Annotated in this window: 54 protein-coding genes and 1 pseudogene (1 of these 55 cut by a window edge); 32 read left to right on the forward strand and 23 right to left on the reverse strand. The window is 68.2% G+C overall.

Annotated elements, in window-relative coordinates; all coding sequences use genetic code 11:
- The coding region (locus B5X82_RS00005) for an acyl-CoA dehydrogenase family protein (protein ID WP_176152420.1) at nt 1–377 on the reverse strand (377 nt) is incomplete at its 3' end.
- A 92-nt stretch (nt 378–469) separates the two neighbouring features.
- On the opposite strand from B5X82_RS00005, the gene B5X82_RS00010 reads away from it, so the two are divergent.
- Both B5X82_RS00010 and B5X82_RS00015 read left to right on the forward strand, forming a co-directional pair.
- The gene (locus tag B5X82_RS00010; protein ID WP_079646003.1) at nt 470–1369 is read left to right on the forward strand and encodes a LysR family transcriptional regulator; all 900 of its coding nucleotides are present in this window, start codon (nt 470–472) and stop codon (nt 1367–1369) included.
- Nucleotides 1370–1450: 81 nt separating this feature from the next.
- Complete coding sequence (locus tag B5X82_RS00015; protein ID WP_079646004.1) at nt 1451–2101, forward strand: TetR/AcrR family transcriptional regulator; 651 nt, start codon at nt 1451–1453, stop codon at nt 2099–2101.
- A 96-nt stretch (nt 2102–2197) separates the two neighbouring features.
- Here the strand turns inward: B5X82_RS00015 and B5X82_RS00020 are convergent, their stop codons facing one another.
- Nucleotides 2198–4114: an NAD(P)/FAD-dependent oxidoreductase gene (locus tag B5X82_RS00020; RefSeq protein ID WP_235862555.1), complete on the reverse strand. Its 1917-nt coding sequence runs from the start codon at nt 4112–4114 to the stop codon at nt 2198–2200.
- Nucleotides 4115–4465: 351 nt separating this feature from the next.
- Between B5X82_RS00020 and B5X82_RS00025 the strand changes: the two genes are divergently transcribed.
- Together B5X82_RS00025 and B5X82_RS00030 are read left to right on the forward strand one after the other, a co-directional pair.
- Nucleotides 4466–6667, forward strand: a complete 2202-nt coding sequence (locus B5X82_RS00025) for a TonB-dependent receptor (RefSeq protein ID WP_079646006.1) — start codon at nt 4466–4468, stop codon at nt 6665–6667.
- Between the two features lie 26 nt (nt 6668–6693).
- Nucleotides 6694–7206: a YybH family protein gene (locus tag B5X82_RS00030; RefSeq protein WP_079646007.1), complete on the forward strand. Its 513-nt coding sequence runs from the start codon at nt 6694–6696 to the stop codon at nt 7204–7206.
- Nucleotides 7207–7403: 197 nt separating this feature from the next.
- Here the strand turns inward: B5X82_RS00030 and B5X82_RS00035 are convergent, their stop codons facing one another.
- The 7 genes from B5X82_RS00035 to hutI all read right to left on the reverse strand — a co-directional run bounded on the left by B5X82_RS00035 (nt 7404) and on the right by hutI (nt 15132).
- Nucleotides 7404–7799, reverse strand: a complete 396-nt coding sequence (locus B5X82_RS00035; protein ID WP_079646008.1) for a response regulator — start codon at nt 7797–7799, stop codon at nt 7404–7406.
- A 171-nt stretch (nt 7800–7970) separates the two neighbouring features.
- Nucleotides 7971–9335, reverse strand: coding sequence for a methyl-accepting chemotaxis protein (locus tag B5X82_RS00040; protein WP_079646009.1), 1365 nt, complete (start codon nt 9333–9335; stop codon nt 7971–7973).
- 41 nt (nt 9336–9376) lie between these two features.
- A complete protein-coding gene (locus B5X82_RS00045; RefSeq protein WP_079646010.1) occupies nt 9377–9922 on the reverse strand; it encodes a HutD/Ves family protein in 546 nt (181 codons plus the stop codon).
- 2 nt (nt 9923–9924) lie between these two features.
- Complete coding sequence (gene hutU / locus B5X82_RS00050) at nt 9925–11592, reverse strand: urocanate hydratase (RefSeq protein WP_079646011.1); 1668 nt, start codon at nt 11590–11592, stop codon at nt 9925–9927.
- A gap of 11 nt (nt 11593–11603) precedes the next feature.
- On the reverse strand, nt 11604–12407 hold the full coding sequence (hutG, locus tag B5X82_RS00055; RefSeq protein ID WP_079646012.1) for an N-formylglutamate deformylase: 804 nt from the start codon (nt 12405–12407) through the stop codon (nt 11604–11606).
- Nucleotides 12407–13936 (reverse strand): histidine ammonia-lyase, encoded by a 1530-nt coding sequence (hutH, locus tag B5X82_RS00060; RefSeq protein WP_079646013.1) that lies wholly within the window; start codon nt 13934–13936, stop codon nt 12407–12409. The genes hutG and hutH overlap by 1 nt, the downstream gene beginning before the upstream one ends.
- Complete coding sequence (hutI, locus tag B5X82_RS00065) at nt 13933–15132, reverse strand: imidazolonepropionase (protein ID WP_079646014.1); 1200 nt, start codon at nt 15130–15132, stop codon at nt 13933–13935. The genes hutH and hutI overlap by 4 nt, the downstream gene beginning before the upstream one ends.
- A gap of 75 nt (nt 15133–15207) precedes the next feature.
- On the opposite strand from hutI, the gene B5X82_RS00070 reads away from it, so the two are divergent.
- The 7 genes from B5X82_RS00070 (at nt 15208) to B5X82_RS00095 (ending at nt 21101) form a co-directional block, all read left to right on the forward strand.
- The gene (locus tag B5X82_RS00070; RefSeq protein WP_079646015.1) at nt 15208–16566 is read left to right on the forward strand and encodes a formimidoylglutamate deiminase; all 1359 of its coding nucleotides are present in this window, start codon (nt 15208–15210) and stop codon (nt 16564–16566) included.
- On the forward strand, nt 16563–17264 hold the full coding sequence (hutC, locus tag B5X82_RS00075; protein WP_079646016.1) for a histidine utilization repressor: 702 nt from the start codon (nt 16563–16565) through the stop codon (nt 17262–17264). Before B5X82_RS00070 ends, hutC begins: the two co-directional genes overlap by 4 nt.
- Nucleotides 17265–17358: 94 nt before the next feature.
- Nucleotides 17359–18039, forward strand: coding sequence for a hypothetical protein (locus B5X82_RS26160; protein ID WP_125724778.1), 681 nt, complete (start codon nt 17359–17361; stop codon nt 18037–18039).
- A 7-nt stretch (nt 18040–18046) separates the two neighbouring features.
- Nucleotides 18047–18505 carry a hypothetical protein gene (locus B5X82_RS00080; protein ID WP_235862556.1) on the forward strand — a complete coding sequence of 153 codons (459 nt, stop codon included), beginning with the start codon at nt 18047–18049 and terminating at the stop codon, nt 18503–18505.
- A 42-nt stretch (nt 18506–18547) separates the two neighbouring features.
- Nucleotides 18548–19435, forward strand: a complete 888-nt coding sequence (gene ypfJ / locus B5X82_RS00085) for a KPN_02809 family neutral zinc metallopeptidase (protein WP_079646018.1) — start codon at nt 18548–18550, stop codon at nt 19433–19435.
- Nucleotides 19435–20196, forward strand: coding sequence for a histidine phosphatase family protein (locus B5X82_RS00090; RefSeq protein WP_079646019.1), 762 nt, complete (start codon nt 19435–19437; stop codon nt 20194–20196). The genes ypfJ and B5X82_RS00090 overlap by 1 nt, the downstream gene beginning before the upstream one ends.
- Nucleotides 20193–21101, forward strand: a complete 909-nt coding sequence (locus B5X82_RS00095) for an NAD(P)H-hydrate dehydratase (RefSeq protein WP_079646020.1) — start codon at nt 20193–20195, stop codon at nt 21099–21101. Before B5X82_RS00090 ends, B5X82_RS00095 begins: the two co-directional genes overlap by 4 nt.
- On the opposite strand, the gene lldD is transcribed toward B5X82_RS00095, so the two are convergent.
- From lldD to B5X82_RS00110, 3 genes are all read right to left on the reverse strand, one after another.
- Nucleotides 21087–22241: an FMN-dependent L-lactate dehydrogenase LldD gene (lldD, locus tag B5X82_RS00100; RefSeq protein WP_079646021.1), complete on the reverse strand. Its 1155-nt coding sequence runs from the start codon at nt 22239–22241 to the stop codon at nt 21087–21089. The two genes, B5X82_RS00095 and lldD, sit on opposite strands and share 15 nt — an antisense overlap.
- Before the next feature lie 43 nt (nt 22242–22284).
- The gene (locus B5X82_RS00105) at nt 22285–22854 is read right to left on the reverse strand and encodes a nitroreductase family protein (RefSeq protein ID WP_079646022.1); all 570 of its coding nucleotides are present in this window, start codon (nt 22852–22854) and stop codon (nt 22285–22287) included.
- A 102-nt stretch (nt 22855–22956) separates the two neighbouring features.
- Complete coding sequence (locus B5X82_RS00110) at nt 22957–24840, reverse strand: DUF885 domain-containing protein (protein ID WP_235862557.1); 1884 nt, start codon at nt 24838–24840, stop codon at nt 22957–22959.
- A 2-nt stretch (nt 24841–24842) separates the two neighbouring features.
- Between B5X82_RS00110 and B5X82_RS00115 the strand changes: the two genes are divergently transcribed.
- From B5X82_RS00115 to B5X82_RS00140, 7 genes are all read left to right on the forward strand, one after another.
- Entirely contained in the window at nt 24843–25643 is an 801-nt protein-coding gene (locus tag B5X82_RS00115; protein ID WP_235862559.1) for an enoyl-CoA hydratase/isomerase family protein, read from the forward strand.
- Nucleotides 25640–26350, forward strand: coding sequence for an N-formylglutamate amidohydrolase (locus B5X82_RS00120; RefSeq protein WP_079646025.1), 711 nt, complete (start codon nt 25640–25642; stop codon nt 26348–26350). The genes B5X82_RS00115 and B5X82_RS00120 overlap by 4 nt, the downstream gene beginning before the upstream one ends.
- A 121-nt stretch (nt 26351–26471) precedes the next feature.
- Nucleotides 26472–27014 carry a hypothetical protein gene (locus B5X82_RS00125; protein WP_079646026.1) on the forward strand — a complete coding sequence of 181 codons (543 nt, stop codon included), beginning with the start codon at nt 26472–26474 and terminating at the stop codon, nt 27012–27014.
- A gap of 206 nt (nt 27015–27220) precedes the next feature.
- Nucleotides 27221–27427 carry a cold-shock protein gene (locus B5X82_RS00130; RefSeq protein ID WP_079646027.1) on the forward strand — a complete coding sequence of 69 codons (207 nt, stop codon included), beginning with the start codon at nt 27221–27223 and terminating at the stop codon, nt 27425–27427.
- Nucleotides 27428–27431: 4 nt separating this feature from the next.
- Nucleotides 27432–27692: a translation initiation factor IF-1 gene (gene infA / locus B5X82_RS00135; RefSeq protein ID WP_079646028.1), complete on the forward strand. Its 261-nt coding sequence runs from the start codon at nt 27432–27434 to the stop codon at nt 27690–27692.
- Nucleotides 27693–27736: 44 nt separating this feature from the next.
- A complete protein-coding gene (locus tag B5X82_RS26620) occupies nt 27737–27874 on the forward strand; it encodes a hypothetical protein (protein WP_176152419.1) in 138 nt (45 codons plus the stop codon).
- A 27-nt stretch (nt 27875–27901) separates the two neighbouring features.
- Nucleotides 27902–28099, forward strand: coding sequence for a hypothetical protein (locus B5X82_RS00140; protein WP_079646029.1), 198 nt, complete (start codon nt 27902–27904; stop codon nt 28097–28099).
- A gap of 192 nt (nt 28100–28291) precedes the next feature.
- On the opposite strand, the gene B5X82_RS00145 is transcribed toward B5X82_RS00140, so the two are convergent.
- The 3 genes from B5X82_RS00145 to B5X82_RS00155 are packed head-to-tail and all read right to left on the reverse strand — an operon-like array spanning nt 28292 to nt 30255.
- Complete coding sequence (locus B5X82_RS00145; RefSeq protein ID WP_079646030.1) at nt 28292–28528, reverse strand: hypothetical protein; 237 nt, start codon at nt 28526–28528, stop codon at nt 28292–28294.
- Nucleotides 28529–28586: 58 nt separating this feature from the next.
- Nucleotides 28587–29291 (reverse strand): EI24 domain-containing protein, encoded by a 705-nt coding sequence (locus B5X82_RS00150; RefSeq protein ID WP_079646031.1) that lies wholly within the window; start codon nt 29289–29291, stop codon nt 28587–28589.
- Between the two features lie 49 nt (nt 29292–29340).
- On the reverse strand, nt 29341–30255 hold the full coding sequence (locus tag B5X82_RS00155) for a LysR substrate-binding domain-containing protein (protein ID WP_125724772.1): 915 nt from the start codon (nt 30253–30255) through the stop codon (nt 29341–29343).
- A 219-nt stretch (nt 30256–30474) separates the two neighbouring features.
- Here B5X82_RS00155 and B5X82_RS00160 point away from each other — a divergent pair, with 219 nt between their 5' ends.
- The 3 genes from B5X82_RS00160 to B5X82_RS00170 are packed head-to-tail and all read left to right on the forward strand — an operon-like array spanning nt 30475 to nt 36260.
- Nucleotides 30475–33669: an efflux RND transporter permease subunit gene (locus B5X82_RS00160; RefSeq protein WP_079646033.1), complete on the forward strand. Its 3195-nt coding sequence runs from the start codon at nt 30475–30477 to the stop codon at nt 33667–33669.
- Nucleotides 33662–34870, forward strand: coding sequence for an efflux RND transporter periplasmic adaptor subunit (locus B5X82_RS00165; protein ID WP_079646034.1), 1209 nt, complete (start codon nt 33662–33664; stop codon nt 34868–34870). The genes B5X82_RS00160 and B5X82_RS00165 overlap by 8 nt, the downstream gene beginning before the upstream one ends.
- Nucleotides 34860–36260, forward strand: a complete 1401-nt coding sequence (locus B5X82_RS00170) for an efflux transporter outer membrane subunit (protein ID WP_079646035.1) — start codon at nt 34860–34862, stop codon at nt 36258–36260. The genes B5X82_RS00165 and B5X82_RS00170 overlap by 11 nt, the downstream gene beginning before the upstream one ends.
- A gap of 38 nt (nt 36261–36298) precedes the next feature.
- Here B5X82_RS00170 and B5X82_RS00175 read toward each other — a convergent pair whose 3' ends face one another.
- From B5X82_RS00175 to ilvD, 4 genes are all read right to left on the reverse strand, one after another.
- Nucleotides 36299–36883, reverse strand: coding sequence for a hypothetical protein (locus B5X82_RS00175; RefSeq protein WP_079646036.1), 585 nt, complete (start codon nt 36881–36883; stop codon nt 36299–36301).
- A gap of 10 nt (nt 36884–36893) precedes the next feature.
- A complete protein-coding gene (locus tag B5X82_RS00180; RefSeq protein ID WP_079646037.1) occupies nt 36894–38084 on the reverse strand; it encodes a M48 family metallopeptidase in 1191 nt (396 codons plus the stop codon).
- Nucleotide 38085: 1 nt separating this feature from the next.
- On the reverse strand, nt 38086–38832 hold the full coding sequence (locus B5X82_RS00185) for a hypothetical protein (protein WP_079646038.1): 747 nt from the start codon (nt 38830–38832) through the stop codon (nt 38086–38088).
- 115 nt (nt 38833–38947) lie between these two features.
- Nucleotides 38948–40801: a dihydroxy-acid dehydratase gene (ilvD, locus tag B5X82_RS00190; protein ID WP_079646039.1), complete on the reverse strand. Its 1854-nt coding sequence runs from the start codon at nt 40799–40801 to the stop codon at nt 38948–38950.
- A gap of 108 nt (nt 40802–40909) precedes the next feature.
- On the opposite strand from ilvD, the gene B5X82_RS00195 reads away from it, so the two are divergent.
- The 4 genes from B5X82_RS00195 (at nt 40910) to B5X82_RS00210 (ending at nt 44856) form a co-directional block, all read left to right on the forward strand.
- Nucleotides 40910–41812 carry a LysR substrate-binding domain-containing protein gene (locus tag B5X82_RS00195; protein WP_079646040.1) on the forward strand — a complete coding sequence of 301 codons (903 nt, stop codon included), beginning with the start codon at nt 40910–40912 and terminating at the stop codon, nt 41810–41812.
- Nucleotides 41813–41900: 88 nt separating this feature from the next.
- Nucleotides 41901–42272, forward strand: coding sequence for a hypothetical protein (locus tag B5X82_RS00200; protein ID WP_079646041.1), 372 nt, complete (start codon nt 41901–41903; stop codon nt 42270–42272).
- Nucleotides 42269–43642 (forward strand): NAD(P)H-hydrate dehydratase, encoded by a 1374-nt coding sequence (locus B5X82_RS00205; protein ID WP_079646042.1) that lies wholly within the window; start codon nt 42269–42271, stop codon nt 43640–43642. The genes B5X82_RS00200 and B5X82_RS00205 overlap by 4 nt, the downstream gene beginning before the upstream one ends.
- Nucleotides 43639–44856, forward strand: a complete 1218-nt coding sequence (locus B5X82_RS00210; RefSeq protein WP_079646043.1) for a class I SAM-dependent RNA methyltransferase — start codon at nt 43639–43641, stop codon at nt 44854–44856. Before B5X82_RS00205 ends, B5X82_RS00210 begins: the two co-directional genes overlap by 4 nt.
- Nucleotides 44857–45116: 260 nt before the next feature.
- Here the strand turns inward: B5X82_RS00210 and B5X82_RS00215 are convergent, their stop codons facing one another.
- A complete protein-coding gene (locus B5X82_RS00215) occupies nt 45117–45551 on the reverse strand; it encodes an MAPEG family protein (RefSeq protein WP_079646044.1) in 435 nt (144 codons plus the stop codon).
- Nucleotides 45552–45707: 156 nt separating this feature from the next.
- Here B5X82_RS00215 and B5X82_RS00220 point away from each other — a divergent pair, with 156 nt between their 5' ends.
- A complete protein-coding gene (locus B5X82_RS00220; RefSeq protein WP_079646045.1) occupies nt 45708–46160 on the forward strand; it encodes a BLUF domain-containing protein in 453 nt (150 codons plus the stop codon).
- 84 nt (nt 46161–46244) lie between these two features.
- On the opposite strand, the gene B5X82_RS00225 is transcribed toward B5X82_RS00220, so the two are convergent.
- Nucleotides 46245–47297, reverse strand: a complete 1053-nt coding sequence (locus B5X82_RS00225; protein ID WP_079646046.1) for a 1,9-bis(guanidino)-5-aza-nonane synthase — start codon at nt 47295–47297, stop codon at nt 46245–46247.
- A 122-nt stretch (nt 47298–47419) separates the two neighbouring features.
- Nucleotides 47420–48613: a type III PLP-dependent enzyme gene (locus B5X82_RS00230; protein ID WP_079646047.1), complete on the reverse strand. Its 1194-nt coding sequence runs from the start codon at nt 48611–48613 to the stop codon at nt 47420–47422.
- A gap of 293 nt (nt 48614–48906) precedes the next feature.
- Here B5X82_RS00230 and B5X82_RS00235 point away from each other — a divergent pair, with 293 nt between their 5' ends.
- The 3 genes and pseudogenes from B5X82_RS00235 to B5X82_RS26995 all read left to right on the forward strand — a co-directional run.
- On the forward strand, nt 48907–49911 hold the full coding sequence (locus tag B5X82_RS00235) for a cation diffusion facilitator family transporter (RefSeq protein ID WP_079646048.1): 1005 nt from the start codon (nt 48907–48909) through the stop codon (nt 49909–49911).
- Nucleotides 49912–49919: 8 nt separating this feature from the next.
- Nucleotides 49920–51023: a non-hydrolyzing UDP-N-acetylglucosamine 2-epimerase gene (gene wecB / locus B5X82_RS00240; RefSeq protein WP_079646049.1), complete on the forward strand. Its 1104-nt coding sequence runs from the start codon at nt 49920–49922 to the stop codon at nt 51021–51023.
- Nucleotides 51024–51242: 219 nt separating this feature from the next.
- Nucleotides 51243–51359: pseudogene (locus B5X82_RS26995) on the forward strand (PspC domain-containing protein); the annotation flags it as partial.
- A 35-nt stretch (nt 51360–51394) separates the two neighbouring features.
- Here B5X82_RS26995 and B5X82_RS00245 read toward each other — a convergent pair.
- Nucleotides 51395–52684, reverse strand: coding sequence for an acyltransferase family protein (locus B5X82_RS00245; protein WP_235862560.1), 1290 nt, complete (start codon nt 52682–52684; stop codon nt 51395–51397).
- 175 nt (nt 52685–52859) lie between these two features.
- On the opposite strand from B5X82_RS00245, the gene B5X82_RS00250 reads away from it, so the two are divergent.
- The 3 genes from B5X82_RS00250 to B5X82_RS00260 form a co-directional block, all read left to right on the forward strand.
- A complete protein-coding gene (locus tag B5X82_RS00250; RefSeq protein ID WP_079646051.1) occupies nt 52860–54296 on the forward strand; it encodes a GMC oxidoreductase in 1437 nt (478 codons plus the stop codon).
- A gap of 49 nt (nt 54297–54345) precedes the next feature.
- A complete protein-coding gene (locus B5X82_RS00255; protein WP_079646052.1) occupies nt 54346–54792 on the forward strand; it encodes a hypothetical protein in 447 nt (148 codons plus the stop codon).
- A gap of 109 nt (nt 54793–54901) precedes the next feature.
- A protein-coding gene (locus B5X82_RS00260) for a fumarate hydratase (RefSeq protein WP_079646053.1) crosses the window boundary here: on the forward strand, nt 54902–56038 show its 5' portion. 387 nt of this gene lie beyond the right edge of the window; 1137 of the gene's 1524 nt are visible here — the first part of the coding sequence; it begins with the start codon at nt 54902–54904; its stop codon lies off the right edge, out of view.

Consider the following 56038-nt stretch of genomic DNA (forward strand, 5'->3'; position numbering starts at 1 on the left):
GGAAGATAACGGCGCTTCTGCTCCTCCGATCCATAGGCGTAGATCGGGTACATGACGAGGCTCGACTGCACCGACATCATCGAACGATAGCCCGAATCCACCCGCTCGACCTCGCGCGCGACCAGGCCGTAGGCGACATAGCTGGCATTGGCGCCGCCATATTCCTCGGGAAGCGTCGCGCCCAGCAGGCCGGCGGCGCCCATCGCCGGGAACAGTTCGGGCGCATCGACCTCTTCGCGATAGGCCGCGATCACCCGCGTCTGCAGCTCGGACTGGGCGAAGCCGTGCGCGGCGTCGCGGATCATCCGCTCTTCGTCGGTGAGCTGATCGTCCAATCCGAACGGATCGGCCCAGTCGAACGCAGCGAATTTGGACATGCGGATCTCCCTTCGGCGAACTGTCTGACCGACTTGCAAAATCCTGACGAGAGCCGAAAAGAGGATATTCAATCGCGATTTGGAATAAAGAGATGATCGATGGCGAGGGGCTGGCGGCGTTTATCGCGGTCGCGGACCTGCGAAGCTTCTCGCGCGCGGCCGACCGGCTGGGCATCGCCCAATCGGTGGTGAGCAAGCGGCTGCGGCGGCTGGAGGATCAGATCGGCGCCCAGCTCATCGATCGTTCGGTCCGTACCGATATCCGCCTGACCCGCATAGGCGCAGCCTTCCTGCCGGAGGCGTCCGAGGCTTTCGCCAAGCTGACGGCCACCGAACGGCTCGGTTGGAACCTCGGTCGCGGCAGCAGCGGGCCGTTGCAGATCGGCTTCGTATTCTCGGCGGCGATCAGTGGCGTCCTGGGCCGCATATTGTCTGCGCTGCGCAAGGAGCTGCCCGACCTTCGGCTCGTGCCCCGCTTGATGGAAACGCCCGAACAGCTCGCCGCACTGGATGCGGGGCGGCTGGACATCGGCCTGATCCGCCCGCGCCCCTCCTATCCCGCCCGATGCCGTGCGCTGCAGGCGCATTGTGAAGATCTGGTCGTCTGCCTGTCGGCCGAGCATCCCTTGTCTGCCCAGGCCGCCCTGTCGCCCCGCCAATTGGCCGACCAGCGCTTCATCGTTCCACAGTTTCACGAGCAGGTCGGGCTGATCGACAATATCCGCAGGCTTGCCGAGGCGGGGGGATTCGATTTGCAGCCGGTCGTCCGCACCGACGACTTCGTCACCGCGGCGTGCCTGGCGGCGGCTGGCGAAGGCGTGGTCCTGGCCCCGGCATCGCTCTCCAGGCTGCAGCTGGACGGGCTGCAATACAGGGCGCTCCGTGATTTCGACGAGCAGCTCCGGACCATGCTCGTCCATCATGTCGAGGCACCGGGCGAGGCGCTGCGCGTCATCCTGCGGACATTGGAAGGCACCGCTCCACATCCGTGACGCGCCGCCTTTCGGTTCATCCGCGCCCGGCAGGGCGGAAATCCGTGGACCTCGCCGCCGGTCCGCCGCTAGGGTCGGGACATGAGGGACGCGATCACCACGACCACCGACGGTGCGACCGGGCGCCGCTACACGCAGGCGCGCGGGCGGGCCCGGCGCGAGGCGCTGGTGCAGGCCGCGCGCGACTTGCTGCAGGAGCGTGAGATCGACGACATCACCCTGCCGATGGTGTCGGAAGCGGCGAATATCCCGTCCAGCTCGACCTATCACTTCTTCCCCGACCTGCGGGAGCTCTACAAGGAGCTGGCGCGGACCATCTCCGACGAGATGGCGAGCGTCGAACCCACGGTCGGCGCCGATGCGTCGTGGCAGGCGATCATCGGCACCTTCCTCACCGCTTCCGCCGACTATTTCAATGCCGACGCGGCGGCGCGCCAGCTCATCCTCGGGCCGCGGACGACGCCCGACATCCGCCAGGCCGGCTGCCATGACGACTATCGCTTCGGCGTGCAGCTCCACGCGGCGCTGAGCGCACGCTTCCACCTGCCCGAACTGGCCGAGCCGGTCGCCATCTTCTTCCGCGCGATCGTCATCGCCGACGCCTTCTTCGCGCTGTCGGTGCTCGAGGACGGGGTCATCACCCGCCACATGGTCGAAGAGGCGAGCCGCGCTGCCACCGCCTATCTGGGCAACTACCTGCCGCCGGTCCTGCAGCGCAAGCGCAGCCACTGAACGAGGACGGCCCAGTCCCCCCGCCAGGGAACCGGGCCGTCGATCGGCGATGAGGACCGGGAAGGGGGTTCACCGGTCCATATCCCCGAACCGGAACTAGAGCATCGGCAGCACCTGCTTCGCCGCGCGCTCGCCCTCCAGCGCGGCGGTCTCCCACATCTGCGCGCCCGACAGCTCCGAATGGCCGAAGGCGATGCGGTGCCAGGGCTCGCGCAGCACGTCCTTCGCCGCCTTCTGGCCGTTGCGGCCGAAGTGGAAGCCGGGCGGGGCGACCATATAGGCATGGCCCTGCCGGTTGGTGACGATCCCGGCGATGTCGCGTTCGGCGTCGAAGCCATAGGGGCCGAACATCTTGGTGAACTGGTCGCGCACCTGCGCCTCGATATCGGCATAGGACATCGAGAAGAGCATCATCCTCGCCTGGGTGCACTGGTCGGGCCATGCGACGCCGGGGATCAGGAAGGGGATGTACTGCGTCAGCACCACCGGCTTGTTCGGATCCAGCGGCTGCGGTTCGTGCCCGTCGATGACGAGGTTGCGGCGCAGGCTCGTCCACCAGCCGAGCCCCTCGAACCAGCGGATGCCGGCGACGCCGAGCTTGTCGAGGAACTTCCAGTTCCTGAGCGCGACGTTGATCACCAGCATCGGCGCATGGTGGAATTCCTGCATCGCCGCGCGATACTTGGCGTCGATATCGTGACAGATGCGGCGGTTGGCGTGCTGCTGCCCGGCGCAGATCACCGCCTTGCCGCGCACGCTGACCAGCTTGCCGTCCTTGTCATAGGTGACGCGCACCGTCCTGGCCCTGGCCGGCTTGCCCTCGTGGACGACAGAGAAGACCGTGCTCGACAGGCGCAGCCGCACCCTCTGACCGGGCAGATCGAGCTGATCCCAGCGGACCTGGCTTTCCATCAGCCCGTAGAGGCTGTCGTCGCCGCTCAGCGCCTCGGGCTTGGCGAGCTTCAGGAAACGCTTCGCGGCGATCGTGTTGCCGCCCGGGAAGGTCGCCAGAAAGATCGTATCGGTGGGGTCGGCGCCGCCATGCTGATAGCGGTAATAGCCGATCACTCCCGGCATCAGGTAATTATAGGCCGAATAGGCGGAGATCACGTCGCCGCCCTGGCCGCAACCCATGGCGGCCATCACCGGGTTCAGCACGTCGAGCACGCCGTCGATACAGTCGGCCGGCACCTCGGCGACGTTCAGCAGGAACTCCCTGTAGGTCATCGTGTCGAGCCACTGCGCCCAGTCGTCGCGGACCGGCGGCGTGCGGTAGAGCTCGAGGTCGACCAGCGCCTTCTTGACCTTCTCGGGAATGGGCGCGTCGCGGAAGCCGTTGCGCCACGGATTCTTCACCATGCCCTTGCCCTCATAATAGAAGGCGGTGTCGGCCATCTCCCAGGAGATGTGCATCGGGCCCCAGGCGTCACGCGGCACCAGGATCGGTTGCGACAGGTTCTCGGGCTCCTGATAGGTGAACTCCTCCGGATAGCCGAGTTCCTTGAGGAACGGGCTGCCGAAGCCGAATTGCTCGGCCGGCGCGAAGGGGACGACGATGCCGGTGGAGCCCTGGGGCGCGGTCAGGCGATAGCCGTCGACGTCGAACTCGTTCTGCTTGGCCTCGCCGCCGAAGATCGCGTGCTGGTCGAGGATCAGGATCTTCGCCGACGGATTGTCGCGCGCGGCGACGAAGGCGGAGGTGAGGCCCGAGATGCCGGCGCCGACGATGATCAGGTCGTAGAGATCGTCCACCAGCGGGGCGTCGGCGATCCGCTTGTCGAGATCGCCGTTGCGGATATGGCCGTGGGCGGCGTTGACGACGACATGGGTGTTGCCGTTCTTGCCGGCATAGTCGCCGACGCCGCCGGGGCCGGTCCAGTCGGGTCCCAGTCCGGTGAGCGGACTCGGCACGGTCTGCGCCTGTGCCCCGGCCGTCATCGCCGGCGCGCCCATCGTCAGCAGCGCCGCGCCCGACCCGATCATGGTGCCGCCGATGAAGTCCCGGCGCGTCACCTTTTCTTCCCCTAGTCCGTTCATCGTTGCTGGTCCCTCCCGTCCGGCCTTCCGCCGGTCACGCCCCGCATAGTGCCAAAGCTCGATCTCGCTGGCAATCGAGATTCTCGATTCGAATTGACTTTCTTGTGGAGGTGGAATTTTACGCCGCTACTGAGCCCTAGAGCCAGGCCGTTGATGCGATATTGCCTTATAAATATAGGTATTTTAATAATTTTTGATTGTAGAGAAGAGATGTTTCCCGCCCGATTGACAGGGACTGGATGAAGCGAGATACTCGATTCAATTCGAAAAGTAGCTCGAATGAAATCGAGTCGCAGCAGGGACGGTCACCACAAGGGGAGCAAGGAAATGACGCACCGATTTTCGAAATGGCTGGTATCTGTCGCGGCCGCCATGGGCGGGGCAGGGGGCGCACTGGCACAGGCTTCGGCGGACAGTGCTGCGCTCGATCCGAACGAGATCGTCGTCACCGCGCAGAAGCGGACGCAGAGCGCCCAGGCGATCGGTGTGGCGGTTTCCGCTCTCGGCAAGGACAGCCTCGCCGCGCTGGGCCGGCAGGACGTGTCGGCGCTCGCGACACAGGTGCCGGGGCTTCAGGTCAACCAGTACAGCCCGACCGTGACCGTCTTCAACATCCGCGGCGTATCACAGAACGACTTCGCCGACAGCCAGGAGGCGCCGATCGCCTTCTACAACGACGAGGTCTACATCAGCGCGCTCGGTGCCATTTCGGGCATGACCTACGACCTCGAACGGGTCGAGGTGCTGCGCGGCCCGCAAGGCACGCTGTTCGGCCGCAACGCCACGGGCGGCCTCGTCCAGATCGTCTCGGCGAAACCGACCGACCATCTCGATGGCTTCGTGACCGCGACCGTCGGCAGCTATGGCCAGGTCGCCACCGAAGGCGCGGTTGGCGGTCCCTTGAGCGACACCCTGAGGGCGCGCCTCTCCTTCACCACCAACCATGGCGGCGCCTATATAAACAACCGGATCGGCAGGGATCTGGGCGGCTCGAAATTCTATGCGGGCCGTGTCCAGCTCGCAGGCGACGTCGGCGACGGCGGCAAGTTCAACATCAAGGTGCAGGCGCTCCGCAACGATCATGACCGGCAGGGCGGCATCTATTCGCATGCCTCGGCGGTCCCCGATGCGCTCGGCCTGGGCACCTTCATCGGAACGAACGAGAATCCGTGGGGTACCTGCAACGGTTGCGACGCCCTCGGCTATGCCGAGCCCGACCGCGATCCTTTCACGGCATCGTTCAATGGACCCAATCGGTTCAACCGGACCTTCTGGGCGGTCACCGCACGCTATGAACAGGATCTGGGCGGCGCGACCCTGACCTCGATCACCGACTATCAGGATTTGAAGAAGCGTTACGGCGAAGATGCCGACATGTCGCCGGCCACCAACTTCTCCTATTCGACGGCCCAGGACCTGTATCAGATTTCCCAGGAGTTGCGCCTTTCGGGCGATACCGATCGGCTCAACTGGCTCGCGGGTCTCTACGGCATCAAGATTCACACCCGGAACGGCTATGTCACCGACACGACCGGCGCCTTCGGCCTGCTCGAGCAATATGACAGCGTCCTCGACACCGAATCCGTCGCCGCCTTCGGCCAGCTCGAATATCGGCTAAGCGACCAGTTCACCGTCATCGGCGGGCTGCGCTATTCGAAGGACTGGAAGCGTTTCGATTTCGTCCATTCCGAAAATGGCGTGCAGGATTTCGTCTTCAACAAGACGCTGTTCCCGGCGTTCGCCAAGCGCCGCTTCGGCGATTATTCGGGCAAGATCGAGATCGACTACCGGCCCAGCCGCAACGCCTTCTTCTATGCCAGCGTCAATCGCGGCACGAAGAGCGGCGGCTTCGCGACCCAGGCCTTCGGTCCGTTCGATCCGGCCGAGCTCAGCTTCGATGGCGAAGTGCTGACCAACTATGAAGGCGGCATGAAGCTGACGCTGCTCGATCGCACGACCACCTTCAACGTCGCCGGCTTCTACTACAAATATAGCGGCTATCAGTCGTTCGAGCTGGTCGGTGTCACCCAGCTCATCCGCAACAAGCCTGCCCGCATCAAGGGGCTGGAGGTCGAATTCACCACCCGGCCGATCGTCGGTCTATACCTCCAGGCCTTCCTGACCCTGCTCGACGGCGAGGTGCGCAACGTCAGCCTGCCCGGCGGTGCCGTGCTCGACCGGGACATGCCGCAGGCGCCGTCGGTCAGCGCGGGCGGCCTGATCCGCTACGAATTCGCGGCCGGGCCAGGGCGGCTGGCGTTCCAGACCAACTGGAAGCACGACAGCCGGCAATATTTCTCGACCTTCAACGCGCCGGTCGATCGCGAGCCGGCCCGCTGGGTAGGCGATGCGCGCGTCTCCTATGCGTTCGACGACCTGCCGATCGAGGCGGCCTTCTTCGTCAACAACCTGACCGACCGGAAGTACCGGCTCTACAATCTCGATCTGTCGGGGCCGTTCGGCTTCACCCAGCAGACCTTCGCCCGCCCGCGCCGGTTCGGCGGCAGCCTCACCTATCGGCTGAAATGACCCCCTCGAAAGGAAAGATGGAAGATATGTCCAAGTCCGTTGCTCTGCTGGCGTCCGCGCTTCTCGGCCTGTCGGTGCTGCCGGCGTCGCCGGCGCTCGCGGCCGATCCAGCTCCCGCGGTCGGCGATCTGCCGAGCGCCGGCGGCGCTGCCGTCGCCGAGTTCCGCCGGCAGGTCGACGCGCTCTACCGGATGAAGGAAGCGGCCTTCGCCAGGGATGACGCCGATACGATCGTCGATCGCTTCTACACGCGCGACGCGATCACCTTCGGGCCTGAGGGCAAGCCGGTCATCGGGCGGGAGGCCTTTCGCGACGAATATCGCAACGTCGTGAAGATCGCGAATGTGAAGGTGGAACCGGTCGCCACCCATGTCGGCACCGACGCCGCGTGGGAATGGGTCAACTTCCGCGCTTTTCCCAAGGACAAGACGCAGAAGCCCTTCACCTTCATCATGCTGTTCGTCTTCGCGAAGAAGGATGGCCATTGGATCTCGGGCGGCGACGCCTACACCGTCGGCGAGTTTCCCAAGGCGGGATGAGAGGAAGGAGCTTGGTATAACCCGCTCATCCTGAGGAGGGACTGAGCCTTGACGAAGGCCCGTCTCGAAGGATGTTTCGAGCCTCGAACGGCCCCTTCGAGACAGCATTTCGACTACGCTCGATGCTTCCTCAGGGTGAGCGGAGACTTTTGATCCGGACCCTCAGGATGAGTGGATATGGTGAGGGGAGGGCGGTTTCAGCCGCCGGTTGCGGCTGTATGGCCCCTTCCGTCCGGGCCGTTGGCAGGCGGCAGGTTGTGGCTGGCGACGGCTGTGGCGAGGTCGAGCCAGCGGATCGGTTTGACCAGCATATGGGTCATGTCGTCCCGGGCGTCGCAGCCACGCGGATCGCCTGTGATGAACACCACCGGGATGCTGCCGAGCGAGCGGCGGATCGACGCCACCGCGTCCACGCCCGATCCTTCGCGCAGCCTGCAGTCGGCCGTGATCAGGTCGGGCGTGCGATCGAGCGCGGCCGCGACCGCCGCTCGTTCGGTCTGGGCAAGATCGCAGCTATCCGCGCCAAGTTCGCTTAGGAAGCATTCAAGATGCGATGCGATCAGCGGCTCGTCTTCGATGATCAGGACGTGCATGATCCTCTCCACCGATTCAGGGTCGTCAAGCCATCGACTTGAACAAGGTTCCCCATTCATCGACCAATTGGCCGAACCTCCAGCTTAACCGATGTCGATTTCTCGGCCAACCAGGAAAATTCGGGGCACTCGTCGTCGGTTTTTCGGTGGTCGCCGCGCCCGGCGCGGCCGTCACTCCGCGAACAGCGCAGCGAAGTCGTGCGCGGTCTTCTCCAGCCGCGTCAGCGCGTCGTCGACCTCCCCGTAGCCGTCAGCGAGATGGTCGATGTCGCCCGCGACATTTTCGGTATCGGTACGGATCGCGGCGATCGTCGAGGACATGGAATCGGCGGCGAGCGCGGTCTGGTCGACCGCTGCGGTGATCGTCGTCACCGTGCGCGCCTGGACGTCCATCGCTTCGCGGATGCGCGCGGCGCAGGCCTCGACCTCGCCCACCGTGGCGCGGATCGATCCGTTGGCGTCGACGGCCTGGGCGGTCGCGGTCTGTATCGCGGTGATCTTCCGGGCGATGTCGTCGGTCGCGCGCGCGGTCTGGTTGGCGAGGTTCTTGACCTCCTGCGCGACCACCGCGAAGCCGCGACCGGCCTCGCCCGCGCGAGCGGCCTCGATCGTCGCGTTGAGCGCCAGTAGGTTGGTCTGCCCAGCGATGTCGCGGATCAGGCCGAGGATCGACTCGATCGCGCGCGCATGGTCGGACAGCGCCTCGGACACCGACAGCGCCTCGGCCGACTGGCCGGCGGCGCGGGTGGCGACCGACGCGGCGACGTCGACCTCGCGGCGCGCCTCCTCGATCGCGCGGATCAGGCCGGCCGCGGTCTGCGCGGCATCGCGCATCGCGGTGGCCGATTGCTCGGCGGCGGCGGCGACCTCGGACGTCTTGCCGAGCATGCCGCGCGCCGATTGCGAGGCGAGGCTGGTCTGGTCCCGCAAGGTCGCCGACCGGCGCGAGGTGCCCGCGAGGATGTCACCGATGTCGGTGCGGAACATCTGGCTGGCCGATTCCCGCAGGATGAGCGAGCGCTGGCGCCGGATGGCGTTGAAATAGGACAGGTTGAGCTCGAGCTGGATCGCGCCGAGCATGTCGATCGTGCGCTGCGCGGACAGGACGAACGCCATGTCATCGGGAAAGCGCTCGGCGATCCGGTCGACGATCATCCCGTTCTCGCGCGCGGTGTCGAGCAGGATGGTCGGCAGCGGAATCTTCAGGCTGTAGACGAGCCGGCTGTTGAAGCCGAGGATACGGATCCAGTCGGCGTCGATCGGCTGCGAATAGACGTGGCGACGGCGCTCGATCAGGTCGTCGACCCGCAGCGCGAGGAAGGCGTCGACATCGCCCTCGGCGCTATTCGCCAGTCGTTGGAGCTTGGGCGTCCAGTTCTCGCGAAGGACCTCGACGATCGTGTCGGAAGCGCGCTCCCACAAGGCGGCGAGCCGCTGGTGCAGGCCGGCCTCCCGGTAATGCGACACGCGCTCCGCGATCTCGGCCTCGGTCAGCACCGCTTCGATAGGCGCCAGCGGCGCCGAAGCCATATCCATCGATCCCTCTCCCTTCGGGCGCGGATCATAGCCGGATATGGTTAACGACGCGTTGAACCCGCCAGGGTGAAGCGCACCAGCAGCGCCGCGCCGCCCGTCGTCACCGGGACGGCGGTGTCGACGATGTCGAGCCGGTCAAGCTCGTCCTCCCCGATCCGTTGCGGTTCGAGAGCCAGGAGGAAGATTGCATCGCCGCCCGTCACCTCGGCGCCCGCTGAGAGGCGCCGCATCTCGACGTCGCACCGACCGCGCCGGGCCATGGCGTTGAGATCGACGACCGGGCCGGCAATCGGTTCGCCGGCGATCGGTGCTCCGCCGTCGAAAGGGAAGGGCGCGCTGCCGCCGTCGAGCGTGACGTCGAGCCCGGCACCGGACAGGCGCAGCCTGCCCTCCAGCACGGCGAGTACCCGGTCGACCCCGTCGAAGGCGGAGAAGGCGCCGGTCTGCTCGACCCGCGCCATGCTCAGCCGCCAGACAAAATCGTCCATGCCGGCGTCCGGCGGGAATACGGCGATCTCGCGCGTCGTCCCGCCGCCGTTCTTCCACGGGACCGCCGGGCGGTCCGCGATCCGGAGGACCCGGTTCACGATCAGCCGAGGATGCCGGGCAGGTCCAGCCCTTTGTCGCGCGCGCAGTCGAGCGCGATGTCGTAGCCGGCATCGGCATGGCGCATCACGCCGGTCGCGGGATCGTTCCACAGCACTCGTTCCAGCCGCTTCGCCGCGGCCTCGGTGCCGTCGGCGACGATCACCATGCCCGAATGCTGCGAGTAGCCCATGCCGACCCCGCCGCCATGGTGCAGCGACACCCAGGTCGCGCCCGATGCGGTGTTGAGCAGCGCATTGAGCAGCGGCCAGTCGGACACCGCGTCCGATCCGTCCTTCATCGCCTCGGTCTCGCGATTGGGGCTGGCGACCGATCCGCTGTCGAGATGGTCGCGGCCGATCACCACCGGCGCCTTGAGCTCGCCCTTCGCCACCATCTCGTTGAAGGCGAGGCCGAGCCGGTGCCGGTCGCCGAGCCCGACCCAGCAGATGCGCGCGGGCAGGCCCTGGAAGTGGATGCGGTCGCGCGCCATGTCGAGCCAGCGGTGGAGGTGGTGGTTGTCGGGCAGCAGCTCCTTGACCTTGGCGTCGGTCTTGAAGATGTCCTCGGGATCGCCCGACAGCGCCGCCCAGCGGAACGGGCCGATGCCGCGGCAGAACAGCGGGCGGATATAGGCGGGGACGAAGCCGGGGAAATCGAAGGCGTTGGCCACGCCCTCGTCCTTCGCCACCTGGCGGATGTTGTTGCCATAGTCGACGGTCGGCACGCCCGCCGCCTGGAAATCGAGCATCGCGCGGACATGGACCGCCATCGACGCCTTGGCCGCCTTCGCCACCGCCTCGGGCTCGCGCTCGCGCCGCTCGATCCATTCGGCGACCGTCCAGCCGGCGGGCAGATAGCCGTTGACCGGATCATGGGCGGAGGTCTGGTCGGTCAGCAGGTCGGGGCGGATGCCGCGCCGGTACAGCTCGGGCAGAATCTCGGCGGCATTGCCGAGCAGGCCGACCGACAGCGGCTTCTTCGCCGCGCAGCTTTCCTCGATGATCGCCATCGCCTCGTCGATCGTCTCGGCGGCGCGGTCGAGATAGCCGGTGCGCAGGCGCATGTCGATCCGGCTCGGCTGGCATTCGATCGCGAGGCAGGAGGCGCCCGCCATCACCGCCGCCAGCGGCTGCGCGCCGCCCATGCCGCCGAGGCCGGCGGTGAGCAGCCAGCGGCCCGACAGATCGTCGTCATAATGCTGACGGCCCATCTCGACGAAGGTCTCGTAGGTGCCCTGAACGATCCCCTGGGTGCCGATGTAGATCCAGCTTCCCGCGGTCATCTGGCCGTACATCGCCAGGCCCTTGCGATCGAGCTCGTTGAAATGCTCCCAGGTCGCCCATTTGGGGACGAGGTTCGAATTGGCGATCAGCACGCGCGGCGCGTCGGCATGGGTGCGGAACACGCCGACCGGCTTGCCCGACTGGACCAGCAGGGTCTGGTCGGCTTCGAGCCGCTTCAGCGTCTCGACGATCCGGTCGTAGCTTTCCCAGTCGCGCGCGGCGCGGCCGATGCCGCCATAGACGACCAGCTCCTCGGGCCGCTCGGCCACGTCAGGATGGAGGTTGTTCATCAGCATGCGCAGCGGCGCTTCGGTCAGCCAGCTTTTCGCCGACAGCTCGGTGCCGGTCGCCGGCCTGATCACGCGGCTGTTGTCGAGACGGGTCATCGCAGGTCCTTTCAGTTTCGGGCGAAGGCGAGGCAGGCCGTCAGGATCGCGCGCAGCTCGGCGATGACGGGGCTCGTCGGGTCGAAGGGGGCGGGCCAGTTGTCGGGCCCGGGAGCGTCGGGTTCGTCGAGATAGGCGCGCATCGCCAGCTCCATCTGGATGGCATGGATGCCATCGGCGGGGCGACCGTAATGGCGGGTCGTCCAACCGCCCCGGAAGCGGCCGTCGAGGACATGGCCCCAGCCCGTCGCGGCGGCGATTTCGGTGACGGCTGCGGCGAGCGCGGGATCGCAGGTCGCGCCGTTGTTGGTGCCGATGTTGAACAGCGGCAGTTCGCCGTCGAACAGGCGCGGCACCCGGCTCAGGATCGAATGGGCGTCGTAGAGCACGACCTTGCCGTGACGCGCGCGGAGCCGGTCGAGCTCGGCCGCCAGCGCGTCATGATAGGGATCGAACCAGGTCGACCGGCGCCAGCCGATCTCGCCGGCGTCGGGCGGCGCGTCGCGATAGAGCGGCTCGCCGGCGAAGGTGGTGGTCGGGCACAGCTCGGTCGTGGCCTGCCCCGGATAGAGCGAGGCGCCCGACGGATCGCGGTTGAGGTCGATCACGCTGCGCGAGATGCGGCTGCGGATCGTCGTCGCGCCGAGCGTATCCGCGAACCCGTAGACCTGGTCGATCCACCAGTCGGCATCCTTGCGCGCCAGCCAGGGCGAGACGAAGCTGCCTTCCAGCTCCTCGGGAATCTCGGTGCCGCTGTGCGGGAAGGCGACGACCAGCGGCGCCTCGCCCCGCGAGACTTCGAGCCAGTCGAGCATCACGCCAGGCCCGGCAATGCGATCGCCGCCGCCGTCACCAGCGCGCCCGACCGGACCAGCGCGTTCGCCGCCTCCATGTCGGGATGGAAATGCCGGTCATGGTCGAGCATCGGCACCTGTGCGCGCAGCAGGGCGCGCGCGGCTTCGAGTGGGCCGCTCGACCGGAGCGGCGCGTGGAAGTCGCACCCTTGTGCGGCGGCGAGCAGCTCGATGCCGACGATCGCATTGGCGTTGGCGGCCATGTCGAGCAGCCGCCGCGCGCCGTGCGCCGCCATCGAGACATGGTCCTCCTGGTTGGCCGAGGTCGGCAGCGAGTCGACGCTCGCCGGGGTGGCGCGCTGCTTGTTCTCGGAGACCAGCGCGGCGGCGGTCACCTGCGGGATCATGAAGCCCGAATTGAGACCCGGCTGCGGGGTCAGGAAGGCGGGCAGGCCCGACAGCGCGGGATCGACCAGCATCGCGATCCGCCGCTCGGTGATCGAACCGATCTCGCAGATCGCCAGCGCGATCATGTCGGCGGCGAAGGCGACCGGCTCGGCGTGGAAATTGCCGCCTGACAGCGCCTCGTCGGTATCCGGGAAGATCAGCGGATTGTCGGAGACGCCGTTCGCCTCGATCTCCAGCGTGGTCGCGGCCTGGCGCAGCAGGTCGAGCACCGCGCCCATCACCTGCGGCTGGCAGCGCAGGCAATAGGGGTCCTGCACCCGCGCGTCGTCGACCAGATGGCTCGCGCGGATCGCCGATCCCGTCATCAGGCGGCGCAGCGCGTCGGCGGTCTCGATCTGGCCGGGCTGGCGGCGCAGCGCGTGGATGCGCGGATCGAACGGGGTGTCCGATCCCTTGGCCGCCTCGGTCGCAAGCGCGCCGGTGACGAGCGCCGAGCGGAAGATCGTCTCGGTCTCGAACAGCCCGGCCAATGCGTTGGCGGTCGAGAATTGCGTGCCGTTGAGCAGCGCCAACCCTTCCTTCGGGCCCAGCGTCAGTGGCGCCAGCCCGGCGCGGGCGAGGGCGCCCTCGGCGCTCAGCACTTGTCCGGCCACTTCGATCTGGCCGACGCCGATCATCGCCGCCGCCATGTGCGCGAGCGGGGCGAGGTCGCCCGAGGCGCCGACCGAGCCCTGCGACGGCACCACCGGGGTCAGCCCGGCGAGCAGCATCGCTTCCAGCATCTCGACCGTCTCCGGCCGCACGCCCGATGCGCCCTGGGCGAGGCTGGCGAGCTTGAGCGCCATCATCAGCCGGACGACCGGCGTGGGGGAGGGGGCGCCGGTCCCCGCCGCATGGCTCAGCACGATGTTGCGCTGGAGCGTCGCCAGGTCCTCGTCGCCGATCTTGACGCTGGCGAGCTTCCCGAAGCCGGTGTTGAGGCCGTAGACCGGCTTGTGCTGGGCGATGATCCGTTCGACCGCCGCCGCGCTTGCGGCGATGACCGGAGCCGATGCGGGATCGAGGCTCGGCGCCGCCCCCTGATAGATGGCACGCCAGTCGGCGAGCGGCACGGCGCCCGGCTTGAGGAGGATGTCGCTCATAGACCTTTCCAGATACGGGTGTGGAGGGGATTGAAGCCGATGCGGTAGACGAGCTCGGCCGGGCGCTCGATGTCCCAGATGGCGAGGTCGCAGCTCTTGCCCGGTTCGAGCGTGCCGATCTCCGCCTGGAGGCCCAGCGCGTGGGCCGCGTTGCGGGTGACGCCGGCCAGGCATTCGTCGACGGTCAGGCGGAACAGCGTCGCGCCCATGTTCATCGTCAGCAGCAGCGAGGTGAGCGGCGAGGTGCCGGGGTTGCAGTCGGTGGCGATCGCGATCGGCACGCCCGCCGCGCGCAGCCCGTCGACCGGCGGCAGCTTCGTCTCGCGCACGAAATAATAGGCGCCGGGCAGCAGCGTCGCGACGGTGCCGGCGCGCGCCATCGCGGCGATGCCGTCCGCGTCGAGATATTCGAGATGGTCGGCCGACAGCGCGCCCGCCTCGGCCGCCAGCTGCGCGCCGTGCAGGTTGGAGAGCTGTTCGGCATGGAGCTTGACCGCCAGGCCCGCCGCCCGCGCCGCATCGAACACGCGCTGCGTCTGCGCGGGCGTGAAGCCGATCCCCTCGCAGAAGGCGTCGACCGCGTCGGCCAGCCCTTCGCGCGCGGCGGCGGGGATCATCTCGCGGCAGACCAGCTCGACATAGCCGTCGGCATCGCCGGCATATTCGGGCGGCAGCGCGTGGGCGCCGAGCAGGGTGGTGCGGATGCCGACCGGCCGGGCCTCGCCCAGCCGCCGCGCCGCGCGCAGCATCTTCAGCTCGTCGGCGACGGTCAGGCCGTATCCCGACTTGACCTCGACCGTGGTCGCGCCCTCGGCGATCAGCGCGTCGAGCCGGAGCAGGGCGAGCTCGACCAGCCGGGCCTCGTCGGCGTTGCGGGTCGCGCGCATCGTCGAGACGATGCCGCCGCCGGCGCGCGCGATCTCCTCATAGGAGGCGCCCGCCAGCCGCAGCTCGAACTCATGCGCGCGGTCGCCGCCATGGACGAGGTGGGTGTGGCAGTCGATCAGCCCCGGCGTGATCCAGCGGCCGTCGAGAGTCTCGGCCCGCTCGGGATCGAAGGCCGGCGCGTCGGCCGCCGACCCGGCATAGAGGATGCGCCCGCCGCTCGCCGCGACGACGCCGTCCTCGACGATGCCGAGGCCGTTCCCCGCCATCGTCGCCAGCCGCGCGTCCCGCCAGAGCCTGTCGCATCGCATCCCGTCGAATCTCCCTTGCCCACCATCATTGCACCGACTCTCAATAATGTATAGACATTATCGTGAGAGGTGACGATGAGCGGCCAACAGTCTTTCCATTTCGACCGGATTTTGCTGCCCGAGGGCTGGACGAGGGACGTCGCGATCACGGTGCGCGACGGGCTGATCGCCGCGGTAGTGCCGGGCGCCGCGCCGGTCGCGGGCGTCGAACGCCACGCGATCGCGCTGCCCGGCCTGCCCAACCTGCACAGCCACGCCTTCCAGCGCGGCATGGCGGGGCTGGCCGAGGTCAATCTGGGCGGCGACGACAGTTTCTGGAGCTGGCGCGAGACGATGTATCGCTTCGTCGCGCGGCTGACCCCCGATCATCTGCACGCCATCGCCGCGCAGGCCTATGTCGAGATGCTGGAGACCGGCTTCACCCGCGTCGGCGAGTTCCACTATCTCCACCACGACATCGGCGGCGGCGCCTTCGCCGATCCGGCGGCGATGAGCCTCGCGATCATCGAGGCGGCGGAGGAGACCGGGATCGCGCTGACCCATCTGCCGGTCTTCTACGCCCATGCCGGCTTCGGCGGCCTCGCGCCGGGCGAGGGGCAGCGCCGCTTCATCCACGATGTCGACGGCTATGCGCGCCTGATCGACCGGTTGCGCGCGCCGATCGCGACCTTGCCCGACGCGGTGCTGGGCGTCGCGCCGCACAGCCTGCGCGCGGTGACCCCCGACGAGCTGGCGGCGGTCGCGACGCTCGGCGACGGCCCAGTCCACATCCACATCGCCGAACAGGTCAAGGAGGTCGAGGACTGCCTCGCCTGGAGTGGGGCGCGGCCGGTCGAATGGCTGCTCGGCAACGCCCCGGTCGACGCGAACTGGTGCCTCGTCCACGCGACCCACATGACCGAGGACGAGGCCCGGCGGTCAGCCCGGAGCGGCGCGGTCGCCGGGCTCTGCCCGATCACGGAGGCCAATCTGGGCGATGGCATCTTCTCCGCCGATCCCTTCCTCGCGGCGGGCGGAGCCTGGGGCGTCGGATCGGATTCGAACGTGCTGATCGACGCGAGCGAGGAGCTGCGCCTGCTCGAATATGGCCAGCGGCTCGCCCATCGGCGACGCAACCGGCTCGCCCCGGCGGGCGCGTCGGTCGGCGACACGCTGCATCGCGCGGCGGTCGCGGGCGGGGCGCGGGCACTCGGCGCGCCGGCGGGGCTGGCGGTCGGCCACCCGGCCGATTTCGTGACGCTCGACGCCGATCATCCGGCGCTGGCCGAGCGCGACGCCGGGCTGCTGACCGACGGCTGGCTGTTCGCCGCCGGCCGGCAGGCGGTCGATGGGGTCTGGCGGCGCGGGCGCCGGCTCGTTACGGCAGGTCGCCATGCCGATCGCGCGCGGATCGCCGCGCGCTATCGCCGGGTATTGGGGGAAGTGCTGGCATGACGCGCGTCGCAATCCACGATCGTATCCGCCGCGAGATCGAGGACCGGATCATGTCGGGCGCCTGGGAGGCCGGGCACCGGCTGCCGCCCGAACATGCGCTGATGGCCGAATATGGCTGCTCGCGGATGACCGTCCACAAGGCGATCGACGGGCTGGTCGATCGCGGGCTGATCGAGCGGCGCAAGCGCGCGGGCAGCTTCGTCGCCGCGCCCAAGGTCCACCGCGCCGCGCTGGAGATTCCGGATGTCGCGAGCGAGGTCGCCGCGCAGGGCAAGGAGTATCGGCTTGGCCTGATCTCCCGGATCGAGCGCGAGGCCGACCAGCGCGACCGCGAGCTGCTGGAGATAGCGGGCGGCCCGGTCCTCGCGCTCCACTGCCTCCACCGCGCCGACGGCAAGCCCTTTGCGCTGGAGGAGCGGCTGATCAGCCTCGTCGCCGTCCCCGCCGCCCGCGATGCCGATTTCGCGCAGCAGAGCCCCGGTGCCTGGCTGCTCGCCCATGTCCCCTGGACCGACGCCCGCCACCGCATCAGCGCGATCGCCGCGACCCGCACGATCGCCGACCGGCTGGCCGTGCCGCAGGGCAGCCCCTGCCTCTCGGTCGAGCGCTGGACCTGGCGCAACGACGCGCGGATCACCTATGCCCGCCAGGTCTATCCCGGCGATCGCCATGCGCTGGTGGCGAGTTTCCTGGCCTGAGCGAACTGGCATAATCCTCCATTTGGGCCATTTGTTCTTTATTTTTTCCGCTCATTATGTCATGCGTTAGGGCTGAACGATGATGGAGCGGATAATGGAAGATACCCAAGCGAAGCGTGTTGCCTTCATGCTGCGTCAGTTGGGGCTTCTTCCATCTCAGAACAGAGACCCATGGCCAAGCAACGGTACGTTTGCAACGTTCGGCCAATCTGGACGACCTGCTCAGTCGACTGAACCTGATATCGTGCGATGGGCTCGTGAGCAGCGAGAACGTCAGAAATCGCCCTCGCGCTTTCCGGAGATGGCCTCTTCCGGAAGCAAGCCGAAGCCGTCTCAAATGCCGAGCATTCCTGTGGGCCTTTCGAAGAAAATGGAAGAATTTCTTCACCAGCAGGCGCCGGAGGTGGACTGGTCGAAAGTTAGAACGAAAGTGGGTGGGAACAGGTGGGGGTCCTATGCTTCGACCGATGGAAATATGGTCTCCTTTTCAGAACCGCTTGATAGGGTTCACCCTAGGGATTTCTTTCATGAGATGGCCCATATTCCCGATTGGCAGGATGGATCGCTCACGACCTTGAAATATATTCGTGACGCGCTCTTGTCGGCGGCGAGTTATGCCACGAAGGCGGGGGCGACTTATGGGACGTTTGGATCTCCGGTAGCGCCGGCGGACCCTTCGGACGCGATTTGGGGGGAGATTCCCTATGAGAAGGCTGCGAACACGCGAGCCGAAGATTGGTACAAGGCATGGTATGCTGGAAAGTCGCCCAAATAAAATCACGATGGTGTTGCTTGCGGCCAGTCTGTTGGTAGCCTGCAAGGGCAAATACGCCGACATGTCGTTCGAGGAAATCCAGGCGATGGCCCGCAGGCTGCCGCTGGCCGAGCGGTATGATTTTTACCTTGAGGTTCGCGGCAATTCGCGCCTGCCGCCGAATGATCAGGTGAAATATGACATCGTTGCCTTGGGCGATCCGGCGTGGCGATATACGATCGGGCGGGCGATGCGCAATTCAGGCGAACTGAGCAGGGCCTTGCCAGTGCTCAGCGCTTTCGGGCGGTCCTGCACAAAGGCCGAATATCGGCATTTGCGCGATGCCGTGAAGCGGCTGACCTATGACGGCACCGACGATCAGCGATATATGTTCTCCTCCGTGGACACGGCCTGCGGACTGACATCGCCGCAGCGTGGTCCCCAAAAATACGAGACACTCAACGCGGCGCTCGACTTGCAACCTTGAGGGGGCCGACGCATTCTTTCCTTCCCAGGGAGAGAGGCAGACATGCGGCTCGACGACGAAAGCGAAAGCACCAATTACGAGATCCGGTCGGGACGCGGCGGCGGCGGCTTCGGCTTGCCGGTCGGTATCCCGCTCGGCCGGGGCGGGCTCGGTTGCGGGTCGCTGATCCTGATCGGCATCATCTCGCTGGTGCTCGGCGTCAATCCGCTGACGTTGCTCGGCGACGGTGGCGGGCAGGGGCCGGTCGTGCAGCAGCAGTCGCAACCGGGCGAAGCGCCGGGATCGTCGGGCGAGAAGACGCCGGTAATGAGCCGGTCGCTCAAGGTGCTCGGTTCGACCGAGCGGGTCTGGGGCCGGCTGTTCCAGGAGCAAGGCGGCACCTACCAGCCGACCACTTTGGTCTTCTATTCGGGCGGCACCCAGGCGGGCTGCGGCTTCGCCAACGCATCGGCGGGCCCCTTCTACTGTCCGGCCGACAAGCGCATCTTCCTCGACACCAGTTTCTTCGACGAGCTGAGCGGCCGCTTCGGCGCGCCGGGCGACTTCGCCCAGGCCTATGTCATCGCGCATGAGGTCGGCCACCATGTCCAGGACCTCGAAGGCACGCTCGACAAGGTCCATGCCGCGCAGAACCGGCTGAGCGAGCGCGAGGCCAATGCGTTGCAGGTCAAGGTCGAGCTGCAGGCCGATTGCTATGCCGGCGTCTGGGCGGCGCAGGATCGCAACCTGCTCGAACCCGGCGACGCCGAGGCGGGGCTGCGCGCGGCGGCCGCGGTCGGCGACGACACGCTCCAGAAGGCGAGCCAGGGCTATGTCGTGCCCGAGGGCTTCACCCATGGCAGCGCCGCCGATCGCCAGAAATGGCTGCGCATCGGGCTCGACAGCGGCGATCCGGCGCGCTGCGACACCTTCGGGTCGCGAGGCCCCTGATGCAGCATTGGCCGGACCGCCTGTGGATCATCCGCCACGGTCAGAGTGCCGGCAATGTCGCGCGCGACGCGGCGCACGAGGCGGAGCTCGACCGCATCGCGATCAGCGGGCGCGACGTCGATGTGCCGCTCAGCCGGCTCGGCGAGGAGCAGGCCGACGCACTCGGCCACTGGTTCGCCTCGGGCGCGGAGGGCGACCGGCCCGACGTGCTGCTCTCCTCCCCCTATCGCCGCGCCCTGCAGACCGCGCGGCATTTCCGCGACGCGGGCGGGGCGGCCCCCGACGAGCGCATCTGCATGGACGAGCGATTGCGCGAGAAGGAGTTCGGCGTTCTCGACGGGCTTACAACCCGCGGCATCGCCAGCCACTTCCCGGACCAGGCCGGCTTCCGCCGCACGCTCGGCAAATTCTACCACCGGCCGCCGGGCGGGGAGAGCTGGTGCGACGTGATCCTGCGGCTGCGATCGCTGCTCGACACGGTGTCGCTGCATTATTCCGGGCGGCGGGTGATGATCTTCGCGCACCAGGTCGTCGTGCTGTGCCTGCGCTACATCATCGAGAATCTCGACGAGGCGGCGATCCTCGCGATCGACCGGGAGGGCGACGTCGCCAATTGTTCGGTGACCGAATATCGCTTCGATCCCGATGCCGGGCGGAACGGCAACCTCGTGCTTGAACGCTATAACGCCACCGCACCGATGGTGGCCGAGCATGCCGCGGTGACGCACGCGCCCGATCCGATCGTGGCGGCCCGCGGGTGAGCGCGCACGTCGCGATCGACGTCGCCTGGCGGAGCGCGCATCCGCTGCCCGATCATCATCCCGGAACCGACAAGAACCAGCGCGGCCGCGTTCTGCTGGTCGGCGGCAGCATGTTCGTCCCCGGCGCGCTGAGCCTGACCGGCGAGGCTGTGCTGCGCGCCGGCGCGGGCAAGCTGCAGATCGCGACGGTCGACGCGGCGGCGATGCATCTCGGCGTGCTCGTCCCCGAGGCGGCGATGATCGGCCTGCCCACCGCCAGGGACGGCGAGATCGGGCGGGGGGCGGCCGAGAAGCTGGCCGATGCCGTGGCCTATTGCGATTGCCTGCTGATCGGGCCGGGCATGGTGAGCCAGCCCAGCGCTCGCGCGCTGATCGAGGGGCTGCTGCCGCTGCTGCGCGAGGGGCAGGTGGCGATCCTCGACGCCGCCGCCATCTCCTGCGCGCGGGCCTGCGCCCCGCTGATCGCCGCGCAGCAGGGCAAGGTGATCCTGACGCCGCACCATGGCGAGATGGCGCGCCTGACCGGGATCGGCGAGGACGCGATCGATCATGACCCGCGCGACTCCGCCCGCGCTGTGGCGGCCGAGTTCGAGGCGGTCACCGTGCTCAAGGCCGCCGAGACCGTGGTCGCGGCGCCCGGCGGCGAGACCCTGCTTTATTCGAGCGACTGCGTGGGGCTAGCGACCGGCGGGTCGGGCGACGTGCTCGCCGGGGTGATGGCGGGCCTCGCCGCGCGCGGCGCCGATCCACTGACGGCGGCCGGCTGGGCCGTCTGGCTGCACGGCGAGGCGGGGCGGGCGGCGGCGCGGAGGATCGGGCCGATCGGCTTCCTCGCCCGCGACCTGGCCATGGAGATACCCCGGCTGATGGCCGGGGTCGCCAGTTCCGCGTCAGCCGCCGGGTAGTTCGGCGAGGCTGTCCCGTCCGATCGCGGCGATCGAGGTGGCGCCGGTGAGCGCCATCGCCACCCGCATCTCGGCTTCGATCAGCTCGAGCAGATGGGCGACGCCGCGCTGCCCGCCGCCGGCCAGCGCATAGACCCAGGCGCGCCCGAGCAGCACCGTGTCGGCGCCGAGCGCGAGCAGCCGGACCACGTCGAGTCCCGATCGCACGCCGCCGTCGACGAGGATCGGCAGCGATCCGCCCACCGCGTCGGCGATCGGCGGCAGGGCGCGGGCCGTCGACAGCACGCCGTCGAGCTGTCGGCCGCCATGGTTGGACACGACGATGCCGTCCGCGCCGCTGGCCACCGCCTCGCGCGCGTCCTCGGGGTCGAGAATGCCCTTCAGGATCAGAGGGCCCTTCCATTCGCTGCGGATGAAATCGAGGTCGCGCCAGTGGATCGCGGGATCGAAATTGCCGCCGACCCAGGCGAAGAAATCCTCCATGCCTTTTCGCCCGCCCAGCACCGGCGCGACATTGCCCAGATGGTGCGGACGGCCCATCAGGCCGACGTCCCACGCCCAGCCGGGCCGCATCATCGCCTGGCCGACCCGGCGGAGCTGCCCGCCGAGGCCGGGCGCGCCCGACAGGCCGCTGCGGCGGTCGCGATAGCGCGTACCCGGCACCGGCATGTCGATGGTGAAGACCAGCGCCGAGCAGTTCGCCTCGACCGCCTGCGCGAGCAGGTCGCGCATGAAGGCCCGGTCACGGATCATGTAGAGCTGGAACCAGAAGGGCCTGCTTGCCCCGCGCGCCACCTCGGCCAGCGGACAGGCCGAAACGGTCGAGAGGGTGAAGGGGATGCCCGCCGCCTCCGCCGCTCGCACCGCCTGCACCTCGCCCCGCCGCGCGGTGAGCCCGGCGAGGCCGATCGGCGCCAGCGCCACCGGCATCGCGAGCTTCTGGCCGAACAGTTCGGTCGACAGGTCGATCCCGGACACGTCGCGCAGCACCCGCTGGCGCAGCGCGATCGCCTCCAGATCGGCGATGTTGCGGCGGAGCGTCACCTCGGCATAGGCGCCGCCGTCGATATATTCGAACAGGAAATGCGGCAGCCGCCGCCGCGCTGCTTCGCGATAGTCGATCGCCGATGCTGCGATCATGCCCGTCTTGCCTCCCCTTTGATGGTCGTCCCGGCCGCTCGGCTCAGCCCGCGAAATTGCCGGCGAAGGCGACCTGGTCGAGCGGCTTGCGGTCGCTCGGCTTCTCGCGCTCGCGATATTTCTCGGGCAGCACCGAGGGATCGGCCTGGCGGCCGACCGCGGCCGCGGCCTCGATCCGGAAGCCGTCGGGCACGCCCAGTTCGCGTCGCGCCGCGTCGAAGTCGACGCCGGCCATGCCGTGCGCGCGCAGGCCCAGCTTCTCCGCCTGTAGCGCGAGCGACATCCAGGCGGCGCCGGTGTCGAAGCTGTGGGTGTGCGACGGGCTGTCCTTGAAGCTGGTGTCCGACACGAAGAAGATGAGCAGCGAGCTGTTCCCCGCCCAGGCCTGGTTGGCGGGGAGGAGCAGGCCGACGAAGCGGTCCCAGTCGGCGTCGCCCTTTTCCGCATAGAGCAGGCGCCAGGGCTGGGCGTTGAACGCCGACGGCGCCCAGCGCGCGGCGTCGAACAGCGTGTCGCGCTCCTCCGCCGACAGCCGCGATCCGTCGAAGGCGCGGGGCGACCAACGGTCGAGGAACAGGCGGTCGACTTTGGTATCGCTGCTACGGTCGGTCATTCGCGTCATCCTTCTGTCAGGGGGCGCTGCATGATTAGACGGCGAAGGCCTCCCCCGCCAATGGCCGGATCGGAAAAGTTGCGTTCGCGAATTCGCGCCGATTTACCGCTTTCCGAGCGGCGGCAGCACCACCGTTTCCAGCAGGTCGAGCGGCATCGCGCCGTTGCCGAGGACGAGCGCGTGGAACTGACGCAGGTCGAAGCGCTTGCCCATCCGCGCCTTCAGCCTGTCGCGCATCGCCAGCAGGCGGAGCTGCCCGAGCTTGTAGCCGAGCGCCTGACCGGGCCAGGCCATGTAGCGCTCGATCTCGGCGACGATCTCGCTCATCGGTGAACCGCTGTTCGCTTGCATATAGGCGATCGCCTGCTCGCGGCTCCATTTGAGCTGATGCATGCCGGTGTCGACGACCAGGCGGACGCAGCGGAACAGGTCGTCGGCGAGCCGCCCGACGTCGCCTGCCGGATCGTGCGCGTAGAGGCCCATCTCCGCCGCCAGCCGCTCGGCATAGAGGCCCCACCCCTCCTGATAGGCGTTGAAGCTGGCGATGCGCAGCATCAGCGGCGCCTGCGGCAAGGCGAGCAGGGTCGCGCCCTGGGTGTGGTGGCCGGGCACGCCCTCATGATAGCTCAGCGTCGGCAGGCCGTAGCGATGGACGCCGGCCATGTCGCGCAGGTTGATCCAGTAGATGCCGGGGCGCGAGCCATCGAGCGACGGGCCGTCATAATAGCCGCCCGGCGCCGAATCCTGGGTCGCCTCTGGCACCGCGCGGATTTCCAGCCGCTGGGCGGGGATCATCGCGCGCGGCAGGAACTGGTGCTGGCGCGCCTCCATGCCAGCGACCAGCTTGCGCAGATAGTCGAGCACCTCCTCGCGCCCGGCGGGCGTGTCGGGGAAACGCTGCTTCGGATCGTCGGCGAGCGCGTTGAGCCGGTCGCGCAGCGAGCCCCTGGAGAAGCCGAGCTGGCGGAGCCGCGCCTCGATCCGCGACGTGACCAGCTTGACCTGTTCGAGACCGATCCGGTGGATCTGCTCGGGTGTCTCGTCGCTGTCGCCGACCGAGCGGACATTGGCGGCATAGAGCGCCTCGCCATCGGGCTGGATCCAGACGCCGGCTTCCTCGCGGCCCTTAGGCAGCAGGTCGCGCACCCGGTTGCGCACCCGCTCGAAGCCGGGTCGGGCGCGCTTTTCCAGCGCCGCGATAGCCCGCTGCTCGGCGGCTTCGCGGGTGCGCGCATCGAGCCCGGCAGCAGCCATCCGGTCACGCAGCGCGACGATCATCGGATGCCGGTCGGCCGGTCCGGCGAGGAAGCTCTCGACCACCGGAAGCGTCTTTTCGAGCAGCGCGCGCGGCGGAATGCAGCCGATCGCCTCGTCCGCCTCCGATTTCTCGACCACTCCCGCGAAGCCCGTCGCGAAGCCGTCGAGCTTCTCGATCCAGGCGTCGACCTCGATCGGCGACGACAGCGGCTGCTGCGCGATCATCACGTTCGGCGTGTTCACCACGGGGCCGGAGATCTGGTTGATGACATAGGGCTCGTGCCCCGAGAACCAGAAGGGGTTGGGTCGGCCATAGCCGATCGCGGCGCTGCGCGTGCCGTTCTCGATCACCGCGGCCGCGATCTTCAGCCGGAGCTGGCCGAGCCGGTCGTTCTCGCACTCGATCTGTTCGATGGCGATGCCCGCTTCGCCCAGCGCGGTGCGCCAGGCTTCCTCCCCTGCGGGCGAATAATCGTCCATCGACCGCGCATAGGGGCCACCCGCCGCCGATCCCGCGACCCCGCCATAGGTGGCGATCTCGGGCGTGTGGCGCAGCAGCTTGAGCGTGATCGCGTCGACCGGCGTGGTGATCGGGCAGGGACCGGGCCGCTTCGGCGGCGGGGCGGGCTGCGCCGCCAGCGCGGCGGGAAGCACCGGGACGATGGCGGTCGCACCGAGCAACTGCCCGAAGCGGCGGCGCGAGACGGCGGGGACGTGAGATGATTCCATAGATGCTGCGGCATGTGGTGACATTTTCGGGGCGGGACGGCAACAGTCGGCCGATGTTCATCCTCGATTCGATTGAAGCTCCGGGCGGGCACGTCGCGCGGATCAGCCTCGACAGGCCCGCCGCGCGCAACGCGATCGCGATCGACCAGTGGCTGGCGCTCGCCGGCGCGGTCGTGGACGCCGCCGCCTCGGGCGCCCGCGCGCTGATCCTCCGGTCGGGCGCGCCCGGCATCTTCTCGGCAGGCGCGGACCTCGGCGATCTCGCCGGGCTGGTGGCCGATCCGGCGCTGCGGCATCGCTTCCGCATCGACATGGCGCGCGCCTTCGATGCGATCGCAGGCCTGCAGATCGCGACGATCGCCGCGGTCGACGGCGGCTGCTATGGGGCCGGCGTCGCGCTGGCGATGGCCTGCGACATGCGGATCGCGGGCGACGGGGCGCGGTTCGCTATCACCCCGGCCAAGGTCGGCATCGTCTATCCGGCGGGCGATGTCGCCAGGCTGAAGGCGCTGGTCGGACCGGGGCAGGCGATGCGGCTGCTCGCCACCGGCATGACGATCGACGCCGACGAGGCGCTGGCGATCGGCCTGGTCGAGGAGCGGGCCCGCTCGGCCGATGAGGCGGCGCTGGCGCTGGCCGAGGCGATCGCCGCCAATGCGCGATCGAGCGTCGCCGGGCTGAAGCGCATCCTGGCCGGCGACGAGGCCGCCGACCGGTTGTTCGAGGACGCGTTCGGCGGCGCCGACTTCGGCGAGGGGCTGGCCGCCTTCCGGGAGCGGCGCAAGCCGGCGTTCGGGGCATGAGCGACGTGCTGCTGATCGCCGATCATGCGTCGAACCATGTGCCGGCCGACATCGATCTCGACATCGATCCGGTGCTGCTGAACCAGCATATGGCGATCGACATCGGCGTCGAGCCTCTCGGCCGGCTGCTCTGCGCCCGGCTCGGCATGGATGGCATCTTCGGCCCGGTCTCGCGCCTCGTCGTCGACCTCAACCGTGAGGAGGACGCCCCCGGCCTGATCCCGTCCGAAAGCGACGGCTTCGCCATTCCCGGCAACAGGCTGCTCGACGCGGAAGGGCGCAGGGCGCGGGTCGAGCGCTTCTGGCGGCCCTATCACCGGACGATCGCCGATCGCATCGCGGTGGAACGACCCTGCCTGATCGTGTCGCTGCACAGCTTCACGCCGCGTCTGTCGGCCCGGCCGGAGGAGGCGCGGCCCTGGCAGGTTGGCGTCCTCTACAACCGGGACGACCGCGCCGCCCGGCCCGGCATCGCCGCGCTCCGCGCTGCCGGCATCGTCACCGGGGACAATGAGCCCTATTCGGGCAAGGTGCTCAACGCGACGATGAACATGCACGCGGAGGCGAACGCCGTGCCCTATCTGGGGCTGGAGGTGCGCCAGGACCTGATCGGCGACGAGGCGGGCGTCGCCGACTGGGCCGACCGGCTGGCGCCCGTGATCGCCGCGGTGGCGGACGGCCTGCGCAAGACGGCCCATGGCGGCTGAGCCGTTGCGCCGCATGGACGGTCGGCCGGTTCCTTGGTAGGCAGGACCATCGCCGGCATCGCTCCCGTAAGCGCCGGCGACTGAGAGACCGGCGTGCTCCCGCTTACGAAGGAGTGCTGCCGTGGACCCCGATATCGACCGGACGGCACTGCTGCGCGCGCATGCGACGCTTTCCGCCGGCTGCGCCTTCGTCGCGATGCGCGCCGGGCAGGAAGAGGCGGCGCGGACCTCCCACCCGGCGCACGCGCGGATGACCGGCAATCGCCTGCATGAGCTCGACCGCTTCCTGTCCGTGCTGATCGACGAGGCGGCCTCGCTGAGGACTGGACCGCGTCGGGACGCGCGCTTCTTCGCGCGTATGCGCAACACCCCGGAAAAGCTTCGGCGGCTCGGGTCCGCGGCCGCGCTCCACGGCGCCGTCGGCCAGCGGTTGGGCGCGATCGGACGTGTCTGCGCCTATCTGCGTCATTGCGGCGATGGGGTCCACCGCTCCGGTCTGGCCCATGACATGCGGCTCGCCGGCGGGAGGGCGGATCAGGAGAGGCCGACCGCGGAAGCGTCCATGGCGATGTACCTCGAACCCCCGACGATCGTCGCGATCGCCGGCCTCTATCGCTTCGTGGGGGACGCGTTGATCGGGGCCGTGGACGGGACCGCGCCTTGACTTTGGCCCGCCGAGCGCCCATTTGCGCTATTGCTAACGTCGCCTGCGACGGAATTTGATGCCTGACTCCGTCAGGCCTGATCCGCGGTGGAAGTAGGTTTCCATCTCGAACGATCCGGCTCCCGGCTGATCCTTCCTTTCTCTCGCTTCAAGCTCCGTTCGTGCTTTTGCGGACGGATTCCCTGATGTTTTGAAAGGACATCATCATGCCTATCGGCACCGTCAAATTCTTCAACGCCGACAAGGGCTACGGCTTCATCGCCCCCGAGGACGGCGGCAACGACAGCTTCGTGCATGTCAGCGCCGTAGAACGCGCCGGCATGGTCACGCTGAACAAGGACCAGCGGATCAGCTACGAAATCGAGACCGACCGCCGCGGCAAGCCGTCGGCCGTTAACCTCCAGGCCGTTTGAATCCTTGGCCAAGGAGGAACTGCTCGTTCTCAACGGTGTGATCCAGGAGATACTTCCCGATGGACGCTTTCGCGTTTCGCTGGAGAATGATCATATGATCATCGCCTACACGGCCGGCCGGATGCGGCGCTTCCGCATCCGATCGGTCGTGGGCGACGCCGTCCAGGTGGAGATGAGCCCCTATGATCTCGGCAAGGGCCGGATCATCTATCGCGAGCGGACGCCCGGACCTGCGGGTGCGGGCGGTCGCAGGCCGCGACGCTGACTTTTATCATGATCCGCGTCCGATCGGACGCGACAAGGACATCAATGTTTTTCAAGAAGACTATCGGTAGCAGCAAGAACCTCTACCCCAACGCCGCTTTCCCCAAGAAAGCCCGAGGCGCGACGAACGGGACCTTGTCCCGCCAGGAACTCCAGCGCATCGTCGCCGATATCCTCGGCTGATCGCGCTTCAACCATAAGGACCGCGCCATGTCGGCTACCAGCGATTTCTATCTCGCCCGCGCGGCGGAAAGCGCCCTCCTGGCAGACGCCACCGACCTGGCGAATGTGCGGGATCGCTGGCTTCGCGCCGAGAGCGCCTGGCGCGCAATGGCCGAAAAGCTGGTGAGGAGCGAATCCAAGCGTGCCGAGGCAGCGATCGAGAAAGCCGAGCGCTCCGGCCTCTGACGCGGCCGGTCAGAGCATCGTGCGCTTGATTTGACGCACCCACGTCCGCTCATCCTCAGGAGGGACTGAGCTTTGGCGAAGGCCCATCTCGAAGGATCCACATATCCTCCGAGATGCCATTTCGCCTTCGCTCAATGGCTCCTCAGGGGTGAGGGTCCCGATAAACCGCACGATGCTCTAGAATAGGGCTGGCTAGTGCCGCTCGGCAGGGACAAGCTCGGCAGCGTCGCGCGCCGCGATCGCCGCGCTCTGGGCCAGCAGGTCGAGCATGCGATCGCTGACGCGCTGATCGAGCAGCATCTGGATTCCGAGCTCGAGCTTCGTCGCCCGGGCGACGTCTCCGGCTCGGGCGAAGATCGTCCGGGTGATCTTTAGGCTGTCGAGCAGTTCCCGGCGCCGCATCGAACGGTCGTCGTCATCCGGGTTCATCGGAACCTCCTTGCGCAACCACGATAGGTAGGGACAACGCACCGGTGCGCCGCTTTGTTCAGCCCTCCGTCGCACGGGCGCGGGAGCGCAGGTAGAGGTGGGTCGTCATCGTCGCGCCCAATATCGGCGCGACCAGGTTGACGAAGGGGACCAGGAACAGGGCGGTCACGGTCGATCCGATCAGCATCCGTTCGATCCGCGTCCTTGCCAGCCAGACCTGCCGCTCCGCCCGGTCGCCATGGCGCGCGGCGACCATCTCGCCCAGGTCGCGACCGAAGGCGATGCCGTTGACGATCACGAACAGGACCAGCGGTCCGACGCCCGTGAACAGCAGGATGACGTAGAAGGGCAGGGCGACCAGATTGTAGATCAGTACGCGCGCGGCCGATCGCAAGCCGAGCAGGACGGCGCCGCCCGCCCCGATCGATCGCGCCGCGGTCGCGGCCCGCGGATAATGGCGTTGCTCGACGATGGCGGCGATCCGCTCGACAAAGGCGCAGACCACGCCCAGCGCGACCGCCGGGAACAGGAACCACAACGCGAGCAGGGTCAGTATGACAGCGCCGACTCCGCCCTCGGCCGGGCTGAGGGTGCATTCCATGTCACCGAACGCGGCGCAGGGATCGCTCCCCGCCAGTGCCCAGCCGAGCACGACGCCGAGCGCGGCGAAGATCAGCAACGTGACCAGCAGCGACCGGAGCAGGATGCGGAGGATCCGGGAATCGAACAGGTCGCCCAGGGCGAGGGGAAGAATGCCGATCACCGCGGCACTACGGTTGACGGCGGGCGGAGTTCCGGAAGGCGGAGCCGCATCACGCGGCGTCGGCTCCGGCCTCGCCGTCGCGCTCCTCGAGGATCGTCCGGCGGAACGCCGCGCCGGTCGGCGACAGCTCCTCGTTGTGGACGAGCCACAGCGAGCTGGGGCTGGGCGCGGCGAAGGAACGGTTGACGACATTGTCGACGTGCAGTCGCGCCATCGACTGGGCGATGATGGTCGGCCCGAAGCCGGCCGAAACGAGGCCGAGCAGCGTCGCCAGGCTGCGCGCCTCATGCGCGATCTTGGGCACGAAGCCCGCCTCCTCGCACAGCGCGAAGAAATGCTCGGTGAAGCCGGTGCCGTTGGGCGGCCCGTAGAGGACCAGCGGTTCGTCGCGGAGGTCGGCGATCCGGGGCGGCTGCGGACGGCGGGCAAGCCAATGATCGTCGCGCACCGCCAGGATCATCTCCTCCTGCTGAAGGCATTGCGCCACCATGCCTTCGGGCAGGATCGGCGTCCGGTAGTCGCGGACGATGCCGATATCGAGCTGGCGGCTGAGCACGCCCTCGATCTGCTCGTCGCGTCCCTGTTCGCGCAGGACCAGCTCGACATCGGGATAGCTTTGCCGGAAGCGGTGCAGCGCCCGCGCGACGAAGGGTATGAACGGGCCCGAGGTGGTGAAGCCCAGGCCGAGCCGGCCGATCTCGGCACGATGGGCGAGCCGTGCGATCCGCGCCGCGCGATCGGCCTGCTCCAGCGCCCGGCGCGCCTCCGGCTCGAACAGCCGCCCCGCCTCGGTCAGGCGGACGCGCCGGCTGGTGCGATCGAACAGCCGCACGCCCAGCTCGTCCTCCAATGCCCTGATCTGCTTGCTGAGCGGCGGCTGCGAGATGCCGAGCCGCTGGGCCGCGCGGCCGAAATGCATCTCGTCGGCGACACGGAGGAAGTAACGCAAATGCCGCAGGTCCATCGATCCATTCCGTGAGGATATCGATCGAGGCATATTATGTATTAGACGCGAAATGTCCAACGCGGCATGGGCGTGATGAACAGGACGGCGCCCCGCGCCGGTCGCCGCGGATTCCGCGGGGCCCACGACCAGCGGTTTCAGCGTCCGAAATTGTCAGGAGAGGTGAAAGGCATTGCGTCGCGGCACCAGTTCCGCCGACGATGCATCCGGGAGTCGTGAATGATCGGTATCGTCAAGGTCGCCCTGCATCGTCCCCTGACCTTCATCGTCATGGCGATCCTGATCGCGATCGGAGGCACGCTCGCGGCGCTGCGCATGCCGGTCGACATCTTCCCGAACATCCGCATCCCGGTGATCGCCGTGGCCTGGCAATATGCCGGCCTGCCGCCTGAGGACATGGCGGACCGGATCATCGGCCCCTATGAGCGGGTGCTGACCACGACGGTCAACGACATCGATCATGTCGAGAGCCAGTCGCTGCTCGGCGTCGGCATCGTCAAGATCTACTTCCAGCCGGGCGCCGATATCCGCACCGCCACCGCGCAGGTCACCTCGATCTCGCAGACCGTGCTGCGGCAGATGCCGCCGGGCACCACTCCGCCGCTCATCCTCAACTACAATGCGTCGACCGTGCCGATCCTCCAGCTCGCCCTGTCGGGCAAGGGGCTGTCGGAGCAGCAGCTGTTCGACATCGGCCAGAACCAGATCCGGCCGCAGCTCGTCACCGTGCCCGGGCTTGCCATGCCTTTCCCGTCGGGCGGCAAGCAGCGGCAGGTCCAGATCGATCTCAACCCGCTCGCGCTCCAGTCGAAGGGGCTGTCGGCGCAGGACGTCGGCGCCGCCATCGCCGCGCAGAACCAGATCAACCCCGCCGGCTTCGTCAAGATCGGCGAGATGCAATACAGCGTCCGCCTGAACAACGCGCCCGCGTCGATCGAGGCGCTCAACAACCTGCCGGTCAAGGTGGTCAACGGCGCGACCATCTACATGCGCGACGTCGCCTATGTTCGTGACGGCAGCGCGCCGCAGCAGAACATCGTCCATGTCGAGGGGGGACGTTCGGCCTTGCTGACCGTCCTCAAGAATGGCGCGACGTCGACCCTGGCTATCGTCGAGGGGGTCAAGGAGACGTTGCCGCGCATCGCCGCGACGCTGCCCGAGAGTCTTCGTATCCTGCCGATCGGCGACCAGTCGCTGTTCGTCAAGGCGGCGGTGCAGGGGGTCATCCACGAAGGCGCGATCGCCGCGGCGCTGACCTCGCTGATGATCCTGCTGTTCCTTGGTTCGTGGCGGTCGACGATCATCATCGCGCTGTCGATCCCGCTCGCCATCCTCGGTGCGATCGCGGCGCTCGGGGCCTTCGGCCAGACGCTCAACGTGATGACGCTGGGCGGGCTCGCGCTCGCGGTCGGCATCCTCGTCGACGACGCGACGGTGACGATCGAGAACATCAACTGGCACCTCGAGCAGGGCAAGACCGTGATCGAGGCGATCCTGGCCGGCGCGGCGCAGATCGTCACGCCGGCCTTCGTCTCGCTGCTGTGCATCTGCATCGTGTTCGTGCCGATGTTCTTCCTGCCCGGTGTCGCCGGCTTCCTGTTCGTGCCGATGGCGCTGTCGGTCGTCTTCGCGATGATCGCGTCCTTCATATTGTCGCGCACGCTGGTACCGACGATGGCGATGTACCTGCTCAAGGCGCACCGGCCGGGCGACGAGGACGAGCATCTTGCCGGCACGCCCGGCTCGCACAACCCGCTGGTCCGTTTCCAGCGCGGCTTCGAGCATCGCTTCGAGAAGGTCCGGGCCGGCTATGTCGGCCTGCTCCGCCGCGCGCTCCAGGCGCGCAAGCGCTTCCTGCTCGGCTTCATGGTCGTGGTGCTGCTGTCGTTCGGCCTGGTGCCGTTCCTTGGCAGCAACTTCTTCCCATCGGTCGATTCCGGTCAGATCGCGATGCACGTCCGCGTCCCCGCCGGCACCCGCATCGAACAGACCGCCGCGACCTTCGACCGCATCGCCCGCGAGGTCCGCACGATCATTCCGACGAGCGAGCTGGCGTCGATCACCGACAATATCGGCCTGCCGGTCAGCTCGATCAACACGGTCTACAACAACAGCGGCACGATCGGCCCGCAGGACGGCGACATGTTGATCGCGCTCGCCGAGGACCACCGCCCGACCGAGCGGATCGTCGCCGAGCTGCGGCGCGAGCTCCCCCGCCGTTTTCCTGGCGTGACCTTCTCCTTCCTGCCGGCCGACATCACCAGCCAGATCCTCAATTTCGGCGCGCCGGCCCCTATCGACATCCAGATCGCCGGCAAGAAGGCGGCCGACAACCGCGCCTATGCGCAGAAGCTGCTCGCCAGGATCGCCACCATTCCCGGCCTGGCCGACGCGCGCATCCAGCAGCCGGCGCGCGCGCCGCAGCTCAACGTCGACGTCGATCGCTCGCGCGCCGGCCAATATGGGCTGACCGAGCGCGACGTCACCACCAGTCTGGCCAGCCAGCTCGCCGGCACCTCGCAGACCGCGCCGGTCTTCTTCGTCAATCCCGAGAACGGCGTGCAATATCCGGTGGTGGCGCAGGCGCCCGAATATCTGGTCGGATCGATGGGCGACCTGTCCAACCTGCCGGTGTCGGGTGCCGCCAACGTGCCGGTGCAGCCGCTCGGCGGTCTCGCCGCGATCGAGCGGTCCAGCACCGTGCCGGTCGTCTCGCACTATAATATCGAGCCGGTGCTCGACATCTTCGCGACCACGCAGGGCCGCGACCTGGGCGCGGTCGCGGGCGACGTGCGGCGCGCGATCAAGGCGCTGGAGGCGGAGCAGCCCAAGGGCGTCACCGTCACCATCCGCGGCCAATATGCGACGATGAACACCGCCTTTTCGGGGCTCGCCTTCGGGCTGCTCGGCGCGGTCGTGCTGATCTACCTGCTGATCGTCGTCAACTTCCAGAGCTGGGTCGATCCGTTCGTGATCATCACCGCGCTGCCCGCGGCGCTCGCCGGTATCGTCTGGATGCTGTTCACCACCGGCACGACGCTATCGGTGCCCGCGCTGACCGGCGCGATCATGTGCATGGGCGTGGCGACCGCCAATTCGATCCTGGTGGTCAGCTTCGCGCGGGAGAGGCTCGCCGAGCTCGGCGATGCGACCATGGCCGCGATCGAGGCCGGCATGGTCCGCTTCCGCCCGGTGCTGATGACCGCGCTGGCGATGATCATCGGCATGGCGCCGATGGCGTTCGGGCTGGGCGAAGGCGGCGAGCAGAACGCACCGCTCGGCCGCGCCGTGATCGGCGGCCTGATCTGCGCTACCATCGCCACCCTGTTCTTCGTCCCCACCGTCTTTGCCCTGGCGCACCGCAAGCGGGGCGCGAAGGCCGTCTCCTTGGAAATGCAGTCCAGCCATGTCTGAGCCCTCCAGCACCCCGGAAACCCAGATCGATCGGGGCCCCGATGGCCGCACCCTGAAGCGAGTGGGCATCGGCGCCGGCGCGGTGGCGCTGATCGTCGTCGGCATCGGCGTCGCCTCGCGCATCAGCGCCACCAACGAACTGCGCCGGACCGCCGCCGACGCCGCGGTGCCGACCGTGTCGGTGGTGCTGCCCACCGTCGACGGGGAGGGAGGGAAGCTGCTGCTGCCCGGCAACGTCCAGGCGTTCAACAGTGCCGCCATCTACGCGCGGACCAACGGCTATGTCCGCCGCTGGCTCGCCGACATCGGAGATCGGGTGCATGCGGGCCAGCCGCTCGCGGTGCTCGACGCACCCGAGCTCGACCAGCAGCTTGCAGCCGCCCGCGCCGACTATCAGACCGCGCTCGCCAACCAGCGCCTCGCCGACATCACCGCGAAGCGATGGAGCGCGATGCTGGCGCAGGACGCGGTGTCGCGGCAGGAAGCGGACGAGAAGGCGGGCGACCTCGCCGCGCGCACCGCGCTGTCCAATGCCGCGCTCGCCAATGTGAAGCGGCTCCAGGCGCTGCAGGGCTTCACCCGGCTGACCGCGCCGTTTGACGGCGTTGTGACGAGTCGGTCGGCGCAGATCGGTGCGCTGGTCGTCGCGGGCAATGCGGCGGCGCAACCGCTGTTCACCGTGTCCGATACCCATCGCATGCGTGTCTACGTCCGCGTCCCGCAGGGCTATTCGGCCTCGATCCGCCCCGGCATGGAGGCAACGATGTCGCTGCCCGAATATCCGGGCCGGGCCTTCGCCGCGAGGCTGACCCGCAGCGCCGGTGCGGTCGACGCGCAGTCGGGTGCGGTGCTCGTCGAACTCCAGGCCGACAATCGCGACGGCGCGCTCAAGCCGGGGGCGTTCGCACAGGTCAGCTTCCGGGTCGGCGCGGGCCAGGGCAACGGCGTCAGCCTGCCCGGCAGTACGATCCTCTATGGGAAGGACGGTCCGACCGTCGCGGTGGTCGGCCGCGACGGCCATGTCACCGTCAAGCCCGTCGCCATCGCCCGCGACGAAGGCGCCACGGTGCTGCTGTCGGGCGGTGTCGTACCTGGCGAGCGAGTGATCGACACGCCGCCCGATGCGATCCGCAGCGGCGATCGGGTGCGGGTGCAGACCACGGCCGATGCCGCCGGAAAAGGCGCCGCACATGCGGGCTGAAGGCCGCGCCGCGGTACTGGCCCTGGCATTGGCGATGATGGCGGGTTGCTCGATGGCACCCGCCTATCGTCCGCCGCAGACGCCCGCGCCGCAGGGTTTCAAGGAGGTCGAGGGCTGGACCGCCGCGACGCCGATGGATGCCGCGCCGCGCGGCGATTGGTGGACGGCCTTCGACGATCCGGTGCTCGACGACCTGATCAGGCGCGCCGCACAGGCGAGCCCGACCCTGGAGGCGGCGCTCGCCCGCTACAACCAGGCGCGCGCAGCGGCGCGGATCGAATCCGCCGACCTGTTCCCGCAGATCGCGGCCGGCGCCGACGCAGGCCGCCAGCGCGTGTCGGGCAATCGCTTCAACGGGAACGGTACCGCGCAGACCTACAGCCAATATACGGTCGGCGCGACGCTCGATTATGAGCTCGACCTGTGGGGCCGCATCCGCAACGGCGCCAAGGCGGCGCGCGCCGATGCGGAGGCGAGTGGCGACGATCTCGCCTCGGCCCGGCTCAGCCTGCAGACCGCGGTGGCCGACGCCTATGCGCGCCTGCGCGGGCTCGATGCCGAGGCGGAGCTCCTGCGCCAGACCGTCGACGCCTTCGGCAAGGCCTATGAGCTGACCGCGAAGCGCCATGACGGCGGCATCGCCTCCGGCAGCGACGTCAATCGTGCGCGGACGGTGCTCGACAATGCCCGCGCGCAGATCTCGGCGATCGCCAACCAGCGCGCGGCGACCGAGCACGAGATTGCCGCGCTGGTCGGCGCGGTGGCGTCGGACTTCGCGATTCCCGTGCGCGACCGGCCGCTGGTATCGCCGGCGATACCGGCCGGCGCGCCCTCCGCCCTGCTCCAGCGGCGGCCCGACATTGCGGCGGCCGAGCGGCGGATGTTCGCGGCCAATGCGCGGATCGGCGTGGCGCGGGCGGCCTTCTTCCCGACGCTGACGCTCGGCCTCGCGGGCGGCTGGCAGACAACCCATGGCGAGCTGTTCGCCGCACCCAACGGCTTCTGGGGGCTCGGGCCGGCTTCGGCGCTGCTGTCGCTGTTCGACGGGGGCCGGCGCAAGGCGGGGGTGCGTCTGTCGCGCGCCGAATATGATGAAATGGCGGCCGACTATCGCGGCACCGTGCTGACCGCTTTCCGCGAGGTCGAGGACGCGCTTGCGGCGAGCCGCCACCTGGCCGACCAGATCGCCCAACAGCGCAGCGCCGCGACGGCGGCCGAGCGGACCAGCCAGCTCGCGCTGACCCGCTATCGCGACGGCGCGGCCGACTATCTGGAGGTGGTGACGGCGCAGACCGATGCGCTCGACGCCCGGCGGGCGCTGCTGTCGGCGGAGACCCAGCGCATGCGCGCGAGCGTGGCGCTGGTGCGCGCGTTGGGCGGGGCGGCCTGACGCCACACCGCCGGCATGACGGGTAGCGCGTCGCCCCCTCAGAGCGCCAATGTCGCGGCCAGCTTGCGGTATTTTTCGACGTCCTTGTCGAAGAAATAGAGCGCCGGCGCCTCATAGGTGACGAGGTAGAGCTTGCCGCCGACGAACGCACCGATCGCCTCGCCCTTGCGCCGCACCCCATCGTCCTCGCGCGCGAAGCGGTAGGTGAAGCGGATCGCCTTGTGCCCGCCCAGCGTCGCCGGCTCCTGGCTGTCGATGTCCATCTGGCTGACTGCATATTGGATGCGATAGGTCGACTCCAGCATCACCGGGATGTCGGTGATCAGCATGTCGGCCGCAACCTTGGGCAGCGGCTGGCGCTTCTTGTCGATCTCGCGCACCAGCGGTTTCCCGCTCGGGATACCGCCGAAGAAGGTGACCTTGTTGAGCTGGTCGCCGTCGCGGGTCCAGATCTCGACATTCTTGCCGTCCTTGCGGCTCAGCCGGTTCCACTCGTCGACCGGCGCGGCCGAGAAGCTCGACCCGGCGATATTCGGGCGGGGCCCGGCCGAGACCAGCGAATTGGCGGCAGCGGGCGACATGGCCGCGAGGCCCATGGAGAGGCCGATCAAAAGGCGCGTCATCGTCATATCCTCAGTTCGCCACCAGCGCGCGGATCATCTTGGCGTCGGACGCCTCGGGCATCGCGGTCAGATAGGCGTTCAGCGACTGGCGCCCTTCGTCCGCTTGTCCGTTGCGGAGCAGCGCCAGCCCCAGGTTGCGATCCAGTTCGGCCCCCATATATCCGGCGGCGCGGGCCTCGCGATAATATTGGGCGGCCACCTGCAGGTCGCGTGGGTTGCCGCGCGTGCGGTAGAGTTCGGCGCGGGCGAAGAGCAGATCCGGTCCCCAGCCGGAATCCGCCGCGAGCGACTGCAGGATATGTTCGGTGCCTCCGAAATCGTTGCGCTTGATCTGCGCGGCCAGGAAGCGCGGCAGATAGGGCGCCATGGCGGCACGATATTCCTTGGCGCGCGCGTCGCCGCCCGGCGGCATCTTCGCCGCGGCCTCGGCCAGATAGATCGACCGCTTGAGATGCGTGGGGTGCGAGTCGAAGTAGCCGGCCGTGTATTTCTGCTTGGGCTTCTGGTTGCGGCCGGCCGCGCTCGCATCCTCCTCGGCCATCAGGTTCTTCCACACCTCGGAGGGCGTCGACGCGGGATAGCCCGACAACGCGGCATATTGCAGGCCGAGCAGATCGGCATCGGTCTCCTGTTCCCTGCCATAGCGGTAGATGCCCCTCTCTATGATGCTCTGCGTGGAGCTGGTGTCGCGATTGGTCAGCGCGCCCCAGACGCCGATCCAGGCGATCGCGTCGGTCGCCCGGCGCCTTTGCTGGAAACCGGTGAGGCTATGCCGCAGCTCGAAATGCGCGAACTCGTGACCGAGCACCGCCGCCAGCTCGGCCTCGCTCCGCGACCGCAGCAGCAGGCCTGACCAGACCTGCATCGTGCCATTGGCCATCATCGACGCGTTGAAGCCGGGAATCTCCATCGCATAGATGCGCACGCCCGCGCAGCGTTCCGTGCCCACTTCGCGACACAGCACCTCGCGCAGATAGGCCTCCAGCCCGGCTTCGCGGATCCGCAGCGGACTGTCGCGCAAGCCGCGCTCGGCCTCATCCGCCTCCATCCAGACGCCGCGCTCGTCGACGGTTCGGGGTTCATAGGCACGGGTGTAGGTGGGCAACTCCAGCCCCGGCTCGGCCCCACTCGCCGGCGATGGACCGAGCAGCGCCAGGATCGAGCCGGCTCCGCACAGGGCGAAACGGGACAGGTGCCGCATGCTATTCGCCCTCCGCCGGCGCCTCGGCCGGCCTGCCGGGAAAGCCTTCGAGCAATTGCCTGACCCGCTTGGCCGCGCCTTCGGCGGTGCGCACGTCGCCGCCCATCTCCCAGTCGGCGTTCAACCAGACGAGTTCGCCGGTCTTCAGGTCGACCAGGCCGGCATGGCCCTTGTGCACGCCCGACGACACGCCAGCGCCGGGAGCGAACATGGAGACGATCTGCAATATCTTGCGACCGGTCGAGCCATATTCGTCATGCACGTTGATGAAGAGCGCATAGTCCCCGCCTTCCAGCGACTTCAACCCGGCGATGCCGTTGCCGACGCCCCAGTCGAAGCTGTCCTTGCGCTTCTTGGTCGGTAGCCGGTTGCCGGAAAAGAACTGATATTCGATCACGGACTCGGCGACCGCGCCGAACAGGTGCGAATATTCGGCTACCAGCGCACCCTCGCCGGACGCGTCTTCGTCATAGCTGATGACGACATTGCCCAGTCCCGTCTGGGCATCGGCCAGGGCCCGCGCGATATTCTCGCGCGCCTGGGTCGTCCAGTCGGCATTGGGCTCCGGCATCCCGGCAGTTGATTGCTCGCCGACCCAGATGGTGGGCCGCATCAGGACGATGCGGGCGGTGCCAGGCGCCAGGGTGAAGCCCGGCTTGTTCCCGGTCTTTTCCTGCGCCGCGGCGGATATGCCCGTCGCCGCGATCGCCACGGCACAGGCCGCGCGCAAAAACCATGTGATCTTCATGAGGCCCCCCTCCGGAGGCTATCATCCGATCAAAGCATGGCGTTGGAAAGCAGTCCGCACCGTATTGGTTCATTCTCCCGCCCGTCCTGTGGCCGGGCGGGAGAGTAAGCAGGGGTTACTCCCCCTTGACCTGACTCACGTCGCGCACCGCGCCGCGGGCGGCGTTGGTCGTGAGAGCGGCATAAGCGCGAAGGGCGGGGGAGACGTTGCGCTTGCGTCCGAACGGCTTCCAGGCCTTCTTGCCGCGCGCGACCATCTCCTCCTGCCGGGCGGCCAGCGTCGCGTCGTCGACGTCGAGGCGGATGCCGCGGTTGGGGATGTCGATCAGGATCGGGTCGCCGGTCTGGACCAGCGCGATCAGGCCGCCTTCGGCCGCCTCCGGCGAGACATGGCCGATCGACAGGCCCGAGGTGCCGCCCGAGAAGCGGCCGTCGGTGATCAGCGCGCAGGCCTTGCCCAGGCCCTTCGACTTCAGATAGCTGGTCGGGTAGAGCATCTCCTGCATGCCCGGCCCGCCCTTCGGCCCTTCGTAGCGGATCACCACCACGTCGCCGGCCTTCACCTCGTTGCCGAGGATGCCGGCCACCGCCGCGTCCTGGCTCTCATAGACGCGCGCGGTGCCATTGAAGGTCAGCACGCTTTCGTCGACGCCGGCCGTCTTGACGATGCAGCCCTCGGGCGCGAGGTTGCCGAACAGGACGGCGAGGCCGCCATCCTTGGAGAAGGGATGCTCCGCGCTGCGGATCACGCCGGCCTCGCGGTCGAGGTCGAGCTCCTTCCAGCGGTTGCTCTGGCTGAACGCCACCGTGGTGCGCACGCCGCCGGGGGCGGCCTTGTAGAATTCGCGCACGCTCTCGCTCTCGGTGCGGCTGACGTCCCAGCGGTCGAGCGCCGCGCCCAGCGTCGGCGCATGGACGGTCGGCAGGCTGGCATCGATCAGACCGGCCCTGTCGAGCTGGCCGAGGATCGCCATGATGCCGCCGGCGCGATGGACGTCCTCCATATGAACGTCCTGCTTGGCGGGCGCGACCTTGCACAGGCAGGGGACGCGACGCGACAGCCGGTCGATGTCGGCCATGGTGAACGGTACCTGGCCCTCATGCGCGGCGGCGAGCAGGTGGAGCACCGTGTTGGTCGATCCGCCCATCGCGATGTCGAGGCTCATCGCATTCTCGAACGCGGCGAAGCTGGCGATGCTGCGCGGCAGGGCGGTGGCGTCATCCTGCTCATACCAGCGGCGGGCGAGATCGACGATCGTGTGCCCCGCCTCGCGGAACAGCTTCTCGCGGTCGGCATGGGTGGCGAGGACCGATCCGTTGCCGGGCAGCGACAGACCCAGCGCCTCGGTCAGGCAGTTCATGCTGTTGGCGGTGAACATGCCCGAGCAGGAGCCGCAGGTCGGGCAGGCCGACCGCTCGATCACCTTCACCTCCTCGTCGGTGTAGTTCTCGTCGGCGGCGACGATCATCGCGTCGATCAGGTCGACCGCGATGGTCTCGCCGCGAATGTCGACCTTGCCGGCTTCCATCGGCCCTCCCGACACGAAGATGACCGGGATGTTGAGGCGCATCGCCGCCATCAGCATGCCCGGCGTGATCTTGTCGCAGTTGGAGATGCACAGCAGCGCGTCGGCGCAATGCGCGTTGACCATATATTCGACGCTGTCGGCGATCAGGTCGCGGCTCGGCAGCGAATAGAGCATGCCGTCATGACCCATGGCGATGCCGTCGTCGACCGCGATGGTGTTGAATTCCTTGGCGACGCCGCCGGCCGCCTCGATCTCCCGCGCGACGAGCTGGCCGAGGTCCTTGAGGTGGACATGGCCCGGCACGAACTGGGTGAAGCTGTTGGCGATCGCGATGATCGGCTTGCCGAAATCCTCGTCGGTCATGCCGGTGGCGCGCCACAGGCCGCGCGCGCCCGCCATGTTGCGGCCATGGGTGCTGGTGCGGGAACGATAAGCGGGCATGTCCACGGTCCTCGAATTCTTGTCGACGTGCCGCCCATGATAGGCGCTTTTCCATGGGTTGGGAAATATACTATTCAGTCGCTATAAGGTCGTAGGGAGACTTAATAGATGGACCTGCGCCAGCTCCGCCACTTCGTCGCGGTCGCCGATACGCTGCATTTCGGCCGCGCGGCCGAGCGGCTCGGCATGACCCAACCGCCGCTCAGCCAGTCGATCCTCGCGCTCGAACGCCAACTCGGCGGGGACCTGTTCGTCCGCTCCAAGCGCAGCGTCGCGCTGACCGCCTTCGGGCGGCAATGGCTCGAACATGTCCGCCCGGCGGTGGCGGCGGTCGCCGCGCTTCCCGCCATCGCCGAACGGCTGCGGTCGGGGGCGTCCGGCCGGCTCTCGCTCGCCTTCGTCAGCACCGCCGACTACAGCGTGCTGCCGACGCTGGTCGAGCGCTATTCCTCGGCCTTTCCCGAGGTCGAGCTGGAGCTGGTCGAGGCGACCAGCGACATTCAGGTCGAGGACCTGCTGAATGGGCGGATCAACGCCGGCATCCTGATCTCGACGCGATCGGCGCTGCCGCCGGCGCTCGCCTATCGCCCGCTGCTCAACGAGCCGCTGGTCGCGGCGGTGCCGGAAAGCTGGATCGAGGAGGGACGCCTTGCGACGGGTGGCGGAACGCTGCGCGGCGACGGCTGGATGGCGCAGCCGCTGATCATATTCCCGGCGCGGGTCGCGCCGGATTTCCACGACCTGGTGATGCGCTTCTACCGGTCGCGCGGGCACCAGCCCTTCATTCGGCAGGAGGCGATCCAGATGCAGACGATCATCAGCCTGGTCTCGGCCGGGCTCGGCATGGCGCTGGTGCCGGCTTCGCTGCGGCATCTGGCACGGACCGGTGTGCGCTACCTTCCGCTGGCGGGCGCGCCGGAGCTCGAAACCGGGCTGGCCTGGCACGAGCGGGACGACAGCCCGACGCTGGCGGCCTTCCTCGCGCTTGCCTCGCCATCGTCCCGCGCTTAGGACGCGTCCTCATGCGGACAACGCGTCATCCTGAACTTGTTTCAGGCGCCACCGCGCCACAGGGCATGGCTAAGAGGATGATGGGTGGATGCTGAAGCGAGTTCAGCAGGACGGTTATGGACGGGAGCTGTGGATCGTGACGGCCGGGCTCCTCCTCACCGCCTGCGGGTCGGCCGGCGACGCGGTCGCCGGGACCCGGCCGATCGACTGCCGCCTCGCCGAGGCCAGGGGCTTCGAGCAGATCTGCACGGTCGAGCGGACGGAGAGCCCCGAGGGGCCGGTCCTGGTCGCGCGGGGGCCCGACGGCGGGTTCCGTCGGCTGCTGATCGTCAGGGACGGGCGGGGCGTGATCGCGGCCGACGGTGCCGAGCCGGTCGAGGTGCGGCCGGCGGGCGGCGGCCATGTCGACGTGACGGCGGGCGGCATGGTCTATCGCCTGCCCGCGAAGGTGGCGGCATGAACGGCCGGCCGATCCTCACCGCCGCCGAGACGCGGGCCGCCGAGGAGGCGGTGTTCGCGACCGGTGTCAGCGTCGAGCAGGCGATGAAAGCCGCCGGCGGCGTGGTTGCCGAGGCGGCGTGGCGCTATGCAGGCCGGGTGCCGACGCTGGTGCTGTGCGGCCCGGGCAATAATGGCGGCGACGGCTATGTGATCGCACGGTTGCTCAAGGCGCGCGGGCTCAAGGTCCGGGTCGCCGCGAGCGGGGAGCCGAAGACCGACGCCGCCCGCGCCATGCGGGCCCGATGGGACGGGCCGGTCGAGCCGCTGGCCGAGGCTGCGCCCGCGCCGCTGCTGATCGACGCGCTGTTCGGCACCGGCCTCACGCGGCCGCTCGATCCGCCGATCGCCGGGCCGCTCGAACGGCTGGCCAGGGCGGCACGGCTGCGGATCGCCGTCGACCTGCCGAGCGGGGTGGGGACCGACGACGGCGCGCTGCTCGGCCCCGGCGTCGCCTATGAGATGACGGTCGCGTTGGCGGTGCTCAAGCCCGCCCACCGGCTCCAGCCCGCGGCGGCGTTGATGGGCCGGTTGGTGCTCGGTGACATCGACATTTCGGGCGTATCGAAGCTGGTCGAGATCGGCCGCCCGCACCTGCCGGCGCCGGGTCCCGCCGACCATAAATATACACGCGGCCATGTCGTCGTCGCCGAAGGCGCGATGCCGGGCGCGGCCCTGCTCTCCGCCATGGCGGCGCAGCGCGGCGGCGCGGGCTATATTACATTGGTGGGCAAGGCGACCGGGCTGGGCGGTCCCGCCGCGATCGTGCGCCGCGATGCGCCGCTCGGCGACGTCCTCGCCGACGACCGGGTCGGTGCGGCACTGGTCGGGCCGGGGCTCGGCCGCGATGCCGTGGCGCGGTCGCTGCTCGATGTCGCGCTGGGGGCGGGCAGGCCGCTGGTGCTCGACGCCGACGCGCTGGTGCTGCTCGTGGGCAGCGGCGCGTTGCCGGGCATGCCGGTGCTGACTCCGCACGAAGGCGAGTTCGCCAGGCTGTTCGGTGCGCTGCCGGGCAGCCGGATCGACCGCGCCCGCACGGCGGCGGAGCGGTCGCGGGCGGTGGTCGTGCTCAAGGGGCCCGATACGGTGGTGGCCGCTCCCGATGGCCGTGCGGCGATCGCGGCGCCCGCGCCGGGCTGGCTCGCCACCGCCGGGACCGGCGACGTACTCGCCGGGCTGATCGCCGCGAACCGGGCGCGGGGGCTCCATCCCTTCGACGCCGCCTGCGCGGGCGTGTGGCTTCATGGCTGCGCCGCCGGGCTGGCGGGGCCGGGACTGATCGCCGACGATCTGATCGCGCATCTGCCGCGGGCGCTGGAGGCCTGCCTGTGAGCGACGAGGAGGTGAAGGACTGGGAGCCGATCGTCCGCATCGCGGCGCGCGGTGAGGGGATCACCGCCGACGGCCGCCACTCGCCGCTGTCGGCGCCGGGCGACCTGCTCGGGCTCGACGGCAGCCTGCAGTGGGGGCCGCACCACATCGAGCCGCCCTGCCGCCATTTTCCCAAATGCGGCGGCTGCCAGCTCCAGCAGGTCGACGACGAATCCTACGCGGCCTTTCTCGGCCAGCGGATTACCGGCGCGCTCGCCCAGCAGAAGATCGATGCGCCGCCGCTCACGCCCGCTGCGCTGTCCGCGCCCGAGACCCGTCGCCGCGCTTCATTCCGTGCGGAGCGGCAGGGCAAGCGGATGCTGCTCGGCTTCAACGAGGCGCAGAGTCACCATATCGTCGATATCCGGATGTGCGCCGTGCTCCATCCGACGCTGTTCGCGCTGGTCGATCCGCTCCGCCGGCTGCTTCACCCGATGCTGCGCGACCGGCGGGCGGCGGGGGTGCAGATGACACTGGTCGACCAAGGCGTCGACCTGCTGCTCGAAAAGGTCGAGGTCGAGGGGCTCGCCGCGATCGAGGCGCTCAACGAATTCGCGCAAGCACATGGCCTCGCGCGTTTGTCGGTCGACGACGGCTATGGTCCGCAGCCGCGCTGGGAGCCCGAGCCGGCGACCGTGACGCTGGGCGGCGTCGCGGTGCCTTTTCCGGCGGGCGGCTTCCTCCAGGCGACCGCCGAGGGCGAGGCGGCGTTGCTCGCCGAGGTCGAGGAGATCGTCGGCGACGCCCGGCTGGTCGCCGATCTCTTCGCCGGGCTCGGCACCTTCACGTTGCCGCTGGCCCGGACCCGGCGCGTCTATGCGGCCGAAGGTGCGCGTGACGCGGTGCTGGGGCTGAAGGCGGCGGCCGACCGCAGCCAGCGGATGATCGGCGTCGACCATCGCGACCTGTTCCGCCGGCCGCTCGACGTTGCCGAGCTCGACCGCTTCGACGCGGTCGTGCTCGATCCGCCACGCGCGGGCGCCAAGGAACAGATGCCCGCGCTCGCCGCCACGGCGAAGGTGCGGCGGATCGCCTATGCCTCGTGCAACCCCTCCACCTTCGCTCGCGACGCACGGATGCTGGTCGAGGGCGGCTGGCGGCTGGAACGGATCACCCCCGTCGGCCAGTTCCGCTGGTCGACCCATGCGGAACTGGTGGCGGCGTTCGCACGGTAAGACAAGCTAAGCATCGTGCGTTTAATTTGAGGGACCTGCGTTCGCTCATCCTGAGAGGCTGACCGGAAAGTGCCCGCTCGCCCTGAGGAAGCATTGAGCTAGTCGAAATGCTGTCTCGAAGGGGGTTCGAGGTTGGAAATGTCCTTCGAGATGGGCCTTCGCCAGGCTCAGTCCCTCCTCAGGATGAGCGGTAAGGCACTTTCCGGTCAGACTCTCAGGATGAGCGGGTCAGATAAAAAGCTCGATGTTCTAGAGCGGCGTCAGGTGGCCGGGCCGCCGAACAGCAGCAGAGCGGCGCGCAGGCTCAGTACGAACAGGACCAGCGACGCCGCGACGAAGATCGCGAAGCGCAGCATCACCAGGTTCACCGTCGCCTGGACGAGGCTGTGGACGACCCGCAGCGCGACGTAGATCCACGCCAGGGTCGCGTTGAGACCGCCGCCCGCGGCGAGCAGGGAGAGGATGATCGCGACCGCGTAGAAGATGGTCGGCTGCTCGTGGAGATGGTTGTAGTTGTCGGCCTTCCAGCGGACCCGCGCCGGCAGCTTGTCCATGAATTCGCCGGTCGGCCGGCTGGGGTCGTAGACGATCCCGCCCTTGATCATTGCCGGGATGCGCGTGGCGTAGAGCCACGTCCACATCACGAACGTCCACAGAACCAGCGCGATCACCGCGCACAATATCGGCGTATGCATGCGATCCTCCCTCTCCCCGGCCGGCCGCATCGCGGCCGAAACCTTGCATCAACTACCATATTGCTTCGACCAAAGGCGGAACGATTCCGAATTTCCCTGGGCCGGTGCGTATCTTTGCTGAGTGCGTGGCCAAGGGTGCCATGCGATAAGCGATGCATGTACCAGTCGCTTATCTATGTCAGTCGCAGCAGGCTTGAATTGCCGTCCCAGGCGGCGGAGATCGACCGGATCGTAGCAGGTTCGATCATTCGCAACGGTCGCCTGGGGGTGCGCGGCGCGCTGATCTTCACCGAGCGTCATTTCGCCCAGATATTGGAAGGCCCGTCGGGCGCGATCGCCGAACTGATGGGCAGCATCCGTCGCGATCCGCGGCACGAGGCGGTGACGGTGATCGAGGACAAGGCGATCGACGGCTATCGCTTCCCCGACTGGAGCCTCGCCTATTGGGGCGATGCCAGCTACATGGATCAGCATGTCGCGCGGGTGCTCGACAAGGCCGACGCGCTCAGCCGAACCCAGCAGACCGCTAATCTCTACGAATTGCTACAGAAATTGTCGCAGGCCAGCCACGATCAGGACCGCCCGATCGGACGGCCCTCGTCGCACTGAGGGGACTTCTCCATCTCCCCGTCATTCCCGCGAAGCGGGAATGACGGAGGAGGGGGGCGATCGCCCGAAAGGGCGCTGCTCAAATCAGTCGAACAGCTTGCCCCAGGCGCGCTTGGCGCGGGTCTTCCAATGGCCGCGATGATAGGCGTCGGACGCCAGCAGCGGGATCACGGAGCCCGCTTCCGCGAACACCATCTGCTCGATGCCGGTGTTGACCTTGCCCCAGCTCGCCGCCTCCTGGAGGGTCGAGGAGGAGCAGGCGCCGTCGCGCACGTCGGCGACGGTGATCTGCACGGCATATTTGTGCACCTCGACATCGTCATGGCCGAGGATCTCGGCGCAGACGACGGTATCCTGGATGAAGTTCTTAGGCACGCCGCCGCCGATCATCAGCAGGCCGCTGGTGCCCGCCTTGATCTTGATGTCGGTCAGCTCGCGGAAGTCGGCGATCGCGTCGAGCACCATATAGGGTCGGCCCGCCTTCATGCAGTCGACCTGGTGCTTGACCAGGCCGAAGCCGGCCGAGCTGTCGACGAACGCCGGGCAGAAGATCGGCACGTCATGCTCGTAAGCGAGCTTGACGAGGCTGTTCTCCTTCTTGCCGTGCTCGACCAGATACTTGCCCATCTCGCGGATGAAGGCGCGGCTCGAATAGGGGCGGGGCTCCAGCGCGTTGGCGATCTTGTAGATCGTGTGGTCGCAGTCCTGGAGCTGCTCCTCGTCGATATAGGTGTCGTAGATGCGGTCGATCAGCAGCGAGCGCAGCGTGTCGTCGTCGGGCACTTCGAGCGCCTGGTAATGCTTGTGGCCGAGGCCTTCGAAGAAATCCATGTCGACGATCGAGGCGCCGGTCGCGACGACCGCGTCGACCATGCCCGAGCGGACCAGCTCGGCATAGGCGTCCATGCAGCCGCCGGCCGAGGTCGAGCCCGCGACCACCAGGAAGATGGTGCAGTCCGGATCCTGGAGCATCTGGTTGTAGATGCCCGTGGCACGGGCGAGGTCGCGGCTGGTGAAGCTCATCTTGCCCATCGCGTCGATGATCGGGCGCGCGTCGAAGCTCTTGATGTCGATATGCTCGACGGTGGTCGAGAGCAGCTCGGCCTTGCGCGTGTCGTTCACAGTGGCGTCGTTCATGATGGTCTCCGGAAATCCAAACGGCCGTCATCCCAGCGAAAGCTGGGATCTCCCTACCTGGCGACAAGATCAGGGAGATTCCAGCTTCCGCTGGAATGACGGAATTATGTGCTGGGCTGCCCTTACAGCTTGATGACGTTCGACGAAACCGCCTCGCGCACATCGTCCTGCTGGACGTAGAGCGTCGCCATCGGCTCGTCCTCGACGATCACGCGCGCGCCGGCGGTGAAACCGTTGAAACCGGTCCGCATCGCGCAGCCATAGGCGCCGAGCATGCCGATCTCGATATAGTCGCCGGGGCCGACGTCGGCAGGCAGCATGAACGGGCCGGCCATGCGATCCATGTCGTCGCAGGTCGGACCGTAGAAGCTGAAGCCGATGTCGCGGGCCGGCGATTCCGGTTCGCGCAGCAGCTTCACCGGGAAGCGCCAGCCGATATGCGCCGCATCGAACAGCGCGCCATAGGCGCCGTCGTTGATGTAGAGCTCGTCATCGCGGCGGCGCTCGACGCGCACCAGCAGGCTCGCATATTCGGCGCACAGCGCGCGGCCGGGCTCGCACCACAGCTCGGACGAATAGCTGACCGGCAGGCTTTCGAACGCCTGGTGGATCGCGCCGAAATAGGCCTCGAGCGCGGGCGGCTCCATGTCCGGATAGACCGAGGGGAAACCGCCGCCCACGTCGATCACGTCGACGGTGACCGCCGCCGAGACGATCGCCGCGCGGACGCGCTCCATCGCCTGGACATAGGCCGACGGGCTCATCGCCTGGCTGCCGACGTGGAAGCAGATGCCGAGCGCGTCGGCGACCTGCCGGGTGCGTTGCAGCAGCTCCTTGGCGTCGGCCTGCTCGACCCCGAATTTCGAGGCGAGGCTGAGCTTCGACAGCTCCGACGAAACACGCATGCGGACGCACAGGGTCAGGTCGGCCGCGCCATCGGTGGCGCGGACGATCTTCTCCAGCTCCTCGATCGAATCGAGCGAGAAGGTGCGGACGCCATAGTCGAAATAGGCCTCGGCGATCGCTTCCTCGGCCTTGACCGGGTGCATGAAGCACAACGTCGCTTCCGGCGCGATGCCTGCGACGAGGCGTACCTCGGCGATCGACGCCACGTCGAAATGGGTGATTCCGTTCTCCCAGAGGATCTGGATGAGCTCGGGCGACGGATTCGCCTTGACCGCATACATCGAACGGCCCTGGAACTTCTCGACGAAGAACCGGGCGGCCCGCGCTGCGGCGTGGGGACGAAGGAGCGTTACCGGCTGGACCGGTCGAAGGGCGGTAGCTAGCCCCAGCGCGCTATGGTGCTTGTGCAACTCAAGGGACCTCCGGGTGTAACGTTGGCAAGAAAGCTGCCTTGCGGTGGAAGTCCCATGGGGCAGCGGAGGCGCGGATATATGGTGCGCTGACCTTGATGTAAAGTTTCCATCTTCGGCCCTGTCGCCGACGATGGTCCCGTGGTCCGGAAAACGGGCGGATTCCGGGGTAGGGCGTTGATCCGCATAGGGAGAATTCCGGGTGCCGGAGGCTGCGAATCGGCGCGGCGGCTTGCCTTTGGCGCGCGGCTATGGCTTGCCTGCGCCATGTACGGGACGAGACGGTAGCGGCGATGGCCGGGCATCATCATCATGCGGGCCATGGCCACGATCACGGGCATGCCCATGGGCCGCGCGAATATGGCCGCGCCTTCGCGATTGGCATCGTCCTGAACCTGGCCTTCGTCGCGGTCGAAGGCGCGGCGGGGCTATGGGCGGGATCGCTCGCGCTGGTCGCCGATGCCGGGCACAACCTGTCCGACGTGCTCGGCCTGCTGATGGCCTGGGCCGCCTATGCGCTGTCGAAGCGACCGGCGAGCGCGCGCTATACCTATGGCCTGCGCGGATCGTCGATCCTCGCGGCGCTGTTCAACGCGATCCTGCTGCTGTTCGCCTGCGGGGCGATAGCGCTGGGCGCGGTCCAGCGTTTCTTCGAGCCGGCGCCGGTGCAGAGCGGGGCGATGATGGCCGTCGCGGCGGTCGGCATCGTCATCAACCTGGGCACCGCGCTGCTCTTCCTGCGCGGCAGCCATGACGATCTCAACATCCGCGGCGCCTTTCTCCACATGGCGGCCGATGCGGCGGTGTCGGCGGGCGTTGTCGCCGCCGGCTTCCTGGTGCTCCAGACCGGCCTGCTGTGGATCGATCCGGCGATCAGCCTGGTCATCGTCGTGGTGATCGTGGCGGGCACCTGGGGCCTGTTCCGCGACTCGCTGGTGATGTCGCTGCAGGGGGTGCCGGGCGGGATCGACAGCGCCGCCGTTACCGCACGCCTCGGTGGCCTGCCAGGTGTGGAGGCGGTCCACCACGTCCACATCTGGCCGACCAGCACGACCGAGGTGGCGCTGACCGCGCATCTCGTCATGCCCGGCGGGAGCGGGGACGACGCCTTCCTCGCCGCCACCGCCAAGCTGGTGAAGGCCGAATTCGGCATCGGCCACGCGACCTTCCAGATCGAGCGCGGCGAATGCGCCGACGGCCAGCCCGACTGCTCGCCCGGCCAGGAGCAGGCGCACGGCCATGACCATGACCATGTTCACGATCACGGCCCCGGTCACGGCCACCAGCATCGTCATTGAGGACCCGCATGACCCGTCCCGCGCTCGTCCACCTGATCGCCGCCGTCCGGCCCAACTTCATGAAGATCGCGCCGCTGTGGCATGCGCTGAAGGCGGCCGGGGACTTCCGCCCGCTGATCGTCCACACCGGCCAGCATTATGACGCGGCGATGTCCGACGACATCTTCGCCGACCTGGGCCTGCCCGCGCCCGACCATCATCTCGGCATCGGGTCGGGCACTCATGCCGAGCAGACCGGCCGGGTGATGATCGCCTATGAGAAGCTGGCGATGGAGGAGCGGCCCGACTGGCTGATCGTCGCCGGCGACGTCAACTCGACCGCCGCGACGTCGATGGCGGCGGGCAAGCTCCGCATCCCGATCGTCCATCTCGAAGCGGGCCTGCGCAGCCGCGACCGTGACATGCCGGAGGAGCTCAACCGGCTCGTCACCGACGTGCTTGCCGACGTGCTGTGGACGCCGTCGCCCGACGCCGACGCCAATCTCCGCGCCGAGGGCATCCCGGAGGAGCGGATCACCCGCGTCGGCAACATCATGATGGACAGCTACGAGCTGGTCCGCCCCGCGATCCTGGCCGATGGCTACCCGGCCGAGCTCGGCCTCGCGCCGGGCGGTTATGGCGTGGTGACGCTGCACCGGCCGTCCAATGTCGACGTGTCCGAGCAGCTCGACCGGCTGAGCGAGGCATTGATCGCGGTGCAGGCGCACCTGCCGCTGGTCTTCCCGGTCCATCCGCGCACCCGCCAGAGGCTTGGCGATACGGGCGCCGCGCGGCTGGAGGCGGCTGGCATCCGGCTGGTCGGCCCCGCCGCCTATGTCCGCTTCATGAGCCTCGTCGCCGGGGCGGCGGCGGTGATCACCGATTCAGGCGGCATCCAGGAAGAGACGACCTATCTCGGCATCCCCTGCCTGACGCTGCGCGAGAATACCGAGCGGCCGATCACGATCACCGAGGGCACCGCCCAGCTCGTCAATGCGGGCAACCTGCTCGAACGGCTGCTGTCGGCGCTCGCCCAGCCGAAGCAGGACCGCAAGCGCCCCGACCTGTGGGACGGCCGCACCGCCCAACGCTGCGTCGAGGACCTGCGCCGGCGGACCGCGGCGCGAGGGTAGGCTTCCCGATCGCCATCCCGGCGAAAGCCGGATGACGGGTGATGATTGCCGATGAAGTGGTGGATTTCGCCAACATGTGGTGGATGAATTGCCACCTTGGCAGGTATTAATTTCCATAAATCACTGAAAAATCAGAATAATCCAAACTGGCACGGCTTGTGCTGAAAGGAGGCCATGGATGCGGGCGAAGGGCCCGCCAGGGATTTGGGACGAAACGAGATGCAGCACGATCAGACCGCGGTCTTCTGGCGCCACGACACTTTCCTCGGCGTGTGCGAGGCGCTTGGCCAGGATTTCGGTTTCCATCCGAACTGGCTGCGGGTCGCGTTCGCGCTCGGCCTGCTGCCCAGCCCGACGATCACCCTCAGCCTCTATCTGGGCCTGGGCGTGCTCGTCGCGGTGTCGCGCTTCGCCTTTCCCGCGGGCCGCAAGGCCGTCGTCGAAGCCGCGCCGGCCCCCGTCGCAGACAATGACGCGGCGTCGGTCGAGCTGGCCGCCGCCGCCTGACCGGCCGGCCGGGACCGGGGCGCGAAGATGCGGTTGAGCCGGGCGACCCATAGCTCGTCGATCCGCGCCACCCCGGCCGCGACCATGAGGATCACCGTCATCGACAGGAAGAAGGCAGCGATCACCGGCACCGGGCGATGGCCGAGCGCGAGCATCATCTGACTGCCGATCGCCGATTGCAGCGGCACGTGGACCACGTAGATGGCGAAGGACAGCCGACCGATCTGATGCCCGATCCACCAATCGGCTTCGCGCAGCCGGGCCAGCCCGCGCATCCCCAGCAGCAGTGCGGTCGCGCCGATGCCGTGGACCAGCCAGTCCAGCCGCTGCACCTGCGTCCACATCCAGTCATCGGCGACCATCGAGGGCGGGATCGACTTGAAGGTCGAACCGAGCAGCAGCCCGGCCGCGATCAGCGCGGCGGCGATTGCCGGGCGGATGTCGGCGGGCCGGTCGAGCAGATATTTGGTCACATAGACGGTCGTCACGCAGATCGCGCACAGCGCGTGGATCTTGAGCGCGGCGATGGCGAGGACGGTGATCAGCACCGCATCGACCGTCGGCCGCCGCCGCGCCCCGACGATCATTGCGCTCAGCAGGGCAAGCAGGCTGCCGAACAGCTCGTACTTCATCGTCCACAGCGCCGAATTGTATTGGCTGACCCCGCTCGCGAAGAGATGCAGCGCGTCCTTCGCCGCGCCTCCCAGGCTGGGATCGGGCCAAGGCGCCCAATATTTGATGCCGCCGCTGCGATCGAGCCATTCCGATCCGCTGACCTGCGCCGCCTCCTGCGTCGGCAGCAGCCCGGCGGCGAACAGCAGGAAGGGCAGCAGCGTACCGATCAGGGTGAGCGGCAGCAGGCGGGGCAGGCGCTTCGCCATCGCGGTCAGCGCGCGGCTGCGCGGCGTGCCGGAGACGAGGCCCTTGGTCAGCACGAAGCTCGACAGCACGAAGAAGATCGCGACCATGAAATGACCGTTGACGATCGCCAGCAGGAAGGGGCGCTCGGCGATCAGCCCGGCATGGTCCATCGCCATGGGCGCGCGGCCCGGCGGGACATAGGCGAGCAGGAAATGGTAGAGCGCGACCGCCAGCGCGGCATAGCCGCGGAGCATGTCGACATCACGATATTTCGCAGGCGCACGTCGGGGCACTTCCCGGCTCCATAGGCGGTTCGCGACGGGGGCGGCCAGCCGATAGCGCGAAGCGGCGGCGAAGGCGCGGCCATCGGGACGGGACGGGCAGAAAACGCCGTGAACGCGGTCGCGGCGCCGTCGTGATCGGCTAAGATGCCGGCCGGGGGCAGCAGCATGGAGACCGTCCGACCCGATGCGCCCGATCGACCCCGCCACGCTCGCCGGCCAGCATTTCGACACCGTTGTCGTCGGATCGGGATTCGGTGCGGCCTTCTTCGTCCACAAGCTGCTCGAACGGCGGCCGGGCAGGGTCCTGATCGTCGAATGGGGCCGGTACCACCCGCATGACTGGCAGGTGGCGCACGGCATGAACAGCGCGCTGTCCGCCGACCGGACCTATCGATCCGACAGCGCCAAGCCCTGGCATTACACGGTCGCGCTGGGCGGCGGCACCAATTGCTGGTTCGGCCAGGCACCGCGCTTCCACCCGTCCGACTTCAAGCTGCGCAGCCGCTACGGCGTCGGCAACGACTGGCCGATCGACTATGACGAGCTCGAACCCTATTATGGCGAGGCCGAGGCGATCATGGCGATCTCCGGCGATCCCGACATGACCGCGATCTTCCCGCGCTCGACCCCCTATCCGCAGCCGCCGCACCACCTGACCACGCCCGACCGGATCATGAAGAAGGCGCAGCCCAAGGCGCATTTCGCGATGCCGACCGCGCGGGCGCGGGTGGCGACCGAGCAGCGCCCGGCCTGCTGCGCCTCCTTCACCTGCCAGCGCTGCCCGGCCGATGCCAAGTTCACCGCCAACAACGGCCTGATGCCGACGTTCGGCGACGAACGCGTCACCGTCGCGCTGCAATCGAAGGCGCTCCGCTACGAAGGCGCCGGCAACAGCATCGGCGCGCTGGTGTTCGAACATGCCGGCAAGCCTTATCGGGTGACGGGCGACCTGTTCGTGCTCGGTGCCAACGCGATCCAGAGCCCCGCGATCCTGCAGCGCTCGTCGATGGGTGGCGGGCTGACGGGCAAGGGGCTGCACGAGAGCCTCGGTGCCCATGTCGAGGTGCTGCTCGACGGCATGAACGGCTTCGACGGCAGCACGATCACCACCGGTCTCAACTTCGGCCTCTACGATGGCGGCCACCGCAGCGAATATGGCGCCGCGCTGGTCTATTTCGAGAATCGCTGGACCCACGGCCTGCGCGCCGAGAAGGGACGCTGGCGGCAGAGCGTGCCGCTGATGATCGTGACCGAGGACCTGCTGGAGGATCGCAACCACGTCACCGTCGACGGCAAGGGCGAGGCGGTGGTCACCTTCGTGGCGCCGTCCGATTATGCCGAGCGCGGACAGGTCGAGGCCTTCGCCAAGCTGCCCCGACTGCTCGAACCGCTCCCGGTCGAGGACATCGTCTTCCGCTCGCGGCGGCCGACCGAGTCGCATCTTCAGGGCACGTTGCGGATGGGCGAGGACCCGGCGACGTCGGTGATCGATTCCCGGATGATCCATCACCGCTGGCGCAACCTGGTCGTGGTCGGCAGCTCGGCCTTCCCGACCTGTTCCTGCGCCAATCCCAGCCTCACGGTCGCCGCGCTGTCGCTGCGCGCGGCGGCGATGGTTTGAAGATGGTTGGAAGCTGTACGGAGCATTGGGACGTGGCGAGGAGGAACCCATGACGGTCACCGCAAGCCGCCGCACCATCCTGGCCGCCGGTGCCGTCGGCGCGCTGGCCGTCGCGGGCGGCGGGGCGATCGCGATCGGCGCCTCGGGCCGCGAGGAACTCGTGCGGTCGGTGCTCCGCCGGCTGGTCGGGCCGTTCGTGATGGCCGATGCCGATTTCGGCCGGATGGTCGCTGCGATCGATCGGCGCACCGGCTTCCCACAGGGTTACAAGCTGCGCCTCGTTTCCGCGCTCGAACGATCGGGCTGGGCGGACGCGGCAATGGCGCAGGCGCCCGCCGGTATCCGCGAGGATTTCGAGATGCTCGAACGATCGATCCTGACCGAGTTCGTGACCAAGACGAGCTTCCTGCAAGGCGAGACGCCCGGCAAGGCACCGGTCGTCTATCTTGGGCCGCAGCCCTGTTCGAGCCCGTTCGCCGATTTCAGCATGACGTGATGGATGCGCCTGTCGGCGCATGGCGGCTCCAATCCCATTTTATGGCTGACCGGCGCCTCCTTTCGGGTCTATGGGGCTCGCATTAGGGCAGACCAGCGGAGCCGGGGCAATGACCGTCATCATCAAGGAAGCCGACCTGATCGAGAGCATCGCCGATGCCCTCCAGTACATCAGCTATTATCACCCGATGGACTATATCAAGGCGCTCGGCGCGGCCTATGAGGCCGAGCAGGGGCCGGCCGCGAAAGACGCGATTGCGCAGATCCTGACCAATAGCCGGATGTGTGCCGAGGGGCATCGGCCGATCTGCCAGGATACCGGCATCGTCACCGTCTTCATCAAATGGGGCCAGCAGTGCATGCTGGACTCGGAGAAGAGCCTGCAGGAGGTCGTCGACGAGGGCGTCCGCCGCGCCTATCTCCACCCCGAGAACCGGCTGCGCGCCTCGATCCTGAAGGATCCCGCCTTCAGCCGCGTCAACACCAAGGACAACACGCCGTCGGTGATGAACGTCGAGATGGTGCCGGGGCACCATGTCGAGGTCGCGGTCGCGGCCAAGGGCGGCGGTTCGGAGAACAAGTCGAAATTCGCGATGCTCAACCCGTCGGAGTCGATCGTCGACTGGGTGCTCGAGATGATCCCGAAGATGGGCGCCGGCTGGTGTCCGCCCGGCATGCTTGGCATCGGCATCGGCGGCACCGCCGAGAAGGCGATGACGATGGCCAAGGAGTCGCTGATGGGCGACATCGACATGGCCCAGCTCAAGGCGCGCGGGCCGCAGAACGACATCGAGAAGCTGCGCATCGAGATCTTCGACAAGGTCAACGCGCTCGGGATCGGCGCGCAGGGCCTTGGCGGTCTGTCGACCATCCTCGACGTGAAGATCATGGACTATCCGACCCACGCGGCGTCGAAGCCGGTGGCGATGATCCCGAACTGCGCGGCGACCCGCCATGCGCATTTCCACCTCGACGGATCCGGTCCGGCCTATCTCGACCCGCCGAGCCTCGACGAGTGGCCCAAGGTCGAATGGGCGCCGTCGAAGGAGTCGATCCGTGTCGACCTCGACACGCTGACGCCCGAGGTGGTGGCGAGCTGGAAGCCGGGCGACCGCCTGCTGCTCAACGGCAAGATGCTCACCGGCCGCGACGCCGCGCACAAGCGCATCCAGGACATGCTCGCCAGGGGCGAGGAGCTGCCGGTCGATTTCAAGGGCCGGGTGATCTACTATGTCGGTCCGGTCGAT

The organism is Rhizorhabdus histidinilytica (genome assembly GCF_900167915.1).
In the GTDB taxonomy this organism is placed as follows: domain Bacteria; phylum Pseudomonadota; class Alphaproteobacteria; order Sphingomonadales; family Sphingomonadaceae; genus Rhizorhabdus; species Rhizorhabdus histidinilytica.

Coding starts and splice junctions, on each gene's coding strand:
- B5X82_RS00215 (WP_079646044.1), bottom strand. CDS start 45,551: ATGCATACGCCGATATTGTGCGCGGTGATCGCGCTGGTTCTGTGGACG.
- B5X82_RS00175 (WP_079646036.1), bottom strand. CDS start 36,883: ATGACGCGCCTTTTGATCGGCCTCTCCATGGGCCTCGCGGCCATGTCG.
- B5X82_RS00010 (WP_079646003.1), top strand. CDS start 470: ATGATCGATGGCGAGGGGCTGGCGGCGTTTATCGCGGTCGCGGACCTG.
- B5X82_RS00070 (WP_079646015.1), top strand. CDS start 15,208: ATGAGCGGCCAACAGTCTTTCCATTTCGACCGGATTTTGCTGCCCGAG.
- B5X82_RS00110 (WP_235862557.1), bottom strand. CDS start 24,840: ATGGAATCATCTCACGTCCCCGCCGTCTCGCGCCGCCGCTTCGGGCAG.
- B5X82_RS00025 (WP_079646006.1), top strand. CDS start 4,466: ATGACGCACCGATTTTCGAAATGGCTGGTATCTGTCGCGGCCGCCATG.
- B5X82_RS00225 (WP_079646046.1), bottom strand. CDS start 47,297: ATGAACGACGCCACTGTGAACGACACGCGCAAGGCCGAGCTGCTCTCG.
- B5X82_RS00090 (WP_079646019.1), top strand. CDS start 19,435: ATGCAGCATTGGCCGGACCGCCTGTGGATCATCCGCCACGGTCAGAGT.
- B5X82_RS00165 (WP_079646034.1), top strand. CDS start 33,662: ATGTCTGAGCCCTCCAGCACCCCGGAAACCCAGATCGATCGGGGCCCC.
- B5X82_RS00040 (WP_079646009.1), bottom strand. CDS start 9,335: ATGGATATGGCTTCGGCGCCGCTGGCGCCTATCGAAGCGGTGCTGACC.
- B5X82_RS26620 (WP_176152419.1), top strand. CDS start 27,737: ATGTTTTTCAAGAAGACTATCGGTAGCAGCAAGAACCTCTACCCCAAC.
- hutI (WP_079646014.1), bottom strand. CDS start 15,132: ATGCGATGCGACAGGCTCTGGCGGGACGCGCGGCTGGCGACGATGGCG.
- B5X82_RS00035 (WP_079646008.1), bottom strand. CDS start 7,799: ATGCACGTCCTGATCATCGAAGACGAGCCGCTGATCGCATCGCATCTT.
- B5X82_RS26160 (WP_125724778.1), top strand. CDS start 17,359: ATGGAAGATACCCAAGCGAAGCGTGTTGCCTTCATGCTGCGTCAGTTG.
- lldD (WP_079646021.1), bottom strand. CDS start 22,241: ATGATCGCAGCATCGGCGATCGACTATCGCGAAGCAGCGCGGCGGCGG.
- B5X82_RS00140 (WP_079646029.1), top strand. CDS start 27,902: ATGTCGGCTACCAGCGATTTCTATCTCGCCCGCGCGGCGGAAAGCGCC.
- B5X82_RS00160 (WP_079646033.1), top strand. CDS start 30,475: ATGATCGGTATCGTCAAGGTCGCCCTGCATCGTCCCCTGACCTTCATC.
- hutH (WP_079646013.1), bottom strand. CDS start 13,936: ATGAGCGACATCCTCCTCAAGCCGGGCGCCGTGCCGCTCGCCGACTGG.
- B5X82_RS00200 (WP_079646041.1), top strand. CDS start 41,901: ATGCTGAAGCGAGTTCAGCAGGACGGTTATGGACGGGAGCTGTGGATC.
- B5X82_RS00030 (WP_079646007.1), top strand. CDS start 6,694: ATGTCCAAGTCCGTTGCTCTGCTGGCGTCCGCGCTTCTCGGCCTGTCG.
- B5X82_RS00145 (WP_079646030.1), bottom strand. CDS start 28,528: ATGAACCCGGATGACGACGACCGTTCGATGCGGCGCCGGGAACTGCTC.
- hutU (WP_079646011.1), bottom strand. CDS start 11,592: ATGACCCGTCTCGACAACAGCCGCGTGATCAGGCCGGCGACCGGCACC.
- B5X82_RS00130 (WP_079646027.1), top strand. CDS start 27,221: ATGCCTATCGGCACCGTCAAATTCTTCAACGCCGACAAGGGCTACGGC.
- B5X82_RS00105 (WP_079646022.1), bottom strand. CDS start 22,854: ATGACCGACCGTAGCAGCGATACCAAAGTCGACCGCCTGTTCCTCGAC.
- B5X82_RS00115 (WP_235862559.1), top strand. CDS start 24,843: ATGCTGCGGCATGTGGTGACATTTTCGGGGCGGGACGGCAACAGTCGG.
- wecB (WP_079646049.1), top strand. CDS start 49,920: ATGACCCGTCCCGCGCTCGTCCACCTGATCGCCGCCGTCCGGCCCAAC.
- B5X82_RS00180 (WP_079646037.1), bottom strand. CDS start 38,084: ATGCGGCACCTGTCCCGTTTCGCCCTGTGCGGAGCCGGCTCGATCCTG.
- B5X82_RS00155 (WP_125724772.1), bottom strand. CDS start 30,255: ATGGACCTGCGGCATTTGCGTTACTTCCTCCGTGTCGCCGACGAGATG.
- B5X82_RS00120 (WP_079646025.1), top strand. CDS start 25,640: ATGAGCGACGTGCTGCTGATCGCCGATCATGCGTCGAACCATGTGCCG.
- hutC (WP_079646016.1), top strand. CDS start 16,563: ATGACGCGCGTCGCAATCCACGATCGTATCCGCCGCGAGATCGAGGAC.
- B5X82_RS00205 (WP_079646042.1), top strand. CDS start 42,269: ATGAACGGCCGGCCGATCCTCACCGCCGCCGAGACGCGGGCCGCCGAG.
- B5X82_RS00235 (WP_079646048.1), top strand. CDS start 48,907: ATGGCCGGGCATCATCATCATGCGGGCCATGGCCACGATCACGGGCAT.
- ypfJ (WP_079646018.1), top strand. CDS start 18,548: ATGCGGCTCGACGACGAAAGCGAAAGCACCAATTACGAGATCCGGTCG.
- B5X82_RS00080 (WP_235862556.1), top strand. CDS start 18,047: ATGGTGTTGCTTGCGGCCAGTCTGTTGGTAGCCTGCAAGGGCAAATAC.
- B5X82_RS00220 (WP_079646045.1), top strand. CDS start 45,708: ATGTACCAGTCGCTTATCTATGTCAGTCGCAGCAGGCTTGAATTGCCG.
- B5X82_RS00015 (WP_079646004.1), top strand. CDS start 1,451: ATGAGGGACGCGATCACCACGACCACCGACGGTGCGACCGGGCGCCGC.
- B5X82_RS00255 (WP_079646052.1), top strand. CDS start 54,346: ATGACGGTCACCGCAAGCCGCCGCACCATCCTGGCCGCCGGTGCCGTC.
- hutG (WP_079646012.1), bottom strand. CDS start 12,407: ATGCTCGACTGGCTCGAAGTCTCGCGGGGCGAGGCGCCGCTGGTCGTC.
- B5X82_RS00185 (WP_079646038.1), bottom strand. CDS start 38,832: ATGAAGATCACATGGTTTTTGCGCGCGGCCTGTGCCGTGGCGATCGCG.
- B5X82_RS00195 (WP_079646040.1), top strand. CDS start 40,910: ATGGACCTGCGCCAGCTCCGCCACTTCGTCGCGGTCGCCGATACGCTG.
- ilvD (WP_079646039.1), bottom strand. CDS start 40,801: ATGCCCGCTTATCGTTCCCGCACCAGCACCCATGGCCGCAACATGGCG.
- B5X82_RS00170 (WP_079646035.1), top strand. CDS start 34,860: ATGCGGGCTGAAGGCCGCGCCGCGGTACTGGCCCTGGCATTGGCGATG.
- B5X82_RS00250 (WP_079646051.1), top strand. CDS start 52,860: ATGCGCCCGATCGACCCCGCCACGCTCGCCGGCCAGCATTTCGACACC.